This is a genomic window from Pseudomonas sp. Eth.TT006, assembly GCF_054456575.1.
Window position 1 is genome coordinate 618,454 of the sequence record NZ_JBTJEN010000001.1, and the last position, 57,671, is coordinate 676,124.

Annotated in this window: 46 protein-coding genes (2 of these 46 only partly in view); 22 read left to right on the plus strand and 24 right to left on the minus strand. The window is 61.6% G+C overall.

The window, feature by feature from the left end; genetic code table 11:
* From ACXR0M_RS02920 to ACXR0M_RS02930, 3 genes are all read left to right on the plus strand, one after another.
* Positions 1-2,025: the 3' portion of a putative bifunctional diguanylate cyclase/phosphodiesterase gene (locus ACXR0M_RS02920; protein WP_458829733.1), read on the plus strand. Its footprint begins 99 nt before the window's first position; only the last 2,025 of its 2,124 coding nucleotides appear in the window; its start codon lies beyond the left edge, outside the window; the stop codon is at positions 2,023-2,025.
* Positions 2,026-2,068: 43 nt separating this feature from the next.
* A complete protein-coding gene (locus tag ACXR0M_RS02925) occupies positions 2,069-2,560 on the plus strand; it encodes a M48 metallopeptidase family protein (protein ID WP_458829735.1) in 492 nt (163 codons plus the stop codon).
* Between the two features lie 83 nt (positions 2,561-2,643).
* Positions 2,644-2,940 (plus strand): winged helix-turn-helix domain-containing protein, encoded by a 297-nt coding sequence (locus ACXR0M_RS02930; protein ID WP_458829737.1) that lies wholly within the window; start codon positions 2,644-2,646, stop codon positions 2,938-2,940.
* A 123-nt stretch (positions 2,941-3,063) separates the two neighbouring features.
* Here ACXR0M_RS02930 and ACXR0M_RS02935 read toward each other — a convergent pair whose 3' ends face one another.
* Positions 3,064-3,516 (minus strand): GNAT family N-acetyltransferase, encoded by a 453-nt coding sequence (locus ACXR0M_RS02935; protein WP_458829739.1) that lies wholly within the window; start codon positions 3,514-3,516, stop codon positions 3,064-3,066.
* A 257-nt stretch (positions 3,517-3,773) separates the two neighbouring features.
* Here ACXR0M_RS02935 and ACXR0M_RS02940 point away from each other — a divergent pair, with 257 nt between their 5' ends.
* Positions 3,774-4,511, plus strand: a complete 738-nt coding sequence (locus ACXR0M_RS02940) for a substrate-binding periplasmic protein (RefSeq protein ID WP_458829741.1) — start codon at positions 3,774-3,776, stop codon at positions 4,509-4,511.
* A gap of 124 nt (positions 4,512-4,635) precedes the next feature.
* Here ACXR0M_RS02940 and yccS read toward each other — a convergent pair whose 3' ends face one another.
* The 9 genes from yccS to betI form a co-directional block, all read right to left on the minus strand.
* Positions 4,636-6,819: a YccS family putative transporter gene (yccS, locus tag ACXR0M_RS02945; RefSeq protein WP_458829743.1), complete on the minus strand. Its 2,184-nt coding sequence runs from the start codon at positions 6,817-6,819 to the stop codon at positions 4,636-4,638.
* 243 nt (positions 6,820-7,062) lie between these two features.
* Positions 7,063-8,241, minus strand: coding sequence for a BaiN/RdsA family NAD(P)/FAD-dependent oxidoreductase (locus ACXR0M_RS02950; protein ID WP_458829745.1), 1,179 nt, complete (start codon positions 8,239-8,241; stop codon positions 7,063-7,065).
* 136 nt (positions 8,242-8,377) lie between these two features.
* Positions 8,378-9,715 (minus strand): ATP-dependent RNA helicase DbpA, encoded by a 1,338-nt coding sequence (gene dbpA, locus ACXR0M_RS02955; protein ID WP_458829858.1) that lies wholly within the window; start codon positions 9,713-9,715, stop codon positions 8,378-8,380.
* Positions 9,716-9,957: 242 nt separating this feature from the next.
* Complete coding sequence (mdtD, locus tag ACXR0M_RS02960; RefSeq protein ID WP_458829747.1) at positions 9,958-11,385, minus strand: multidrug transporter subunit MdtD; 1,428 nt, start codon at positions 11,383-11,385, stop codon at positions 9,958-9,960.
* A gap of 198 nt (positions 11,386-11,583) precedes the next feature.
* Entirely contained in the window at positions 11,584-12,921 is a 1,338-nt protein-coding gene (locus ACXR0M_RS02965; protein ID WP_458829749.1) for a TldD/PmbA family protein, read from the minus strand.
* A complete protein-coding gene (locus tag ACXR0M_RS02970) occupies positions 12,921-14,363 on the minus strand; it encodes a TldD/PmbA family protein (protein ID WP_458829751.1) in 1,443 nt (480 codons plus the stop codon). The genes ACXR0M_RS02965 and ACXR0M_RS02970 overlap by 1 nt, the downstream gene beginning before the upstream one ends.
* Before the next feature lie 285 nt (positions 14,364-14,648).
* Positions 14,649-16,352, minus strand: coding sequence for a choline dehydrogenase (gene betA, locus ACXR0M_RS02975; RefSeq protein WP_458829753.1), 1,704 nt, complete (start codon positions 16,350-16,352; stop codon positions 14,649-14,651).
* 251 nt (positions 16,353-16,603) lie between these two features.
* On the minus strand, positions 16,604-18,076 hold the full coding sequence (betB, locus tag ACXR0M_RS02980; RefSeq protein WP_458829755.1) for a betaine-aldehyde dehydrogenase: 1,473 nt from the start codon (positions 18,074-18,076) through the stop codon (positions 16,604-16,606).
* Positions 18,077-18,136: 60 nt separating this feature from the next.
* Complete coding sequence (gene betI, locus ACXR0M_RS02985; RefSeq protein WP_458829757.1) at positions 18,137-18,757, minus strand: transcriptional regulator BetI; 621 nt, start codon at positions 18,755-18,757, stop codon at positions 18,137-18,139.
* A gap of 482 nt (positions 18,758-19,239) precedes the next feature.
* On the opposite strand from betI, the gene ACXR0M_RS02990 reads away from it, so the two are divergent.
* Entirely contained in the window at positions 19,240-21,180 is a 1,941-nt protein-coding gene (locus ACXR0M_RS02990; protein WP_458829860.1) for a BCCT family transporter, read from the plus strand.
* 244 nt (positions 21,181-21,424) lie between these two features.
* Here ACXR0M_RS02990 and choV read toward each other — a convergent pair whose 3' ends face one another.
* The 3 genes from choV to ACXR0M_RS03005 form a co-directional block, all read right to left on the minus strand.
* Positions 21,425-22,603, minus strand: a complete 1,179-nt coding sequence (gene choV / locus ACXR0M_RS02995; RefSeq protein WP_007962646.1) for a choline ABC transporter ATP-binding protein — start codon at positions 22,601-22,603, stop codon at positions 21,425-21,427.
* Positions 22,600-23,445, minus strand: coding sequence for a choline ABC transporter permease subunit (choW, locus tag ACXR0M_RS03000; RefSeq protein ID WP_003228993.1), 846 nt, complete (start codon positions 23,443-23,445; stop codon positions 22,600-22,602). Before choW ends, choV begins: the two co-directional genes overlap by 4 nt.
* A gap of 66 nt (positions 23,446-23,511) precedes the next feature.
* Positions 23,512-24,459 carry a choline ABC transporter substrate-binding protein gene (locus tag ACXR0M_RS03005; RefSeq protein WP_458829760.1) on the minus strand — a complete coding sequence of 316 codons (948 nt, stop codon included), beginning with the start codon at positions 24,457-24,459 and terminating at the stop codon, positions 23,512-23,514.
* A 436-nt stretch (positions 24,460-24,895) separates the two neighbouring features.
* On the opposite strand from ACXR0M_RS03005, the gene ACXR0M_RS03010 reads away from it, so the two are divergent.
* Both ACXR0M_RS03010 and gbdR read left to right on the plus strand, forming a co-directional pair.
* Entirely contained in the window at positions 24,896-26,272 is a 1,377-nt protein-coding gene (locus tag ACXR0M_RS03010) for an L-serine ammonia-lyase (protein WP_458829762.1), read from the plus strand.
* 549 nt (positions 26,273-26,821) lie between these two features.
* Positions 26,822-27,925 (plus strand): choline metabolism transcriptional regulator GbdR, encoded by a 1,104-nt coding sequence (gene gbdR, locus ACXR0M_RS03015; RefSeq protein WP_122604372.1) that lies wholly within the window; start codon positions 26,822-26,824, stop codon positions 27,923-27,925.
* A gap of 106 nt (positions 27,926-28,031) precedes the next feature.
* Here gbdR and ACXR0M_RS03020 read toward each other — a convergent pair whose 3' ends face one another.
* From ACXR0M_RS03020 to ACXR0M_RS03045, 6 genes are all read right to left on the minus strand, one after another.
* On the minus strand, positions 28,032-28,295 hold the full coding sequence (locus ACXR0M_RS03020; RefSeq protein WP_095050250.1) for a hypothetical protein: 264 nt from the start codon (positions 28,293-28,295) through the stop codon (positions 28,032-28,034).
* A gap of 382 nt (positions 28,296-28,677) precedes the next feature.
* On the minus strand, positions 28,678-29,841 hold the full coding sequence (locus tag ACXR0M_RS03025) for a gamma-butyrobetaine dioxygenase (RefSeq protein WP_458829764.1): 1,164 nt from the start codon (positions 29,839-29,841) through the stop codon (positions 28,678-28,680).
* A gap of 24 nt (positions 29,842-29,865) precedes the next feature.
* Positions 29,866-30,342 (minus strand): thioesterase family protein, encoded by a 477-nt coding sequence (locus tag ACXR0M_RS03030; RefSeq protein ID WP_458829766.1) that lies wholly within the window; start codon positions 30,340-30,342, stop codon positions 29,866-29,868.
* A gap of 345 nt (positions 30,343-30,687) precedes the next feature.
* Complete coding sequence (locus ACXR0M_RS03035; protein WP_458829768.1) at positions 30,688-31,653, minus strand: L-carnitine dehydrogenase; 966 nt, start codon at positions 31,651-31,653, stop codon at positions 30,688-30,690.
* 158 nt (positions 31,654-31,811) lie between these two features.
* Positions 31,812-32,699, minus strand: a complete 888-nt coding sequence (locus tag ACXR0M_RS03040) for a beta-keto acid cleavage family enzyme (RefSeq protein ID WP_458829770.1) — start codon at positions 32,697-32,699, stop codon at positions 31,812-31,814.
* Between the two features lie 106 nt (positions 32,700-32,805).
* A complete protein-coding gene (locus tag ACXR0M_RS03045; RefSeq protein WP_458829772.1) occupies positions 32,806-33,750 on the minus strand; it encodes a choline ABC transporter substrate-binding protein in 945 nt (314 codons plus the stop codon).
* Between the two features lie 207 nt (positions 33,751-33,957).
* Here ACXR0M_RS03045 and ACXR0M_RS03050 point away from each other — a divergent pair, with 207 nt between their 5' ends.
* Positions 33,958-34,902: a GlxA family transcriptional regulator gene (locus ACXR0M_RS03050; protein WP_458829774.1), complete on the plus strand. Its 945-nt coding sequence runs from the start codon at positions 33,958-33,960 to the stop codon at positions 34,900-34,902.
* Between the two features lie 139 nt (positions 34,903-35,041).
* On the opposite strand, the gene ACXR0M_RS03055 is transcribed toward ACXR0M_RS03050, so the two are convergent.
* Both ACXR0M_RS03055 and ACXR0M_RS03060 read right to left on the minus strand, forming a co-directional pair.
* A complete protein-coding gene (locus ACXR0M_RS03055) occupies positions 35,042-35,458 on the minus strand; it encodes a DUF3010 family protein (RefSeq protein ID WP_458829776.1) in 417 nt (138 codons plus the stop codon).
* A 48-nt stretch (positions 35,459-35,506) separates the two neighbouring features.
* A complete protein-coding gene (locus ACXR0M_RS03060) occupies positions 35,507-35,908 on the minus strand; it encodes a lysozyme inhibitor LprI family protein (RefSeq protein WP_458829778.1) in 402 nt (133 codons plus the stop codon).
* Positions 35,909-36,142: 234 nt separating this feature from the next.
* Here ACXR0M_RS03060 and ACXR0M_RS03065 point away from each other — a divergent pair, with 234 nt between their 5' ends.
* From ACXR0M_RS03065 to etfB, 6 genes are all read left to right on the plus strand, one after another.
* Positions 36,143-37,120 (plus strand): dipeptidase, encoded by a 978-nt coding sequence (locus ACXR0M_RS03065; RefSeq protein ID WP_007962626.1) that lies wholly within the window; start codon positions 36,143-36,145, stop codon positions 37,118-37,120.
* Positions 37,121-37,227: 107 nt separating this feature from the next.
* Positions 37,228-37,758 (plus strand): DUF5943 domain-containing protein, encoded by a 531-nt coding sequence (locus ACXR0M_RS03070; RefSeq protein ID WP_458829780.1) that lies wholly within the window; start codon positions 37,228-37,230, stop codon positions 37,756-37,758.
* A gap of 15 nt (positions 37,759-37,773) precedes the next feature.
* Positions 37,774-39,834 (plus strand): dimethylglycine demethylation protein DgcA, encoded by a 2,061-nt coding sequence (gene dgcA / locus ACXR0M_RS03075; RefSeq protein ID WP_458829782.1) that lies wholly within the window; start codon positions 37,774-37,776, stop codon positions 39,832-39,834.
* Between the two features lie 146 nt (positions 39,835-39,980).
* Entirely contained in the window at positions 39,981-41,930 is a 1,950-nt protein-coding gene (gene dgcB, locus ACXR0M_RS03080; RefSeq protein ID WP_458829784.1) for a dimethylglycine demethylation protein DgcB, read from the plus strand.
* Complete coding sequence (gene etfA / locus ACXR0M_RS03085; protein ID WP_458829786.1) at positions 41,930-43,150, plus strand: electron transfer flavoprotein subunit alpha; 1,221 nt, start codon at positions 41,930-41,932, stop codon at positions 43,148-43,150. The genes dgcB and etfA overlap by 1 nt, the downstream gene beginning before the upstream one ends.
* A 15-nt stretch (positions 43,151-43,165) precedes the next feature.
* Positions 43,166-43,936 carry an electron transfer flavoprotein subunit beta gene (etfB, locus tag ACXR0M_RS03090; protein WP_458829788.1) on the plus strand — a complete coding sequence of 257 codons (771 nt, stop codon included), beginning with the start codon at positions 43,166-43,168 and terminating at the stop codon, positions 43,934-43,936.
* Between the two features lie 842 nt (positions 43,937-44,778).
* Here the strand turns inward: etfB and gbcA are convergent.
* Positions 44,779-46,074 carry a glycine-betaine demethylase subunit GbcA gene (gene gbcA / locus ACXR0M_RS03095; protein ID WP_458829790.1) on the minus strand — a complete coding sequence of 432 codons (1,296 nt, stop codon included), beginning with the start codon at positions 46,072-46,074 and terminating at the stop codon, positions 44,779-44,781.
* Positions 46,075-46,358: 284 nt separating this feature from the next.
* Here gbcA and gbcB point away from each other — a divergent pair, with 284 nt between their 5' ends.
* Positions 46,359-47,459: a glycine-betaine demethylase subunit GbcB gene (gbcB, locus tag ACXR0M_RS03100; RefSeq protein WP_458829792.1), complete on the plus strand. Its 1,101-nt coding sequence runs from the start codon at positions 46,359-46,361 to the stop codon at positions 47,457-47,459.
* Between the two features lie 120 nt (positions 47,460-47,579).
* On the opposite strand, the gene ACXR0M_RS03105 is transcribed toward gbcB, so the two are convergent.
* Positions 47,580-48,404: an SDR family oxidoreductase gene (locus tag ACXR0M_RS03105; protein WP_458829794.1), complete on the minus strand. Its 825-nt coding sequence runs from the start codon at positions 48,402-48,404 to the stop codon at positions 47,580-47,582.
* A 179-nt stretch (positions 48,405-48,583) separates the two neighbouring features.
* A complete protein-coding gene (locus ACXR0M_RS03110) occupies positions 48,584-49,624 on the minus strand; it encodes a threonine aldolase family protein (RefSeq protein WP_458829796.1) in 1,041 nt (346 codons plus the stop codon).
* 127 nt (positions 49,625-49,751) lie between these two features.
* On the opposite strand from ACXR0M_RS03110, the gene ACXR0M_RS03115 reads away from it, so the two are divergent.
* The 7 genes from ACXR0M_RS03115 to purU form a co-directional block, all read left to right on the plus strand.
* Positions 49,752-50,462 (plus strand): TraX family protein, encoded by a 711-nt coding sequence (locus tag ACXR0M_RS03115; protein ID WP_458829798.1) that lies wholly within the window; start codon positions 49,752-49,754, stop codon positions 50,460-50,462.
* A gap of 285 nt (positions 50,463-50,747) precedes the next feature.
* A complete protein-coding gene (gene glyA, locus ACXR0M_RS03120) occupies positions 50,748-52,001 on the plus strand; it encodes a serine hydroxymethyltransferase (RefSeq protein ID WP_108225128.1) in 1,254 nt (417 codons plus the stop codon).
* Positions 52,002-52,021: 20 nt separating this feature from the next.
* Positions 52,022-53,272 carry a sarcosine oxidase subunit beta gene (locus ACXR0M_RS03125; protein WP_003206307.1) on the plus strand — a complete coding sequence of 417 codons (1,251 nt, stop codon included), beginning with the start codon at positions 52,022-52,024 and terminating at the stop codon, positions 53,270-53,272.
* 14 nt (positions 53,273-53,286) lie between these two features.
* The gene (locus tag ACXR0M_RS03130) at positions 53,287-53,616 is read left to right on the plus strand and encodes a sarcosine oxidase subunit delta (protein WP_458829801.1); all 330 of its coding nucleotides are present in this window, start codon (positions 53,287-53,289) and stop codon (positions 53,614-53,616) included.
* The gene (locus ACXR0M_RS03135; RefSeq protein ID WP_458829803.1) at positions 53,613-56,630 is read left to right on the plus strand and encodes a sarcosine oxidase subunit alpha; all 3,018 of its coding nucleotides are present in this window, start codon (positions 53,613-53,615) and stop codon (positions 56,628-56,630) included. The genes ACXR0M_RS03130 and ACXR0M_RS03135 overlap by 4 nt, the downstream gene beginning before the upstream one ends.
* A 123-nt stretch (positions 56,631-56,753) precedes the next feature.
* Positions 56,754-57,386, plus strand: coding sequence for a sarcosine oxidase subunit gamma (locus tag ACXR0M_RS03140; RefSeq protein WP_458829805.1), 633 nt, complete (start codon positions 56,754-56,756; stop codon positions 57,384-57,386).
* A gap of 222 nt (positions 57,387-57,608) precedes the next feature.
* Positions 57,609-57,671: the 5' portion of a formyltetrahydrofolate deformylase gene (gene purU, locus ACXR0M_RS03145; RefSeq protein WP_093097610.1), read on the plus strand. It continues 795 nt past the right edge of the window; the window shows 63 of its 858 coding nt (coding positions 1-63); the start codon lies at positions 57,609-57,611; its stop codon lies beyond the right edge, outside the window.

The following is a 57,671-nucleotide window of genomic DNA, read 5'->3' on the forward strand; positions in this document are numbered from 1 at the left end:
CGTCAGGATTGGCACGTCATGACCGCCGCCTCCGGTTTCGAGGCGCTCAATCTTTTGCTCGAACACGAGGTCGACCTGGTGCTGCTGGATGTGCAGATGCCGGGTATGGATGGCTTTGAAGTCGCGCGGCTGATGCGTGGCAGCCAGCGTACGCGTCTCACCCCGATCATTTTTCTCACCGCCAACGAGCAATCGCAGGACGCCGTGATCAAAGGCTATGCCAGCGGTGCGGTGGATTACCTGTTCAAGCCGTTCAATCCGCAAATCCTCAAGCCCAAGGTGCAGGCGCTGCTCGAGCACCAGCGCAATCGCCGAGCGCTGCAACGCCTGAGCCATGATCTGGAAGTCGCCCGGGCCTTCAATGCGTCGGTGCTGGATAACGCCGCCGAAGGGATTCTGGTGCTGGGCGAGGATGGCTTGATTCGTTACGCCAATCCGGCGATTTCGCGCTTGCTCAACGCTCCGGTGAAAGAGCTTGAGGGCAAGGAGTTTCTCGATTTTCTGCAGAAGCCGCACATCCCGTTGTGGGCCGATTCCGAGCTGTATGCCGGCTACAAACGTGGCGAGACCTTGCGTCTGCACGATGCGTTGTTGCGCACCGCGCCCGGTCAGCAAGTGCCGGTGGCATTGTCTTGTGCGCCGTTGCCGGCGGAACAGAAGGCGATGGTGGTGACGGTGCTGGACATGTCGGTGGTGCGCCACTTGCATCAGCAACTGGAGTTTCAGGCGGTGACCGATCCGCTGACCGGTTTGCTCAATCGTCGCGGCTTCTATCAGACGGTAGAGAATCTGCTATTGCGCGGTGAGCGCAGCGACAGCAGTTGGGTGCTGCTGTACCTCGACCTTGATGGCTTCAAGCGAGTCAACGATTCCCTCGGCCATGATGCCGGCGACCGGGTGTTGCGCTGGGTCTCCGAACAATTGAAAGCCTGCCTGCGGCCGTTCGACATCCTCGCGCGCATGGGCGGCGACGAGTTCACCGCGTTGCTCGATCTGGAGTTTCCCGAGCAGGCGGCGAAGATTGCCGAGAAGCTCATCGAGCGGGTCTCGGTCTGTCAGCAGATCGAGGGCATGGACATCGTCCTCGGCGCCAGTATCGGCATCGCCACTTACCCGGACTGCGGGGCGAACCTCGACGGCTTGCTGCGCGCGTCCGACATCGCGATGTACGAGGCCAAGCGTGCCGGGCGCCAGCAGTATCGCTTTTACGATCACGACATGAACGGCCGGGCGCGCTCGCGTCTGATGCTCGAAGAGAGCGTACGCACCGCCATCGAAAACCGTGATTTCAATCTGGTGTATCAGCCGCAGGTGGCGATCGACAGCGGGCAGATTCGCGGCTTCGAAGCGTTGTTGCGCTGGCAGCATCCAAGTGTCGGCGATGTGCCGCCAGGGCTGTTTTTGCCATTGCTGGAAGAAGCACGGTTGATCAGCCGGCTCGGCAGCTGGATCTATCACCGTGGCGCCGGCCAGCGCAAAGCCTGGGAAACCCTGTTTGCCGAAGACCTGGTGCTCGGCGTCAGTCTGAGCAACACCCAGTTCAGCCTGCCCAATCTGGTCACCGAGTTACGTCAGGTGCTGGAGCGGCATGCCCTGCAACCACGGCAGCTGGAGGTCGAAGTCACCGAAGAAGCACTGATGCACAACCCCGATGAAACCCGTAAGCAGTTAAGGCTGCTGCACAATCTGGGGGTGCGCGTGGCGCTCGACGACTTCGGCTCGGGGCCGTGTTCGCTGGCGCATCTGCGCGATCTTGAACTCGATACACTCAAGCTCGATCGGCACTTGATCGCCCGGTTGCCGGATTCTGCCCGCGACGCCTCGCTGGTCAGCACTGTTATCAGCCTGTGCAAGCAATACGGTTTGCTGGTGATCGCTGAAGGGGTGGAAACCGTCGAGCAGTATCAGTGGCTGCAGGCTCATGGGTGCGAATACGTGCAAGGCTTCCTGGTGGCGCGGCCGATGATCGCCGATGACGCCGCCAGCTTCGCCGAGCCGTTTGACTGGAGCGCGCTGCCCGTTTGAATTCGCTACACTGGCGCTCTTTTCCAAGCGTGTTGCGGTGTCCATGACTGCGTTGAAATACCTCCAGGCCTATCCCGCGCAACTGCAGGATCAGGTGCGCCAGCTGATCGCCGAAGGGCGTCTGGGTGATTACCTGAGCCAACGCTATCCCGGGCGTCACGATGTGCAGAGCGACAAGGCGCTGTACGGCTACGCGCTGGACCTGAAGCAGGAATACCTGCGCAACGCGCCGGCCATCGACAAGGTGCTGTTCGACAACCGCCTCGACCTCACGCACCGCGCGCTGGGCCTGCACACCACGGTGTCGCGGGTGCAGGGTGGCAAGCTCAAGGCCAAAAAAGAGATCCGCATCGCCTCGCTGTTCAAGGACGCGGCGCCGGAGTTTCTGAAGATGATCGTCGTGCATGAACTGGCGCACTTCAAAGAGTCGGATCACAACAAGGCTTTCTACAAACTGTGCGAACACATGCTGCCGGGGTATCACCAAGTCGAGTTCGACTTGCGGGTGTACCTGACGTGGCGTGATCTGCAATGAAATTCCCGATCAAGTGATCGCGGCCCTGTAGGAGCTGCCGAAGGCTGCGATCTTTTGATCTTCAATCGATTCGGAGTGCATGCATGGACGTCAGCAAAACCAAAAGCAGTTTCTACCGCCGCCTGTACGTGGCGTACCTGATCGACAGCGGTCTGGCCGCCAGCGTGCCGGCGCTGACCGAGGCCACCGGCATGCCTCGACGCACGGCGCAGGACACCATCGCCGCGCTGGCGGATCTGGATATCGTCTGCGAATTCGAACAGGAGGAGGGCGCGCGCAATCATGCCGGGCGCTACCGGATTCGCGAGTGGGGGGCGATTGATCGTGGGTGGATCGAGCGCAATCTGCGGCAGATCAAGGCGGTGCTTGAATATCCCTGAGTCCTGCGGTGATTGGGCTGACGCCTTCGCTGGCAAGCCAGCTCCCACAAGGATTTGAGCCGGACACTTATTTTGTGTGCGGCCGTTAAACCTGTGGGAGCTGGCTTGCCAGCGATGAGGGCCTCAAGAACGACGCATCCCGATATGCGGAATGTCATCCTCCAGATATTCCTCACCCTGCGCGACAAACCCGTAACGGCCGTAATACCCCTGCAGATGCGCCTGCGCCGACAGATAGATCGGCACCTGCGGCCACAGCTTGGCGGCCTGTTTCAGCGCCTGTTCCATCATCACGTGCCCCAGCCCTTTACCCCGCCCCGGCGGCGCGATGATCACGCGGCCGATGACCACCTCGCCGCCCAGGGACGCTGGATCGAGCAGACGCAGATAAGCGATCAACTGGTCGTTGTCCCAGCCCATCAAATGATGGGTGTCGCCACTCAGATCCTGACCGTCGAGGTCCGGGTAGGCGCATTGTTGCTCGACCACGAACACGTCCGAGCGCAACTTCAATAGTGCGTACAACTGCTGTTTATCCAGATCGCTGTGATGGGTGCAGATCCACTCGATGGTCATCTTCCGGCTCCTTGAATGCTGGCGTCCGATACTAAGCGCAGCGATGCCGGATGTCTGTATGGCGGATGAGTCTGTGACAAAGATCAAAATGCCATCATTCCTTTCGCGCGGCGGCGGCTGCTTTGTGTAATCTGCTGGAAAGCGCTGTGCACTGGCTGCAATGAGCTAATGTTAGGGCCTGGGTTTCGCCGGTAAGGGGCCTTGGGGTTTTGACTGGAAAACACGCCGGGCCGCCCGCCCGCTAAGGATTTTCAAGCATGCCGCGAACGCATCGAGCCTTTGCTTTGATCGGATTGCTCTTGCTGGCCCAAGCCGCCGCGGCGGACAAGCTGCGACTGGTATTTGATATCTGGCCGCCCTTTACCGACGACACGCTGGTCAACGGCGGCCTCGCCACCGATATCGTCAGCACTGCACTGGCCCGGGCCGGTTATGCCAGTGACTATGAGCAAGTGCCGTGGGCGCGGGCGCTGCTGGGGGTTGGCGAGGGGCGCTACGACGTGCTGGTCAACGCCTGGTACAACGACGAGCGCACCAAGTTCGGCCAGTTCTCTGGCGAGTACCTGCTCAACCGCATCCGCTTTATCAAGCGCAAAGACGCGCCGCTCGAATACAACAATCTGGAACAACTGCACACCTATCCGATTGCGGTGGTGCGCGGCTATGCCTATTCCGCGCAGTTCGACGCCGACACGGCGTTGCAGAAAGTCCCTGTGCATAACTTCGCCATGGCCGTGCGCATGCTGGCGGCGGACCGGGTCAAGTTGACTCTGGAGGATGAGTATGTGGCCAAGTATTACCTGGCGCGCGAATCACCCAAAGTGCGCAATTCGGTGGAGTTTCTGCCCAAGCCGCTGAGCGAGAACAGCCTGCATATTCTGGTCAGCCTGAAGAATCCGCAGCATGAGCAGATTGTGGCGGGGTTCGACAAGGCGATTGCGGCGATGAAGGCGGATGGCAGCTATGACAAGTTGCTGCGTCAGCATGGGATGTGAGCTCTGACCCGGAATTTATTGTTGCTGATGGCCTCATCGCTGGCAAGCCAGCTCCCACAGGTTTCGCGGCGTACGCAAGTCATGTGGGAGCTGGCTTGCCAGCGATGGGGCCTGTCCCGCCACCTCAAACTTCGCGGGTATCCTTGATCAGGTGCGCCGCCAATGTCCGCAACGGCCCCAGCTGTCGGCAGATCAGCGCCAGTTGCGTCTGCACCAGTCGCTGCCCTTCATCGATCTCGTCCGGCATCTGCTCCAGCTCATCGGCCAGTGCTTCTTCTTCGTCACTCTGAATCGCAATCGGCTGCTTGTTTGCCAGCCCCTGGGCGATGTCGTCGATGCTCGCAGCCAGTTTCACTCCGGCGCCATCGATCAAGTGTTGGCGAACGTCCGCCGGGAGTTGGGTTTCGCGGTGCGCGCCCAGCCCTGACAGATAACTGAGCAGGGTGTGCGACAGCACCAGGAAGCGGAAACCGACATCCGCTTCCTTCCGGAAATGCCCCGGCTCCATCAGCATGTTCGCCAGCGTGGTCGACAGCGCCGCGTCGGCGTTGTGCGCGTTGCGCCGGGCCAGGCGATAGGCGAGGTCGTCGCTCTTGCCGGCGGCGTATTGCTGCATGATCTGGCGCAGGTAGATGCTGTTGCAGCTCAGGGTGTTGGCCAGCACCTTGTTCAGGCGTCGGCCCTGCCAGTCCGGGAGGAACAGGAACACCGTCAGGCCGGCGATCAGGCTGCCCAGCAGGGTATCGAACAGGCGCGGCAGGAACAGCCCGTAGCCATCGCCGATCTGGTTGAAGCAGAACAGCACCATGATGGTGATTGCCGCCGTCGCCAGGGTATAGCGCGTGGTGCGGTTGGTAAAGAACACCACCCCGGCGGCGATGGCGAAGCACGACTGCACCAGCGGGCTGGGAAACAGATCGAACAGCGCCCAGGCCACGGTCAGGCCGATGGCGGTGCCGAGAATCCGCTGCCCGAGTTTGCGCCGCGTCGCGCCGTAGTTCGGCTGGCACACGAACAACGTGGTGAGGATGATCCAGTAGCCTTGCGACGGGTGAATCAAATGCACCATGCCGTAGCCGATACTCAACGCCAGCGGCAAGCGCAGGGCATGGCGGAACAGCAACGAGGTCGGTGTCAGCTGCGTGCGCAAGCGTACCCATACGTCCTTGAGGTTGCGCGGCGAACGGTCGAGCAGGCTGCTGTCGGTGGCGTCCGCCAGCGCATCGGGGTTGCTCGCGTCGCTGAGCAAACGGTCGAGGGTGCCGAGGTTGGCCGCCAGAGCGCGCAGCGAGCGCAGCAGGCCGCGCCACGCCGGGTTGCTCTGGATGCGCAGGTGTTCGAGGGAGGCGTCGAGGTCGCTCAGCGCTTCGGCAAAACTGGCGTCGTAGACGAAGGGCTGGCGCATCTGGATCGATTCGGCCAGCGCGCGGCAGGCCTTGCCCTGCTGACGCAGCAGGCGCTGGCAGCGGAACAGCACGTCACTGTGGAAGAACGCATCGGCCAGCGCGTTGTACGGATAGTGCGAGGAACTGGCGCGTTCGTGGATGTCCTGGGCGAGGAAGTACAGCTTCAGATAACGGCTGACTTTCGACCCCGGGCGACCGTTGCCGACCCGGTGCAGAATGATTTCCTTGGCACTGTTCAGCGCTGCCACCACGCGGCCGTTCTGCTGCGCCAGTTCCAGCCGGCGGGCTTCGACGTCCAGCTGGCGAATCGGCTCGAACAGCGAGGCTTTGAGCTTCAGGTAGAAGCCCAGTTCGCGAAACAGTCGGGCCAGGCTCTGTTGCACCGGCTGGTTGGAAAACAACGCCTGCCACAGCACCGAGAGCAGACCGTACCACGCGGCGCCGGCCACCAGCAGCATCGGTTCGTGCCAGAAATCGGTGACCGCGCCGCCGCGCTGATCCACGCCGATCATGGTGTACACCGACAGAATCAACGTCGCCGAGGCAATTGCGCCATAACGCTCGCCGAGCGCGCCGAGCATGGTCAGGCCGAAGCTGGCCAGGGCCAGGGCGATGGCAAACACGATGGGGTAGGGGAACAGCAATTCCACCGACAGCGCGGCGATACTGAAACACACCAGTGTTACCGCCAGTGCGTTGAGACGCCCCTGCCAACTGTCGTCGGTCTCGGCCAGGGCGCTGGCGATAATCCCCAGAAACAACGGGATCAGCAGACCCATTTCATCCTGATACCAACACAGCGCCATGCTGCCGGTCAGGGCGATGAACACCCGCACGCTATAGCTGAATTTATCCAGCGCCCACAGGCGCCGCAAAGACTGACGAAACGAGGTCGAGGACATGAAGTGCGAAGGCCTTCCGAGGCGATGCCGCTAAATTGAGCCAGTAATGACGCCGACGCAATGGCGCCGATCACATCTGACAGCAAAAAGTGTTCCTGACTGCTTTTGTGCCGAGCCTAAGTCCGGAATGAACCCAATCTCTGTAGGAGCTGCCGAAGGCTGCGATCTTTTGATCTTGTTTTTAAAAAGCAACATCAAAAGATCGCAGCCTGCGGCAGCTCCTACAGGGGGATGTTGTTTTGGCTAGACGTACTGCGCGGCGGCGTAGCCGGAGGCCCACGCCCACTGGAAGTTGAAGCCGCCCAGATGCCCGGTGACGTCGAGCACTTCACCGACAAAATACAGGCCCGGGCTTTTCAGCGATTCCATGGTCTTGGACGACACTTCGCGGGTGTCGACGCCACCCAGCGTGACCTCGGCGGTGCGGTAGCCCTCGGTGCCGGCCGGCACCACTTTCCAGCTGCCGAGTTTGTCGGCGATCTGCGCCAGTTCGGCGTGGGTGTACTGCTTCATCGGTTTGGAGACGAACCAGTTGTCCGCCAGCAGATTGGCCATCTTCTTGGTGAAGACCTCGCCGAGCAGGGTTTTCAGTTCGCTGTTCGGCCGTTCGACCACTTGCTGTTGCAGCCAGGCGGCAGCGTCGTGATCCGGCAGCAGGTTGATCTCGACGGTGTCGCCCGGTTCCCAGAACGACGAGATCTGCAGAATCGCCGGGCCGCTGAGGCCACGGTGGGTGAACAGGATGTTTTCGCGAAAGCTTTGATCGTTGCAACTGACCAGACAATCGACCGAGGTTCCGGACAGCTCGCTGCACAGTTCCTTGAGCTGATCGGTGATGGTGAATGGCACCAGTCCGGCGCGGGTCGGCAGCAGTTCATGGCCGAACTGTCTGGCCACCTGATAACCGAAACCGGTGGCGCCCAGCGTCGGGATCGACAGGCCGCCGGTGGCGATCACCAGTGACTGGCATTGAACCTGGCCGAGGGTGGTGTCGAGCAGGTAGCCGTTTTCGACCTTCTCGATGGTCTGGATCGAGGTGTCGAGGTGCAGCTCGACGCCGACCTGATCGCACTCGTTGAGCAGCATTTCGAGAATGTCGCTGGATTTGTTATCGCAGAACAGCTGGCCGAGTTTCTTCTCGTGGTACGGCACGCCATGTTTGCCGACCATGCCGATGAAATCCCACTGGGTGTAGCGCGCCAGGGCCGATTTGCAGAAGTGCGGGTTGTGCGAGAGGAAATTGCCCGGCTCGGTGTACATGTTGGTGAAATTGCAGCGGCCACCGCCGGACATCAGGATTTTCTTGCCGGCCTTGTTCGCATGATCGAGCAGCAACACTTCACGCCCGCGCCCGGCGGCGGTCAGTGCACACATCAACCCTGCGGCGCCAGCGCCAATGATCACGACTTCGGTAGAGCGCAAAACGGTGTCCTCACAAAATGTCACCACAAAACCAACTGTAGGAGCTGCCGCAGGCTGCGATCTTTTGATCTTGCTCTTAAAACAAAGTCAAAAGATCGCAGCCTGCGGCAGCTCCTACAGGAGGTGGGCGTTGTTCTTACAAGACGCGTACGCGTAGCGAACGGCCCTTGATCTTGCCGTCGTTCAAACGCTGCAGCGCCTGCATGACCACGGTGCGTTCAACCGCCACGTACGACTGGAAGTCGAAGATCGCGATCTTGCCGACCTGGGCGCCGGGGATGCCGGCGTCGCCGGTCAGGGCGCCGAGGATATCGCCCGGACGGACCTTGTCCTTGCGCCCGCCGGCGATGCACAGGGTGCTCATCGGTGGCTGCAGCGGCGCGCCGCCCTGGGACTTGAGGTTGTCGATCTGATCCCAGTTCAGCGGGGCTTTCTGCAGTTGTTCGATGGCTTGCGCGCGATGCGCTTCGGACGGCGCGACGAGGCTGACCGCGATGCCTTTCTCGCCAGCGCGACCGGTGCGGCCAACGCGGTGAATGTGGATTTCCGAATCGCGCGCCAGTTCGACGTTGATCACCATGTCCAGCGCATCGATATCCAGACCACGGGCGGCGACGTCGGTGGCGACCAGTACTGAAGTACTGCGGTTGGCGAACATGGCCAGCACCTGATCGCGGTCACGCTGTTCCAGATCGCCGTGCAGGCCGACCGCGGAAATGCCCTTGGAGGTCAGGTGATCGACGGTTTCCTGCACTTGCTGCTTGGTGAAGCAGAACGCCACGCACGAGGCCGGGCGGAAGTGGTTCAGGACTTTGGTCACCGCGCTCATGCGCTCTTCCGGAGAGATCTCGTAGAAACGCTGTTCGATCTGCGTGTCGTCGTGGAACGCTTCGGCCTTCACCGTTTGCGGGTCACGCATGAATTTCGACGCCAGTTGCTTGATGCCCACCGGGTAGGTGGCGGAGAACAGCAGGGTCTGCCGGCGCGACGGGGTCTGCTCGATGATGTCTTCGATGGCGTCGTAGAAGCCCATGTCGAGCATGCGGTCGGCTTCGTCGAGAATCAGCGTGTTCAGGCCGTCAAGCACCAGCGAACCCTTGCGCAGGTGCTGCTGGATACGCCCCGGAGTGCCGACGATGATGTGCGCGCCGTGCTCCAGCGAAGCGATCTGCGGGCCGAACGACACGCCGCCGCACAGGGTCAGGACCTTGATGTTGTCTTCGGCACGGGCCAGGCGCCGGACTTCCTTGGCGACCTGGTCGGCCAGCTCTCGGGTCGGGCAGATCACCAGTGCCTGGCAACCGAAGTAACGCGGGTTGATCGGGTTGAGCAGGCCGATGCCGAACGCGGCGGTCTTGCCGCTGCCGGTCTTGGCCTGGGCAATCAGGTCCATCCCCTTGAGGATCACCGGCAAGCTCTGCGCCTGGATCGGCGTCATCTGGGCATAACCGAGGGATTCGAGGTTAGCCAGCATGGCGGCGGACAGCGGCAGAGTATTAAAAGCGGTGGCGATGGTGGTCACGGGACTGGCCTGCAAAACAAAATGTCGCGCAGTGTAGCAGCCTCATGCCGGTTTCCTCGAAAGTTCTGGACGAACAGCGGTTAAAACCCGGCGGGAGGGGGAGTCATGTGGTGAAGGGTTTTATCTGTGGTGAGGGGATTTATCCCCTCACCACAAAAGCCCCCTGACCATAGAGCCATCTGCAAAAATTGCAGTCAGTGTTCGATGTGTTCTTCCGGCCGCTTCGCCCGCCGGCCATCCTCTTTCGACAATTGCGAGAAGATCGTCGCGGCCAGCATCGCCATGATTCCGACGGTGAGGAAGGTCAGCTGGAACGCGCCGAGCACGGTTTCCACGCCGTCGTTACCGATCTCTGCAGTAAACCCGCCCAGCAACGCACCGGCGCAGGCCACGCCCAGGCTCAACGACAATTGCGCCACCACCGACAGCAAACTGTTGCCGCTACTGGCGCTGGCGTCGTCGAGGTCGATCAGGGTCACGGTGTTCATCGCGGTGAATTGCAGCGAGTTGATCGCGCCGAGAATCGCCAGTTGGCCCAGCAGCAGCCAATATGGCGTCTGCTCGCTGACCAGACCCATGCTGGCCAGCATGATCCCCAAGGCGAGAGTGTTGCCGGTGAGCACGATGCGGTAGCCGAGGCGTTCGATCAGCGGACGCGCCATCCACTTGGCGAACATCGCCGCAGCGGCCAGTGGCAGCATGCTCATCCCGGCCTGGGACGGCGAATAACCCAGCGCCACTTGCAGCAGCAACGGCACCAGAAACGGCAGCGCGCCACTGCCCAGCCGCGCGAACAGGTTGCCGAGAATGCCGACGGCAAAGGTCCGGGTCTTGAACAGTGACGGGGCGAACAGCGGATTCTCGATATGCCCGGCGCGCAGCCAGTACGCCGCCAGACAGGCCAGACCGGCGAACAGCAGCAACATCACCCGCAGGTGCGGCAGGTGCAGTTCGCCAAGGCCTTCCATGGCGATGGTGATGAGGATCATCGCCGCGCCAAACAGCAGAAAGCCGAGGCTGTCGAAACGCGTGCGTTCCGTGCCGCGCAGGTCGGGGATGAATTTCCACACCGCGTAGCAGCCGACAACGCCCACTGGCAGATTGATCAGGAAGATCCAGTGCCAGGTCAGGTATTGAACCATCCAGCCACCCATGGTCGGGCCGATCAGCGGACCGAGCAGCCCGGGAATGGTGATGAAACCCATGATCCGCACCAGTTCCGAACGCGGGTAGGCACGCAGCACCACCAAGCGTCCGACCGGCAGCATCAGGGCGCCGCCCAGGCCTTGAATCACCCGCGCGCCGATCAGCATGCTCAGGCTGCTGGACAGCGCGCAGAGCAGCGAACCGAAACTGAACAGCAGAATCGCGCCGAAGAAGATCTTCTTGGTACCGAAGCGATCAGCGATCCAGCCCGAGGCCGGAATCAGCAACGCCACGGTGAGCATGTAGGCAATGACCACGCCTTGCATGCGCAGCGGATCTTCGGCCAGATCCCGGGCCATGGCGGGGAGGGCGGTGTTGAGGATCGTCCCGTCGAGGGACTGCATGAAGAACGCAATGGCGACGACCCACGGCAACCAGCGGGCGGTGATGGCGTCGAGCGGCGGGCGGTTGGGCATGGAACCTCTAGCGAGTAATTAATCCAGATACTTGTTCAAACATGAAACTCTGTGGTGAGGGGATTTATCCCCGATGGGGCGCGAAGCGGCCCCGCTTTTAAAATCAAATACAGGGGACTGCTGCGCAGTCCATCGGGGATAAATCCCCTCGCCACAGGACCCACTCCAGCTCGATCCCCGGGTGTGCTGGAGTTTCATTTACAAGGTCAAGGTCAATCGGCTCACCAGCGCCCCCGGCAGCAACGCCGACGAGGTATTGCGCTGGCTGTAGGTGCTCGCCGACAACAGCAACTCGCGCTCGGCGGTCAGTGCTTCCAGCTGCGAACCGAGCAGGCTGTAGGCGCTGTCGTCGAAGCGCATGGTGCTGACCGGCGCCTGGATCTCGCCATTCTCGACCCAGAACGTGGCAAACCGGGTCATGCCGGTCATGCGCGCGGCCGGTTGATCGGAGTAGTTCAGGTACCACAGGTTGCTGATATACAGCCCGGTGCCCAGTTGCTTGAGAATCTGTTCCTGCGCCAGATCGCCCGCCGCCATGTTCAAGGCGCTGGGCATCTCACCGCCGCCGGCGCCGTTGGCGGCCAGCCCGTATTCGGCCGCACTGCGCGAGCCGACCAGTTGATCACCCGCCTTGCCTTCGACGATCAGGCGCAAGTCACTGCGCGGATAACCTTCGCCGGAAAACGCCGGGCTCAACGATTCGCTGACCTTCTCATCCAGTGACACCAACGGACTGAATGCCTGATCGCCGACATACAGTTTCTGCAACGGGCTGCTCTTGCTGGCAATCGACTGGGCCGAGAAACCGCCCCAGCTCAGCATGCTCATGATTTCTTCCAGCGCCGCCGGTGCCAGGTAGGCGCGGTACTGCCCCGGCGCCAGAGTGCGCAGCGGGCGTCCGAGAAATTCCAGTTGCTCGCGTGCCTGGGCAAAGCGCCGGGCGAAACCTTCGCTGCTCCAGTCATGCCCGGCGTAGCTGGCTTTTACCGCTTCGCCGTTGGTGTGGAACAGGCTGAAATCGAAGTTGAAACTGTTGGCCTGATGCCAGCCAAATGCCCCCGAAGAACTGGCGAAACCACGGCTGATCGGCCCGGCGGCATAGAAGCCCACCAGATCCAGGCCGTCAGCGGCAGCGCAGATTTCATCCACCACCTGCTCCGTGTCCGGCAGCGGATGCTCCTGCACGTTTTCGCTCTGCCATCCGGTGTGGTTGAGTAGCAGATACGGATCCTGCGGCAGCAACGGCAGGGTCTCGCGCAATTGCTGCAGGCCTTCGGCGAGCCGTTGCAAGTCGGCTTCCTGATCACCGGACAAAGTGACCTGCAGGTCGGCGTGGCGACCGTCGTTGATCAGTTTCAGGACGATGTTGGCTTGCTGCACCTGCCCGGCCTGACGCACCTTGGCGTGATTGAAACGCACGAACGCCGAGGACTCTGCGGCGTAGCTGAGGGTGAATTGTTCCGGGTCGCGCACACTGTCGCGCAGCCACTCGACCATGACCTTGAAGGCGTCGGACTGACTCTTCGAAATGCTCATCAGGCGTCTCCCCCAAACACATCAACGTTGCTGAATACGCAGGCCGGCGAAGCGTGGCCGACGCGAATCACCTGGTTCGGCTCACCCTTGCCGCAGTTCGGCGTGCCCAGCACCTTGACGGTGTTGGCGTCGCCGACGGCGCGCAGGCTTTTCCAGAAGTGCGCGGAAATCGCCCGGTAGTTGGGATTTTTCACCACGCCCTTCAGTTCACCGTTTTCGATCAACTGGCCCCATTCACAGCCGAACTGGAATTTGTTGCGTGCATCGTCGATCGACCAGGAGCGGTTGGTGCTCATCAAAATGCCGTGCTCGATACCTTTGATCAACTGTTCAAGCGGCTGGTCGCCCGGCTCGATGTTGAGGTTGGCCATGCGATCGATCGGCGGGCGGTTCCAGCCGCAGGCGCGGCTGTTGGCGACGCCGTCGAGACCGGCGCGGAACTGCGACAGCGCGCCGCCCAATGGTCGCAGCAACAGGCCGTCGCGGATCAGGAATTGTTTGCTGGCCTTGCTGCCGTCGTCGTCATGGCCGTAGCTGGCCAGCTCTTCCGGGATGCCCGGATCGAAGGTCACGTTGAGCAGTTTCGAGCCGTATTGCAGAGTGCCGAAGTCGCTGGTTTTGACGAAACTGGTGCCGGCGTAGTTGCGTTCGTCGCCGAGGATCCGGTCAAGCTCCAGCGGGTGACCGATGGATTCGTGGATCTGCAGCATCATCTGGTCCGGCATCAACAGCAGGTCGCGCGGGCCTTGCGGGGTGTTCGGCGCGAGCAGCAATTGCAGCGCCTGATCGGCCACCTGCGGGCCGGCACCAATCAGACCGCAACGGCTGATCACGTCCGCGCCGCCCTGCTGGCCGAAGTTTTCGCGGCCGAGGGAGCGGGTCTGGCTGTCGTTGCCGTCGTAAGCGGTGACGTCGAGGCCCGGATAGACGAAGCGCTGCGCCTGGCGCAATTCGGCCCCGGCGCTGCTCAGGTAGATCTGCTCGACGTGGGTAATGCCGATGCTCACCTGCCAATTCACCAGGCGCTCATCCTTGGGCACCGAGGCGGATTCCGCACCGAGCAGCTCGAAGCATTCGCTCAGGGACGGGAAAGGTTGTTCGAGATTGGGCGAAAAGTAATCAGCGCGATCACTCGACAGCGGTTGATCGCGCAGGTCGAGCAGGGCGTGCGGCTTGAGTCGCCGCGCTTGTTGTTCTGCGCGTTCGAGGGCTGCTTGCAGGCCTTGCTGCGACAGGTCGTTGGTGGCAGCGTAGGCCTCGACACCGTTGACCCGCACCGTGAGCATCGCGCCTTCGTCGCGGCTCAGGCTCGGCGGCTCGGCGACGTTCTTGCGCACCGACAGGTACTGGCCGGACTCGCGCACATACCGCAGGGAAAAGAACTCGGCGCCCGTGCGCAAGGCAGCGAAACGCTGCTTGAGCTGGGGGTGGAAATCGAACATTCGGGAACCTCCTTGTTATGGAGTTGCGGGGTAGAGCGATTCGGCGGGGAGGGGTGAAACGATTGCGCGAGGTCTAGAGTAGGCCTGCGTGGGGGTAGGATCAAGTGAAGAGGGACTGTAGGAGGATTTACTGTGCAGCGAGGGAATTTGTGTTGAATCTGAGGGCCCCTTCGCGAGCAAGCCCGCTCCCACAATTGGATCCCGGGTGTTCACAAATTTTGTGTTCACTGGAGATCTACTGTGGGAGCGGGCTTGCTCGCGAAGGCCGCGCCTCGGTATTACCTCTTACTGAGCAACAGGCGTGACATCACGCATCGGCTTGCCCTTCACCGGCGCACCGCCAGCCACGTAGTAAGCAGCGTTGCTGCGCGGCAGTGGCTTGCGGCCACGGATCTTGTCGGCAATTTTCTCGGCGATCATGATCGTCGGCGCGTTCAGGTTGCCGGTGGTGATGATCGGCATGATCGAGGCATCGACCACCCGCAGGCTCTGCATGCCGTGCACGCGACCTTCGCCATCCACCACCGCCATCTCGTCGGTGCCCATCTTGCACGAGCAGGACGGATGGAACGCGGTTTCGGCGTGCTCGCGGATGAACTTGTCGAGCTGTTCATCGGTTTGCACTTCGATGCCCGGGCTGATTTCGCGGCCACGGAAAGCGTCGAGGGCTGGCTGCTGCATGATTTCGCGGGTCAGGCGGATGCCGTCGCGGAATTCCTGCCAGTCCTGCTCGGTGGCCATGTAGTTGAACAGGATGCTCGGGTGCTGACGCGGATCCTTGGACTTCAACTGGATGCGACCACGGCTCGGCGAACGCATGGAACCCATGTGCGCCTGGAAGCCGTGCTCTTTAACACCGTTGCTGCCGTTGTAGTTAATCGCCACCGGCAAGAAGTGGTACTGGATGTTCGGCCATTCGAACTCTTCGCGAGTACGGATGAAACCGCCGGCTTCGAACTGGTTGCTGGCGCCGATACCGGTACCGTTGAACAGCCACTCGGCACCGATGGCCGGCTGGTTGTACCAGAGCAGCGACGGGTACAGCGACACCGGTTGGGTGCAGGCGTACTGCAGGTACAGCTCAAGGTGATCCTGCAGGTTTTCACCGACGCCCGGCAGGTCGTGAACCACCGGGATGTCGAGGCTTTCCAGCAGTTTCGCCGGGCCGACGCCGGAGCGCTGCAGAATCTGCGGCGAAGCGATGGCGCCGGAGCACAGCAGCACTTCCTTGCGCGCCTTGGCTTCGACGCGTTCTTCGGCCGAGCCGACCAGGTAACGCACGCCGACCGCACGCTTGCCTTCGAACAGAATCTTGTCGGTCAGGGCGTGGGTGACGATGGTCAGGGTCGAACGCTTTTTGGCGATGTCCAGGTAACCACGGGCGGTGGAAGCACGACGGCCGTTAGGCGTCACGGTGCGGTCCATCGGGCCGAAGCCTTCCTGCTGGTAGCCGTTCAAGTCTTCAGTGCGCGGATAACCGGCCTGCACGCCGGCTTCAACCATGGCGTGGAACAGCGGGTTGTTGCCGGCTTTCGGCGTAGTCACGCTGACCGGGCCGTCGCCACCGTGGTAGTCGTTCGGGCCGATGTCGCGGGTTTCCGCTTTGCGGAAATACGGCAGGCAGTCGAGGTACGACCAGTCTTCCAGACCTGGCAGTTTCGCCCAGCCGTCATAGTCCATCGCGTTGCCACGGATGTAGCACATGCCGTTGATCAGCGAGGAGCCGCCGAGGCCCTTGCCGCGACCGCATTCCATCCGGCGACCGTCCATGTGCGGCTCCGGATCGGTTTCGTAGGCCCAGTTGTAGCGACGACCCTGCAGCGGGAAGGCCAGGGCGGCCGGCATTTGTGTGCGGAAGTCGAAGCGGTAATCCGGGCCGCCGGCTTCAAGCAGCAGAACGGTGACGCCTTCGTCTTCAGTCAGACGGGTCGCCAGGGTGTTACCGGCCGAGCCGGCACCGATGATGATGTAATCGAATTCTTGGGACATTGGATGCACCCTCTTTAGAGTTGGTGAGGTCGCGGTCGCCGGAACGCTGCACAACCTAAGCAGAGGAGGAAACTCTCTGTAGAGAAGATCCTCTGTGGTGAGGGGATTTATCCCCGACCGGCTGCGCAGCAGTCGTAAAGCAGCGAATGAGTTCTGTCTGAATATTTGCATTGTCTGGGTGGGGGCTGCTTCGCAGCCCATCGGGGATAAATCCCCTCGCCACGAGAGCCCCATCCAGACTCTGTGTCAGATCAGAACACCGAGACGTAATCGCCCAGCTCGACCTGTACCGATTTGATGCGGGTGAAGTTGTTCAGCGAGCTGATGCCGTTTTCACGGCCCACGCCCGACTGCTTGTAACCGCCCACCGGCATTTTTGCGTCGGACTCGCCCCAGGCGTTGATCCAGCAGATACCGGCTTCCAGTTGATGGATCACGCGATGTGCGCGGTTCAGGTCTTTGGTGACGATACCGGCGGCCAGGCCGAAGTCGGTGTCGTTGGCGCGGCGGATCACTTCTTCTTCGGTCTCGTAGGAGAGGATCGCCATTACCGGGCCAAAGATTTCTTCACGGACGATGGTCATGTCGTCGGTGCAATCGGTGAACACGGTCGGCGCGACGAAGGCGCCTTTGGCGAATTCACCGTCGGTCAGACGCTCGCCGCCGCAGAGGACGCGGGCACCTTCTTCCTTACCCTTGGCGATGTAACCCAGCACGCTTTCCATGTGGGCGAAGCTGACCAGCGGGCCGAAGTTGGTGTTTTCGTCTTCCGGGTTGCCGATGCGGATGCGCGCTACGCGCTCGACGATCTTGGCCTCGAATGCGGCTTTCAGATGAGCCGGTACGAACACACGAGTGCCGTTGGTGCAGACCTGACCGGAGCTGTAGAAGTTGGCCATCATCGCGGTATCGGCAGCGCGATCGAGGTCGGCGTCGTCGCAGATGATCAGCGGCGATTTGCCGCCCAGTTCCATGGTCACGTCTTTCAGCGACGAAGCCGAGGCGCTGGCCATGACTTTCTTGCCGGTGTCGGTGCCGCCGGTGAAGGAGATCTTTTCGATGCGCGGGTGCTCGGTCAGCCAGGTACCGACTTCACGGCCGCTGCCGGTCAGCACGTTGAACACGCCGTTTGGCAGGCCGGCTTCGGTGTAGATCTCGGCCAGTTTCAGGGTGGTCAGCGAGGTCACTTCGCTTGGCTTGAAGATCATCGCGTTACCGGCGGCCAGGGCCGGTGCGGATTTCCACAGGGCGATCTGGATCGGATAGTTCCATGCGCCGATACCGGCGACAACGCCCAGTGGCTCGCGACGGGTGTAAACGAAGGCAGTGTCACGCAGCGGGATCTGCTCGCCTTCGATCGCCGGCACCAGGCCTGCGTAGTATTCCAGCACGTCGGCGCCGGTGACGATGTCGACGTATTTGGTTTCGGAGAAGGCTTTACCGGTGTCCAGGGTTTCCAGCGCGGCCAGTTCATCGTTGCGCTCGCGCAGGATGTCGACGGCGCGACGCAGGATGCGCGAACGCTCCATGGCGGTCATCGCGGCCCAGATTTTCTGGCCCTTTTCGGCGCTGACCACGGCGCGCTCGACGTCTTCCTTGGTCGCACGTTGCACGTTGGCGAGGACTTCACCGGTCGCCGGGTTGATGGCTTCGAAGGTGGCATCGCTGCCAGCGTCGGTGTACGCGCCATCGATGTAGAGTTTTTGCAGTTCGAAACGGGCCATAGTGTCCTCGCAAGTGCATGAGTGGTTGGCGTTGCCACCGCGATGCCGCTGCGGTGGCGTTCAGGCGCCGAGCGTTTTCTGTGTGCTCTGGCTCGCCTGCTTGGCCAATTGGAAATCCATGTATTCGTAAGCGATCTGTTGCGCCTGCGCCGTGTCGAAAGCGTCTCCCGACAGCGCGCCGCGCAACCACAAACCGTCAATCAACGCTGCCAGTCCACGCGCTGCGCTGCGTGCATCTTCAAGCGGCAGCACCCGGCGGAACTCGCAGCACAGGTTGGAATACAGACGGTGATCGTTGATCCGCTGCAACCTGTGCAAAGACGGCTGGTGCATGCTGGTGGCCCAGAAGGCCAGCCAGGTTTTCATTGCCGGGCCATTGACCTGGCTGGCGTCGAAGTTGCCTTCGATGATCACCTGCAGATGCGCCCGCGGGCTGCTGTCTGCCAGCGCCTGACGGCGCGCGGTGACGTTCTCGCTGAGGACATTCATCAGATACCGCATCGTGGCGGCAATCAGGCCGTTCTTGTCCTGAAAATAGTGACTGATGATGCCATTCGAGACACCGGCCAGACGGGCGATCAGCGCAATGCTGGCGTCCCCCATCCCGACCTGATCGACCGCTTGTAACGTGGCTTCGATCAGTTGTTGGCGGCGGATGGGTTGCATACCGACCTTGGGCATCTTGCACATCTCCTTAGGCCTTCCGGCAGACGAAAAACGCCTGCTGGATTGAGGGCCAGTCTATTTTGTTTTGATTGAACGTTCAATCAACAAAGAATAAGATCTGCGACAAATCGTCGCGATTTACATATTTTTCCTACGTGTAAATGGCGATAAACCGACATCCGAAAATGCTTGAAACCTGCGTGGGGCATGGCGCGGTTCGCTGTTCGATGGACGTGTTGAATGGGCAAGACGCTCAAGGCCAGGTTTCGGATGAACGTCGGGACTTTGGCCACGACAGCTATCACAGCGCCATTTCGGCAGGTTCGGGCTTTTTTTTCGGATGTCTTTATATCACCCGCCGGTCGGCTGCCAACTAACCGATTGGTCGGGTTCCGTGTTGCCTTGTGTTCTTCTCTCGCACTGCCTGGAGCATTTGTGCCATGAGTTCTGCCTCGCTAATAAAGACCCCGCCCGAGAAGGTGACGGTCAACGGTTGGGTGTTCTACACCTCTACCGCGCTGATTCTGTTGTTGACCGCCATTCTGATTATCGCCCCGCAAGAGGCCGGCAGAATGTTGGGTATGGCTCAGGCCTGGTTGTCACGCAGCTTCGGCTGGTACTACATGGTGGTGATCGCCGCTTACCTGGTGTTTGTGGTGGGCCTGGCGTTTTCTTCGTACGGCAAACTCAAACTGGGCAGCAAGGACGACACCCCGGATTTCAGTTACGGCGCCTGGGCGGGGATGCTGTTCTCGTCAGGTATCGGTATTTCGCTGCTGTATTTCGGCGCCTCCGAGCCACTGGATCACTACTTCAATCCGCCGGAAGGCGCAGCGGCCACCAACCTGGCTGCGCGTCAGGCGGTGCAACTGACTTTCCTGCACTGGGGCCTGCACGGCTGGGCGATCTATGCGCTGGTCGGTCTGGCCGTGGCGTACTTCGCCTACCGGCATAACCAGCCACTGGCCCTGCGTTCGGCACTGTATCCACTGGTCGGCGAGCGTTGGGTCAAGGGCGCGGCCGGTCACGCGGTGGACGGCTTCGGCATGTTCGTGACCCTGCTGGGGCTGGTGACCAACCTGGGGATCGGCTCGCTGCAAGTGTCCTCCGGTCTGGAAAACCTGTTCGGCATGGAGCACAGCAACACCAACCTGCTGATCGTGATCATCGTGATGAGCACCGTGGCGACCATCGCTGCCGTGTCGGGTGTGGAAAACGGCATCCGTCGTCTGTCCAACCTGAACATCGTGCTGTTCAGCGGCCTGCTGATTTTCGTCCTGCTGTTCGGCCCGACCCTGCACCTGCTCAACGGTTTTGTGCAGAACATCGGCGACTACCTCAACGGTGTGGTACTGAAGACCTTCGATCTGTATGTCTATGAAGGCGACAACGCCAAGTCCGACCGCTGGCTGGGCCTGTGGACCCTGTTCTACTGGGCATGGTGGATTTCCTGGGCGCCATTTGTGGGCATGTTCATTGCGCGGATTTCCCGTGGTCGGACGGTGCGCGAACTGGTGGCCGGCGTGCTGCTGATTCCGCTGGGCTTCACCTTGGCGTGGCTGTCGATCTTCGGTAACTCGGCGCTGGAACTGGTGATCAACCAAGGGGCGGTGGAACTCGGCAAGACGGCACTGGAGCAGCCTTCAATGGCGATCTACCAGCTGCTGGAACACTACCCGGCGTCGAAAGTCGTGATCGGGGTGTCGATCTTTGTCGGTTTCGTGCTGTTCCTGACCCCGGCCGACTCCGGCGCGGTGATGATGGCCAATCTGTCCTGCAAGGGCGGTAACGTCGATGAAGATGCACCGCACTGGCTGCGGATCTTCTGGTCGGTGGTGATCACGCTGGTGACCATTGGCCTGCTGTTTGCCGGTAACTTCGAGGCCATGCAAACCATGGTGGTGCTGGCCGGTCTGCCGTTCTCGGTGGTGCTGGTGTTCTTCATGTTCGGCCTGCACAAGGCGATGCGCCAGGACGTGCAGATCGAACAGGAGCAGGCGCAACTGGCCGAGCGTGGTCGTCGTGGTTTCAGCGAGCGTCTGACCCAACTGGATCTGCAACCGAGCCAATCGGTGGTGCAACGCTTCATGGACAAACAGGTTAGCCCGGCGCTGGAAGACGCTGCCGCACAGATGCGTGCACAGGGGCTGGAAGTGCAGACGCTGTTGGGTAAGTCCAAGCGCTGCATGGGCGTGCGCGTCGAGATGGAAGAGGGCAATCCTTTCGTCTACGAAGTGAGCCTGGACGGCTATCTGGCAACCCCGACCGAGTCGATGCAGTCCGATGAGCCGCGCCAGCGTTTCTATCGCGCCGAAGTGTACTTGCACAACGGCAGCCAGGATTACGACCTGATGGGCTTCACCCAGGATCAGATCACCCGCGATGTGCTCGATCAGTTTGAAAGCCATCGGCAGTTGCTGGGGCGGGTGTACAGCTAACGCCCGAGTTCGGCGGTGTAGTGAATACACCGCCGAACTATTGTGGTGAGGGGATTTATCCCCGATGGGCTGCGCAGCAGTCCTGAAACCGTCAAACGTAGTTTTCCCGGATGACCGCGATTGACAATTTGGGGCCGCTTCGCAGCCCATCGGGGATAAATCCCCTCGCCACAGGTTCCGTGCTGAATAATCTGTACGAACAAAAACGTCGCGATCTCTCGCGACGTTTTTGTGTGTGCGGGTTTTAGCCCAGGTTCTTGCCCAGCAACGCGTGATACAACTCACTGTCGCCCAGAATCCCCACCACATGGTTGTTATCGTGCAGCACCAGCTTGTTGCCGGTCTGGTAACGAATCTGCAGCGCGTCACGCATGCCGATGTTCGAGTCCACCAACGTCGGTTTGCGCTCCAGCGCTTCCACCGCTTGCCCCGGTGCCCAGTTCTGCAGGTTCAGCACCGACCCGTTCTGCCGTGCACCCTTGATGGTGTTGCCTTCGGCCAGGTCCAGCCAGGAATCGCCACCCGGATCGAGGCACACCGAACCGTTGATGCGTTTGCAGTTGTCCAGTGTGCGCATCAGGCTGCGGCCACACAGGACGTTGAGCGGGTTGGTGTGAGCAACGAAAGTGCGCACGTAGTCGTCCGCAGGATTGAGCACAATCTCTTCCGGCACGCTGTACTGGATGATCCGGCCGTCTTTCATGATCGCGATGCGGCTGCCCAGTTTGAGCGCCTCGTCGAGGTCGTGACTGACAAACACGATGGTCTTGCTCAGCTTGCGTTGCAGTTCCAGCAGTTCGTCCTGCAAGCCCTGACGGATCAACGGGTCGAGTGCCGAGAACGGTTCGTCCATCAATAGAATGTCGGCGTCCATCGCCAGCGCCCGGGCCAGGCCCACACGCTGCTGCATACCGCCGGAAAGCTCATCGGGTTTCTTGTTGCGCCATTGCGTCAGGCCCACCAGTTCGAGCTTGTCGTCGACCAGTTTGCGCCGTTCCTTTTCCGGTCGGCCCTGCATTTCCAGACCGAAACTGATGTTCTCGCGCACTGTCAGCCACGGCATCAGGGCGAACTTCTGGAACACCATGGCGATGCGTTTGGTGCGCATCATCTTCAGTTCGGCCGGGGTGCAGGAAGCGATATCGATCTGCTTGCCTTCGTGCTCGACGAACAGCTTGCCGCGACTCACGGTGTTGAGGCCGTTGATGCAGCGCAGCAGGCTCGACTTGCCGGAGCCGGACAGGCCCATCAGCACGCAGATCTCGCCCTTGTTGATATCCAGGCTGGCCTTTTCCACACCAACGATTTGCCCGGTCTTTTTCAGGATCTCACTGCGGGTCAAACCTTGATCGAGCAGTTTCAGTGCTTCGCGCGGATCCTTGGTGAAGATCACGTCTACGTTATCGAAGCGAATTATGCTCATGCGTCACCCCCTGCTTTGGCGTCGGGTTGTTTGCAGATACGGTCGAGCATGATCGCCAGCAGTACGATCGCCAGGCCGGCTTCGAAGCCCAGGGCGATATCAGCAGTGTTCAGTGCGTTGACCACCGGTTTGCCGAGTCCGTCGGCGCCGACCAGTGCCGCGATCACCACCATCGACAGCGACAGCATGATGCACTGGGTGATGCCGGCCGCGATGCTCGGCATGGCGTGCGGCAATTCGATCCGTGAAAGCAGTTGGCGACGCGAGCAGCCGAAGGCCTTGCCGGCGTCCATCAGTTCTTGCGGGACATCGCGGATGCCCAGGTAGGTCAGGCGGATCGGCGCAGCGATGGCGAACACCACCGTGGAGATCAGGCCCGGCACCACACCCAGCCCGAAGAGGGTCAGGGTAGGAATGAGGTAAACGAAGGTCGGTACGGTCTGCATCAGATCGAGTACCGGACGCATCAGCGTGTAGAACATCGGCTTGTGCGCGGCGACGATGCCCAGCGGCACGCCGATGACCACGCAGACCAGGGTTGCGAACATCACCTGGGCGAGGGTTTCCATGGTTTCCTGCCAGTACCCCAGGTTGAGGATCAGCAGGAACGAGGCAATCACAAAAACAGTCAGCCCCCATTTGCGCTGGATGAAATGCGCGAGCAGGGCGATGAGGCCGATCAAGACGAAGGGATTGAACCAGGTCAGCGCAAACGTCACGCCGTGGATCATCGTTTCCAGTGTCACGGCGATTGCGTCGAAGGTGCTGGCGCCGTGTTGCGTCAACCATTCAACGAAGCCCGCGATGTACTGGCCTAAAGGGATTTTCTGATCAATCAGCATGGTAGTGAACGTCCGCATGCAAGGAATAAACAGCCCGGGCGAGCGAACTCGCCCGGCGTAAGGCAATTACTGTGCGAGCTTGGCTTTCACGGCCTCCAGGCCAGGTTTACCGTCAATGGTGGTCACGCCAGCGAGCCAGGTATCGAGCACCTGTGGGTTCTTTTGCAGCCAGGCTTTGGCGGCTGCGTCAGGCTTCATCTTGTCGTCGAGGATGTTGCCCATCAGGGTGCTTTCCATGTCGACGGTGAACTCCAGGTTCTTCAGCAGCTGACCGACGTTGCTGCATTCGGTGGTGTAACCCTTGCGGGTGTTGGTCGCCACGGTTGCGGCACCGAAATCGGGGCCGAAGAAATCGTCGCCGCCGGTCAGGTATTGAATCTTGAAGCGTTTGTTCATCGGGTGCGGCGCCCAGCCGAGGAAGACCACCGCGGTGTCGCGTTTCTGCGCGCGGTCGACTTGCGAGAGCATGCCTGCCTCGGACGACTCGACGACCTTGAAGCCGGCGTCCTTGAGGCCGAAGGCGTTCTTGTCGATCATGCTCTGGATCAGACGGTTGCCGTCGTTGCCAGGCTCGATGCCATAGATCTTGCCGTCGAGTTCTTTCTTGAATTTGGCGATGTCGGCGAAGTCATGCAGGCCCTTGTCGTACAGCGCTTGCGGTACGGCGAGGGTGTATTTGGCGCCCTTGAGGTTGGTGCGCACCACTTCGACGGTGCCGGCATCGCGGTAGGCCTTGATGTCGTTTTCCATGGTCGGCATCCAGTTGCCGAGGAACACGTCCATGTTCTTGCCGTCGGCCAGCGACTTGTAGGTCACCGGCACCGAGATCATGGTGGTCTTGGTCTTGTAGCCGAGGGCGTCGAGCACCACCGAGGTGGTGGCGGTGGTCGCGGTAATGTCGGTCCAGCCGACATCGGAGAAATTCACGGTACTGCACTGCGCCGGTTCTGCAGCATGAGCCAGTAACGGCAGACTCAGCATGGCGGCCAACAACAACGACGGGGAACCTTTCATGGATGGACTCCTTGGTGTTTTTTTTGGCAGTGTTCCGACTGTGGACCACCGCACTTATAGGTTGCGGTTGGATGGCGTTCTGGAGACAGCTCTACCACGGCGCCTTGCAATCGAGTCATAACGATCATGTACCAGTGAAAATCTGACGCCTACAGGGTGCGTCGTATCCAGTACAGGGATGGTCGTATCTAGTGTCAGTGACGTCGTTTACAGCTTTTTTCAGCCCCGATCAGCCCGCTGAACTGCATAAAAACGGCGCAAATGCGGGACGAAAACGGCGCGGCGCTGGTGGGCATGAGTGCGTCGGTGTCAGACGCCGGACGACCTGACAAAAGCCTGATGATGCGGGCATTCCGGCGGATCGCAGCTTGAGCGTAGCAGCTCCGCCAGCGGGCGCTTAACGCCCGGGAACGGCATCTTCAGGAGCTCTGCAGCAATGGCTATCAGCGTTTTCGACCTGTTCAAAATCGGCATCGGCCCGTCCAGTTCCCACACCGTCGGCCCGATGCGCGCCGCCGCCCTGTTCGTCGAATCACTGCGCGAGCGGCACCTGCTCGAACAGGTGCGGCGGATAGAAGTGCAACTGTTCGGCTCGCTGTCGGCCACCGGCATCGGTCACGGCAGCGACAACGCGGTGATCATGGGCCTGATGGGCGAGTGGCCGGACGCGATCGACCCGTCGCAGATCGGCCCGCGCATCCAGGCCCTGCGTGAAACCCACACCCTGCTGCTGGATGGTCGTCTGTCGGTGCCGTTTGTCTGGGCCCGCGACATGCGTCTGATCGACGAGAACCTGCCGTTCCATCCGAACGCCATGACCCTGATTGCCGAAGGCGATCACGGCGAGATTCATCGTGACACCTACTATTCGGTTGGCGGCGGTTTTGTGGTGGATCAGGCCCAGGCGTCCAGCGGCGTGGTCGATCTGGATCGCACCGAATTGCCCTACGACTTTTCCAGCGCGGTAGAGCTGCTGGAGCTGTGCAAGCGCCATAACCTGCGCGTCGCCGAATTGATGATGGCCAATGAAAAGGTCTGGCGCAGCGAAGAAGAAATCCGCGCCGGGCTGATGAAGCTGTGGCGGGCGATGCAGGACTGCGTCGAGCATGGTCTCAAGCACGAAGGCATCCTGCCCGGCGGTCTGAACGTGCGGCGGCGTGCGGCGAAGTTGCATCGCAGCCTGCAGGAATTGAACAAGCCCAACGTGATCGGCTCGACCCTCAGCGCCATGGAGTGGGTCAACCTGTTCGCCCTCGCGGTCAACGAAGAGAACGCAGCGGGCGGGCGCATGGTCACGGCACCGACCAATGGCGCGGCGGGCATCATCCCGGCGGTGTTGCACTACTTTATGAAGTTCAGCGAAGCGGTCACCGACGCCAACGTCGTCGACTACTTTCTGGGCGCGGCGGCGGTGGGCATTCTGTGCAAGAAAAACGCCTCGATCTCCGGCGCCGAAGTCGGTTGCCAGGGCGAGGTCGGTTCGGCCTGCGCGATGGCGGCGGCGGGGTTGGCAGAGATTCTCGGGGCGACACCGGAGCAACTGTGCAACGCGGCGGAAATCGGCTTGGAACATAACCTCGGCCTGACGTGCGACCCGGTCGGCGGTCTGGTGCAGGTGCCGTGCATCGAGCGTAATGCGATTGCTGCAGTGAAGGCGATCAACGCGGCGCAGATGGCCTTGCGCGGCGATGGTCAGCATTTCATCTCGCTGGACCGGGTGATCCGCACCATGCGCGATACCGGCGCGGATATGCATGACAAATATAAAGAGACGTCGCGCGGTGGGTTGGCGGTCAGTGCGGTTGAGTGCTGAATCAGCAATACCGAGTGGAATTCTTCGCGAGCAAGCCCGCTCCCACAGTGGATCTACAGTGAACACAGAATTTGTGAACACCCGGTTCCAATGTGGGAGCGGGCTTGCTCGCGAAGGCGCCAGACCAGTCAAAACTGCTCACCAAGTGAACACAGACGATAAATCACGCCACCTTTTAGCGCGTCGCAATCAGATAAGAGCCTTTCCCACTCACCCGCACGTTCAACACCCTCTACCGTCCGTCACCCGTGCTTGTGGTGACACTGCGAAACAACCGCGCGCAGGCCCGTTCCCACAAGTGCTACCGATCTGCTCACAGGCAGCGGGGCAGGGCTCTCGACGCCGCTGATGGCACTTCGAAACTCATCTGCCCGGGGGTCTTGAATAGACGCGTCGCGACGTCGTTTTCAGGAGTTATTGAACGGCCATTCAATTTTCGGCATGGCAATTGCTCTGTCATAACAAAGCCCGTCTCCCACGCGAGAACGCCGGCAATAACAAGAGCCTCCGCCTGAGGCCATCACCCGCTTTGTGTGAGGAGATACCGCGATGACGACGTTCAACTCCGGGGCCCAACCCCAGAACCGTGCGCCTCAATCCATCGGCTTTCTGCTGCTGGACAATTTCACGCTGATTTCTCTGGCCTCCGCAGTCGAACCGCTGCGCATGGCCAATCAATTGTCCGGACGTGAGCTGTATCGCTGGAGCACCCTCACCGTCGATGGCGGTCAGGTGTGGGCCAGTGACGGTCTGCAAATCACCCCCGATGCCTCCATGCACAAAGCGCCGCCCCTGGACACCGTGATCGTCTGCGGCGGGATCGGCATTCAACGCACCGTGACTCGCGAGCACGTGTCGTGGCTGCAAAGCCAGGCGCGGCAGTCCAAGCGTCTCGGCGCGGTGTGCACCGGCAGTTGGGCCCTGGCCTGCGCCGGGCTGCTCGACGGTTTCGATTGCAGCGTGCACTGGGAATGTCTGGCAGCGATGCAGGAAGCTTTCCCGCGCGTGGCAATGAGCACCCGTCTGTTCACCCTCGACCGTAACCGCTTCACCAGCTCCGGCGGCACTGCGCCACTGGACATGATGCTGCACCTGATCAGCCGCGATCACGGCCGTGAACTGTCCGCCGCGATCTCGGAAATGTTCGTCTACGAACGCATCCGCAACGAGCAGGATCACCAGCGCGTGCCGCTCAAGCACATGCTCGGCACCAACCAGCCGAAGCTGCAGGAAATCGTCGCGCTGATGGAAGCCAACCTCGAAGAGCCGATCGACCTCGACGAACTGGCGGTGTACGTCGCCGTGTCACGTCGCCAGCTGGAGCGGCTGTTCCAGAAATACCTGCACTGCTCGCCGTCGCGCTACTACCTGAAGCTGCGCCTGATCCGCGCGCGGCAGTTGCTCAAGCAGACGCCGATGTCGATCATCGAAGTGGCCTCGGTGTGTGGTTTCGTCTCGACGCCGCACTTCTCCAAGTGCTACCGCGAATACTTCGGCATTCCGCCACGTGACGAGCGCGTAGGCTCCAACACCACCCAGCAAGTGGCGATGCTGCCACTGCCACAGGCGATCGTGATGTCGCCGCTGTCGGGGCCGATGTCGGCGTTGAGTCAGGCGCGTAACGAGTCGACGTTTGCCAGCGTAAGACTGTAGATCGCGTCACCGTTCTTCGCGAGCAAGCCCGCTCCCACATTCGACCGCGTTCTCATGGGCGGACGCGGTCGAATGTGGGAGCGGGCTTGCTCGCGAATGCGGCCTGTCAGGCGCTATGGCTCTGCTGATAATCCGCCAACGCCGGCAACAACTGCTTGTCGATCGCCTGACGTACCGCCGGTTGAATACTCGCGCCGCTGGTGTACATGTCCTTGACCATCTTGCGCAATTCAAACGCGCGAACATTATCCAGACCGCGCACGGCGCACTCGCAGGCCTTATCGGCGGTGGTGCCACTGGGCACTTGAATCCCCAGAGCCTTGAGCTGGCCCAACAAATCTTCCTGATCGATCAAATCGGCATACATCATGACGCGCATCCTTCTTCGGCAACGGAGGTCGTGGTTCGATTCTGTTAGGCATGGGGAGTGACGGCAAGGGCGATTTGTCGCAGTGGCCGCAACGGCTATGAACAGGTCGTTTTCGGCTAACTCGGTCGAACGGCGAGTGGGCACACTGGCCCCAGCTTGCTACAGACGGTTTGGTCACCCTCGACTGGCAGCTCCTCAACAGTACCCTCTGCCCCGATCCTGTCACGGCTTGTATCGGGGCTTTTTTTGCCTGCGATTCCGGGAGAGGTGTGTTGCTTGATCTGACGCTTTCGCGAGCAAGCCCGCTCCCACAGGTGACCGCGTTCATTCATGGGAACGCGGTGAAATGTGGGAGCTTGCTCGCGAATAAAGCTGACGCGGTCTAGCGTTGCAACACCAATATCCGCGACAACAACTCATCCCGATCAACGTAGCAACCCTGAAAATGCCGCGCCCCGGTGGCCGGATCAAACGCATGGCGCGCGTGCAGCGTGCGGCGGTTGTCGAAGCACCACAGCTCACCCGCATTGAGCCGCTGCATCAGCCGGAACCGTGGCTCGCGGGTCATTGCGATCAGGCGTCGATAGGCGCGATACAACACCGGCATTCGTTCCACCGAGGTATCGAACGCGCCGCGCAGAAAGTTCGCCATGCGTATCTCCGCAACCCGCCCCAGCGCATCCAGCGCGATGATCGGCGCCAGGCAGCGATAGTCGCTGTGGCGATCCTTGTTGCGGAATTCCACCGGGATCTCGCACAGCGCCTTGTACGACGCCGGATCTTCCTGACGCAACGCCTGGGCAATCGCAAAACCGTCGACAAAAATGCTCTCGCCACCCTCGGCATCGTTCACCAGACAATGCAGAAATTGCAGCCCCGGTTGCAGCTCACGCGTCGGCAAGTCGGTGTGCAGCGGCAGGTTGAAAGCGGTGTAGGCATTGCTGTCGGCATCCGCCTTCGATTGCACGTTGAACAGTACGCCGAAGTTGCTCTCGCGGATGAACGAAATACGCTGCGCGATCAGCTTCAGCGAACCCGGCTCGGTGGGCACGCCGCGTACCTGAGTCAGGCCGATGTCGCGCACCGCGATCAACCATTGCAACAGGGCAGCGTTGTCATGCATCAGCGCGGCATAGTCGAACACCGGCAACTGCAAATCGCTGCGCCACAGACAGGGTTGGGGTTTGGCCGCCAGGCGCTCGATCCGGGACGCATCGTCGTAGGCATGGGCGCGCAACCAGCCGGGGTCGAAGCGGCTGCGGTGGCCGTCCTGCCAGTCGACGCGCAGGCAGCCGTCGCTGTCGATGTGGACACTGCCGGGGGCGAGATCCGGCGCTGCATCGACAACCTCGAACACCTGTTCGCGGGTGACGCTGTAGACGCACTGTTCGCACGGGCAGTTATCGCGCAGCCAGACGTGGTGAAACGGGCTGCTACGACCGTCAGCCCATTCAATGGCAACGTGATCCGCCAGGGTCTGCACGCTACCGAGCGCGCTGATCAACGGATAAGTACGGAAATCGGCAACAGCGGCAGCGGTATGCATGGTGGCTCCTTGTAACAGGCGAATTTACCGGGCGGGTGGCAGGGCGATGACGCGGCCGATGTATGCCGGGGCGGGCAGGTCTTTTTGCTCGGCGACGATGGCTTGCAGGCGGCTCAGGGTGTCCGGGGTGAACGGTGCCGAGCGCGGGCCGGCGAGGTCGACATGCAGCAGCATCTGCTCGTTGCCGGCCAGTTCCTTGTCGTCGCCGGTCAGGTGCAGGCTGTGATAGAGGTGCAGGCGTTTGCTGTCGTGGCCGATGATCTGCGTGCGCACTTCGACCTCGGCGTCGAGCTTCACTTCGTGCAGGTAGTTGAGGTGCAGTTCCAGGGTGAACAGCGAATGGCCGCTGGCTTCGCGGTTGTTGCTGTCCATGCCGAGTCGGTCCATCAGCGCGTCGGTGGCGTAGCTGAAGATCAGCAGGTAGAAGGCATCGCGCAGGTGGCCGTTGTAGTCGACCCAGTCGGGGATGATTCTGGTTTGGTAGGTGGTGAGGGTGGGCATGATTGGGTTCCGGCAGTTGGCGGTTCGTTGAGATCAAGAGCTACCCCCTCACCCCAGCCCTCTCCCCAGCCCTCTCCCCAAGGGGAGAGGGGGAAAGGGAGCAGATCGGGGGCCTTTCAAAACTTGTGTTCGACTCGGTGGTGCAAGTCGGCGTAACTCGAAAAACACCTCGGTCAGTCCTCTCTCCTCCAGCAGGGAGAGGGGAAAGGGAGTAGATCGGGAGCCTTTCAAACTTGAGTTCGGCTCGATAGATCAGGTCGGTGCAGCTCGCATAAACACCGCGAACGGTCCCCTCTACCTCTGGGAGAGGGCTAGGGTGAGGGCCGCGATGTCATGCCGGATACATCACTCGCTGAAGCTCATCCCATGCTTTTCCTTGGTGGTTTTCACCGCCTCAAGCACCGCCAGCAAGCAATCATCACGATAGCGTTCCAGCGCCGAAATGCTGTGGCGGCCGAGCTGGTCGCTGGTGCCGTCAACCACATCATCAATCAGCTTGTCGGTCAGTTCCGGCGCTGGCAGGTAGGTCCACGGCAACTGCAACGCCGGGCCGAATTGCGACATGAAATGCCGCATCCCCGCATCGCCACCGGCCAGGGTGTAGGTCAGGAACGTGCCCATGAACGACCAGCGCAGACCGGCGCCGAAACGGATCGCATCGTCGATCTCGCCAGTGGTCGCCACGCCGTCGTTGACCAGATGCAGGGCCTCGCGCCACAGCGCTTCGAGCAAACGATCGGCGATAAAACCGGGCACTTCCTTGCGCACATGCAGCGGGCGCATGCCGAGGGATTCGTAGACTTTCATCGCCGCCTGCACGGCCTCGGGCGCGGTGTTCTTGCCGCCGACCACTTCCACCAGCGGCAACAGGTAAACCGGGTTGAACGGATGGCCGACCACGCAACGCTCAGGGTGGGTCGAGCTCTCGTAAAACTCGCTGGGTAGCAGGCCGGAAGTGCTGGAGCCGATCAGTGCATCGGGCTTGGCCGCCGCGCTGATTTTGCTATGCAGTTCGAGTTTCAGCTCCAGGCGTTCCGGGGCGCTTTCCTGGATGAAGTCGGCATCGCGCACGCATTCCTCGATGGTCGCGACAAAGCGCAGCCGATCCTGCGAAGCGCCGGGCGCCAGACCGTTTTTCCCCAGTGCGCCCCAGGCATTCGCCACGCGTTTGCGCAGCGCGGCTTCAGCGCCAGGCGCCGGGTCCCAGGCCACCACGTCGAGGCCGTGGGCGAGTGCCCGCGCGACCCAGCCGCTGCCGATGACACCGCTGCCGAGGGCGGCGAAGGTTTTGATTTCGGTGATAAAGCTCATGGTCACGTCCTAAAGAGTTCGCAGAACCCTGTAGGAGCTGCCGAAGGCTGCGATCTTTTGATCTTGCTTTAAAAAAATCAAAGTCAAAAGATCGCAGCCTTCGGCAGCTCCTACAGGTGAAATTGAGGGGCAGTCAGAGCCCATTTTTTGGTGATCGTTTAGCCGCGCTGGGTCAGGCCCATCTTTTTCCGGCCTTCAGCCGGGGTCAGCACGCGGGCGCCGAGGCGGCTGAGGATCTCGCTGGCGCGTTCGACCAGTTGGCCGTTGGTCGCCAGCACACCCTTGTCCAGCCACAGGTTGTCTTCCAGCCCGACCCGCACGTTGCCACCGAGCAGCACCGCTTGCGCGGCCATCGGCATCTGCATGCGGCCGATGCCGAAGCCGGCCCACACCGCGTCGGCGGGCAGGTTGTCGACCATGGCTTTCATGGTGGTGGTGTCGGCCGGCGCGCCCCACGGGATGCCCAGGCACAGCTGGAACAGCGGGTTGTCGAGCAGGCCTTCCTTGATCAACTGCTTGGCAAACCACAGGTGACCGGTGTCGAAAATTTCCAGCTCGGCCTTCACACCCAACTCGGTAATGCGCTTGGCGCCGGCGCGCAGTTGCGCCGGGGTCGAGACGTAAATGGTGTCGCCGTCGCCGAAGTTCAGGGTGCCGCAATCGAGGGTGCAGATTTCCGGCAGCAGCTCTTCAACGTGGGCCAGACGGGTCAGCGGTCCGACCAGATCGGTGTTCGGGCCAAATTCCATCGGGCTCTCGCCTGCACCGATTTCCAGATCACCGCCCATGCCGGCGGTGAGGTTGACGATGATGTCGACATCGGCCTCGCGGATGCGCTCCATCACTTCGCGGTACAGCGCCACGTCACGGCTGAACTTGCCGGTCTGCGGATCGCGCACATGGCAGTGGACGACGGTGGCGCCGGCCTTGGCCGCTTCAACGGCGGCGGCTGCGATCTGTTTCGGCGTGACCGGCACGTGCGGGCTCTTGGCGGTCGTGTCGCCAGCACCGGTGAGTGCGCAGGTGATGATGACGTCGTGGTTCATGGTGCGGTTTCCTTCAGGCGTGATGGGTCTGTTCGCAGCCCTTTTTCGAGCTGCGAGGCGTGATTCAATCCCCTCTCCCTCGGGGAGAGGGCATTTCAGTCGAGGGTTATTTACTGGTCAGTTGCAGGTTTTCTGCGGCCGGTTTGCCGTCAAATGTGGTCACACCGTCGAGCCAGCGCTGCTTGTCTTCGGGGTGATCCTTGAGCCATTGCTTGGCCGACTCGAAGGCGTCCTTGTGATCGAGCAGCGGTTGCATCATTCGGCTCTCGTCTTCGGCGGTGAACGTCAGGTTGCTCAGCAGGCGCCCGACGTTCGGGCACTGGTCGGCGTATTTCGGCGCGGTGACGGTCCACACCGTGGCCATGCCTTCGTTCGGGCCGAGGGCGTCGTCACTGCCGGTGAGGTAAGTCATTTGCACGTTGACGTTCATCGGGTGCGGCGCCCAGCCGAAGAACACCACGGCCTCCTTGCGGCGTACGGCGCGGTCGACCGCAGCGAGCATCCCGGCTTCGCTGGATTCCACCAGCTGGAATTTGCCGAGGCCGAACTGGTTCTTGGCGATCATTGCTTTGATCTGCGTGTTGGCCCCTGAACCCGGTTCGATGCCGTAGATCTTGCCGCCCAGTTCCTTCTCGAATTTGGCGATGTCGGCGAATGTCTTCAGGCCCTTGTCGGCCAGATAGGTCGGCACGGCGAGGGTGGCGCGGGCGTCCTTCAGGTTCGGCGCTGACAGAACCTTGACCTGATTGGCTTCGACGAACGGGGTGATGGTCTGGGTCATCAGCGGGTTCCAGTAGCCGAGGAACAGGTCCAGCCGCTGGTCGCGGATCCCGGCGAAGATGATTTGCTGGGACGCGCTGGTTTGTTTGGTGTTGTAGCCGAGGCCGTCGAGCAGGACCTGGGTCATGGCACTGGTGGCGATCACGTCGGTCCAGTTCACTACGCCCATGCGCACGTTCTGGCACGAGGCGGGTTCGGCCGCCATGACACTGGCGCTCAAGAAAGCGGTACCGCTGAGTGCAAGAACACAGCTGCTGATCAGTCGTTTCATGTCGGGTTCCTCGGCAGGATGTTTGTTGTGAGTTCCGGCATCTGTCGTGCCGGTGATGCCAAGTTACGCAGCTATGGCCCCATGAAAGCGCACTGCGGCGACTGGCTCTTGCACTGTAGCGACCTGTGCTCTTGAACGCTGGCGACAATCGGCGTATCAACGATCCACGCTCCCCTCCCTCTCGTTACCCGCGAATCGAGTGCGCACATGTCCCAGGATTTCTATTTCCTGCTGATGCCGGGGTTCTCCGCCATCGGCTTTATCTCTGCGATCGAACCGCTGCGGGTGGCCAACCGCTTTCGCGGCGAGTTGTACCGCTGGCATGTGCTCAGTGCCGATGGCGGGGCGGTGCTGGCGAGCAATGGCATGTCGGTCAACGCCGACGCGGCGCTGGAGCCGCTGAAGAAAGGCGCGACGCTGCTGGTGGTGGCGGGGTTCGAGCCGCTGAAATTCGCCACGCCAACCCTGGAACACTGGTTGCGACGCCTGGACAAAGAAGGCGTAACCCTTGGCGCCATCGACACCGGCAGCTTCGTGCTCGCCGAAGCCGGCCTGCTCGACGGCCATCGTCTGACCCTGCACTGGGAAGCCATCGATGCGTTCAAGGAATCTTATCCACAGCTCAGCGTGACCCAGGAGCTGTTCGAGATCGACCGTCGCCGCATCACTTCGGCCGGCGGCACCGCGTCTATCGACCTGATGCTCGATCTGATCGCCCAGGCCCACGGTCCGCAACTGGCAATCCAGGTCAGCGAGCAGTTCGTATTGGGGCGCATTCGTCCGCGCAAGGACCACCAGCGCATGGAGGTCGCCAAGCGTTACGGGATCAGCAACAAAAAACTGGTGCAGGTGATCGGCGAGATGGAGCAACACAGCGAACCGCCGCTGACCACGCTGCAACTGGCGGAATCGATCAAGGTGACGAGGCGGCAACTGGAGCGTTTGTTCCGGCTGCACCTGAACGATACGCCGAGCAATTTCTATCTGCGGTTAAGGCTGGAGAAGGCGCGGCAGTTGCTGCGCCAGACCGATATGAGCGTGCTGGAAGTCAGCATCGCCTGCGGCTTCGAATCACCGTCGTATTTCACCCGCAGCTACCGCGCGAAGTTCGCCCGCTGCCCGCGCGAAGACCGGCGTACCGCCCAGGCCTGATGGGGTTACGTAAAACCCAATGTGGGAGCGGGCTTGCTCGCGAATGCGGGGTGGCAGTCGAAACATGAGTTGACTGATCCACCGCATTCGCGAGCAAGCCCGCTCCCACCATTTGATCTTCTGGGTCTGGACGATCGGCTTACTTCTTCACCAGCGCCGAGCACGCCGCTTTATAAGCCTCATGCTGATACTTGTTCAGCGTTCCCGGCAGCTCGAAATTGTGCTTCTTGGCCTGCGCATTGATCGTCTGCGGCGACAACAGCATCACCTCACAACCCTCGAGCAACTGAAACATCCCCTCGATCTTGAACGTCGTCGGCCCACCGGCAAACTCGCCTTTCTTGCTGCGCTTCTTGATCGCAATCCGGTCAATCGAATGCTCGCGCACAAACGACGCCACCTGCGCCGCGAAGCGTTTGACGTTGGCTGCCTCGTCATCATCGTCGAGGGCGATTTTCTTGGTGTTGAGCGCCACATGGCTCAACGTCGCCCCGTCAAGGGAGGCCACGGCGATGATCGCTTCGCTGCCTTTGATTTCGATGCCGCAGATGTTCATGAGTGTCCCTTGATTGGCTATATGCGGTGCAGCTTACAGCGCTGACCCTCACTCCTGCCCAATCGACTCCAAAAACTCCGACCGTTCGTCACTCATCCGCGCCACGCAATCATTTTGCGCAATCTTGAATGCCTTGCTGCCTTCAGTGGCCGGGAACGCCTCTACGGCGCAGTCGGCATCCCGGGTCTTCAGCCATTGCTGCTGGGCGGTTTTGATTTTGGCGGTGATGTCGGCCAGTTGTGCCGCGTTTTTGCCGTAGGTGGCCTGCATGCGCTCGTTGAGGCTGGCGTAGTTGTCCTTGAGCAGGTCTTCGGCGGTGGTGCGGCTGTAGGTCGAGCATTCCAGGGTCTGGACGTCGTTTTCCACCGCGTCGCACGGGTTGTTGTCAGTCTCTTCGGCGGCGTGTACGCCGGTCGCAATCAGTGCCAGGGCGAGGACGATCGATTTCATGGTGGTCGCTGCTCTAATCCAGTGGTGTATCCAAGATGCGCCAGATTCTGGCTCAAGCCGGCGGGCTTGAACAGGTAGCTGATCGGCGCGCCTGGCGACCCTTTGTCGCGGATTGACGCTTTCGGCAATTCCCCTGTCGTTTTTGCACCCGGTCGCCCCGGCACCGAGGCATATGCTGGCCCCAAAGCGCCGGCAGACGATTCGGCGCATGAATCGCCAATAAGGGGACGCCTGATGAGCCCAGCCGAATTACACGCCGACAGCATCGTTATCGACGGTCTGATCATTGCCAAATGGAACCGCGAGCTGTTCGAAGACATGCGCAAGGGCGGTCTGACGGCGGCCAACTGCACCGTGTCGGTGTGGGAAGGCTTTCAGGCGACTGTGAACAATATTGCCGCCAGCCAGAAGCTGATCCGCGAAAACAGCGATCTGGTGATGCCGGTGCGCACCACCGCCGACATCCGTCGCGCCAAGGAGCAGGGCAAGACCGGCATCCTCTTCGGCTTCCAGAACGCCCATGCGTTCGAAGACCAGATCGGCTATGTCGAGGTGTTCAAGCAGCTCGGCGTCGGCATCGTGCAGATGTGCTACAACACGCAGAACCTGGTCGGCACCGGTTGCTACGAGCGTGACGGCGGCCTCTCGGGTTTCGGTCGCGAGATCGTTGCCGAGATGAACCGCGTCGGCGTCATGTGCGACCTGTCCCACGTCGGTTCCAAGACCTCGGAAGAAGTCATTCTCGAATCGAAAAAACCGGTCTGCTATTCCCACTGCCTGCCGTCGGGTCTGAAAGAACACCCGCGCAACAAGTCCGATGCGGAACTTAAGTTCATCGCCGACCACGGCGGTTTTGTCGGCGTGACCATGTTCGCGCCGTTCCTCGCCAAAGGCATCGACTCGACCATCGACGACTACGCCGAAGCCATCGAATACACCATGAACATCGTCGGCGAAGACGCCATCGGCATCGGCACCGACTTCACCCAGGGCCACGGCCAGGACTTCTTCGAATACCTGACTCACGACAAGGGCTACGCCCGGCGTCTGACCAGCTTCGGCAAGATCATCAACCCGCTGGGCATCCGCACCGTCGGCGAGTTCCCGAACCTGACCGAAACCCTGCTCAAACGCGGCCATTCCGAGCGCGTGGTGCGCAAGATCATGGGCGAGAACTGGGTCAACGTCCTCAAGGACGTCTGGGGCGAGTAACGCTGACTCAAGATCGCCGCCGATCTGCCCCCTCTCCTGTGGGAGAGGGCTGGGGTGAGGGCAGCGGTCACCACCGAATCCACTATTTTTTCTGGAGTTAAGTTTCCATGGCCAAGATCGCCCCGCAATTGCCAATCGAAGTCGACAGCGAAACCGGTGTCTGGACCTCCGACGCCCTGCCGATGCTGTATGTGCCGCGTCACTTCTTCGTCAACAACCACATGGGCATCGAGGAAGTGCTGGGCGCTGAAGCCTACGCCGAAATCCTCTACAAGGCCGGCTACAAGTCCGCCTGGCACTGGTGTGAAAAAGAAGCCGAATGCCACGGTCTGGAAGGTGTTGCGGTGTTCGAGCACTACATGAAGCGTCTGTCGCAACGCGGCTGGGGCCTGTTCAAGATCCAGGACATTGACCTCGACCAAGGCACCGCCAGCGTCAAGCTCGAGCACTCGGCATTCGTCTACGTCTACGGCAAGGTCGGGCGCAAGGTCGACTACATGTTCACTGGCTGGTTTGCCGGCGCGATGGACCAGATCCTCGCCGCTCGCGGCAGCCAGATCCGCACCGTGGCCGAGCAGGTCTACGGTGGTTCCGAAGAAGGCCACGACGACGGCCTGTTCATCGTCAAGCCGTTGTAAGTCGAGGAACCCGCCATGGCTTTCGAAGCAATGTTTCAGCCAATTCAAATTGGCAAACTGACCATCCGCAACCGCGTGCTCAGCACCGCGCACGCCGAGGTCTACGCGACTGACGGCGGCATGACCACCGAGCGCTACGTCAAATACTACGAAGAGAAAGCCAAGGGCGGTATCGGCCTGGCGATCTGCGGCGGTTCGTCCGTGGTGGCGATCGACAGCCCGCAGCAGTGGTGGAGCTCGGTCAACCTGTCCACCGACCGGATCATTCCGCACTTCCAGAATCTGGCCGACGCCATGCACAAGCACGGCGCCAAGATCATGATTCAGATTACCCACATGGGCCGGCGCTCGCGCTGGGATGGTTTCCACTGGCCGACCCTGATGTCGCCGTCGGGCATCCGTGAACCGGTGCACCGCGCTACCTGCAAAACCATCGAGCCGGAAGAAATCTGGCGGGTGATCGGCAATTACGCCCAGGCTGCGCGCCGCGCCAAGGCTGGTGGTCTCGACGGCGTTGAGCTGTCGGCAGTGCACCAGCACATGATCGACCAGTTCTGGAGTCCGCGCGTCAACAAGCGTACCGACGAATGGGGCGGCAGCTTTGAAGGCCGGATGAAGTTCGGTCTGGAAGTGTTGAAAGCGGTGCGCGCCGAGGTCGGTGACGATTTCTGCGTGGGCATGCGTATCTGCGGTGACGAGTTCCACCCGGACGGCCTGTCTCACGAAGACATGAAGCAGATCGCCAAGTATTACGACGACACCGGCATGCTCGACTTCATCGGCGTCGTGGGTTCGGGGTGCGACACCCACAACACCCTGGCCAACGTTATCCCCAACATGAGTTATCCACCGGAGCCGTTCCTGCACCTGGCCGCCGGGATCAAGGAAGTGGTCAAGGTGCCGGTGCTGCACGCGCAGAACATCAAGGACCCGAACCAGGCCACACGCATCCTCGAGGGCGGTTACGTCGACATGGTCGGCATGACCCGCGCGCACATCGCCGACCCGCACCTGATCGCCAAGATCAAGATGGGCCAGGTCGACCAGATCAAACAGTGCGTCGGCGCCAACTACTGCATCGACCGGCAGTACCAAGGCCTGGATGTGCTGTGCATCCAGAACGCCGCGACCTCCCGTGAATACATGGGCGTGCCACACATCATCGAGAAGTCCACCGGACCGAAGCGCAAAGTCGTGGTGGTCGGTGCCGGCCCGGCCGGGATGGAAGCGGCGCGCGTGGCCGCCGAACGAGGCCACGACGTGACCCTGTTCGAGAAAAAAGAATTCATCGGCGGGCAGATCACCACCGCCTCGAAAGCACCGCAACGTGACCAGATCGCCGGGATCACCCGCTGGTTCCAGCTGGAGCTGGCGCGCCTGAAAGTCGATCTGCGCCTCGGCACCGCGGCCGATGCCGAGACCATCCTCGACTTGCGTCCGGACGTGGTGGTGCTGGCGGTCGGTGGGCATCCGTACCTGGAGCAGAATGAACACTGGGGCGCCGCCGAAGGGCTGGTGGTCAGCAGTTGGGACGTGCTCGACGGCAAAGTGGCGCCGGGCAAGAACGTGCTGGTCTACGACACCATTTGCGAATTCACCGGGATGTCGGTGGCCGACTTCCTTGCCGACAAGGGCAGCCAGGTCGAGATCGTCACCGATGACATCAAACCGGGCGTGGCCATCGGTGGTACGTCGTTCCCGACCTACTACCGCAGCATGTACCCGAAAGAAGTGATCATGACCGGCGACATGATGCTGGAGAAGGTCTACCGCGAAGGCGACAAGCTGGTGGCGGTGCTGGAGAACGAATACACCGGCGCCAAAGAGGAGCGGGTGGTCGATCAGGTGGTGGTGGAAAACGGCGTGCGTCCGGATGAGGCGATCTACTACGCGCTCAAGGAAGGTTCGCGCAACAAGGGCCAGATCGACGTCGAAGCGTTGTTCGCGATCCAGCCGCAACCGTCGTTGAGCGAGGCGGGCGATGGCTACCTGCTGTTCCGCATCGGCGACTGCGTGGCGCAGCGTAATACCCACGCCGCGATCTATGACGCCCTGCGCCTCTGCAAGGATTTCTGACGGTTTTGCACACAACCCTGTAGGAGCTGCCGCAGGCTGCGATCTTTTGACTTTTGTTGTTAAAAGCAAGATCAAAAGATCGCAGCCTGCGGCAGCTCTTACACAGAGTCCGTGTTTCTCCAGGCTGTACTGGTGGGAGCTTCAGCATGTTGAACACCCTTCTTCCAATCCTGTTGTTCGCCGCCCTGGCCCTTGCGGTGCTGGGCGCGTTGCGGCGGGTGGCCATGTGGCGTCGCGGTCGGGCCGCGAAGGTCGATCTGCTCGGCGGCCTGTTCGCCATGCCCAAGCGTTACATGGTCGACCTGCACCACGTGGTGGCGCGGGACAAATACATCGCCAACACCCACGTCGCCACGGCGGGCGGAGCGGTGGCGTCGATTGTGCTGGCGATTCTGGTACACGGTTTCGGCCTGCATAACCGCATCCTCGGCTATGCGCTGTTGCTGATGACGGCGGTGATGTTCGTCGGTGCGATCTTCGTTTACCGGCGCCGCCTCAACCCGCCGGCCCGCCTGTCGAAAGGCCCGTGGATGCGCCTGCCGAAAAGCCTGCTGGCGTTCTCGGCCTCGTTCTTCCTGGTGACTCTTCCGGTAGCCGGGATCCTCCCGGAGAACTTCGGCGGCTGGCTGCTCGCGGCAATTCTCGCGGTCGGTGTGCTGTGGGGCGTGTCGGAACTGTTCTTCGGCATGACCTGGGGCGGGCCGATGAAACATGCCTTCGCCGGAGCCCTGCACCTGGCGTGGCACCGTCGCGCCGAGCGCTTTGGCGGCGGCCGTTCCACCGGTCTGAAGCCGCTTGATCTCAACGACCCAAGCGCGCCGCTGGGCGTGGAAAAACCCAAGGATTTCACCTGGAACCAGCTGCTCGGTTTTGACGCCTGCGTGCAGTGCGGCAAATGCGAAGCCGCTTGCCCGGCGTTCGCCGCCGGCCAGCCGCTGAACCCGAAGAAACTGATTCAGGACATGGTCGTCGGCCTCGCCGGCGGCACTGATGCCAAGTTTGCCGGCAGCCCGTATCCCGGCAAGCCTGTGGGCGAACACGGCGGTAATCCACACCAACCGATCGTCAACGGTCTGGTCGATGCCGAGACCCTGTGGTCGTGCACCACCTGCCGCGCCTGCGTCGAGGAATGCCCGATGATGATCGAGCACGTCGACGCCATCGTCGACATGCGCCGCCATCTCACGCTGGAAAAAGGCGCAACCCCGAACAAGGGCGCCGAAGTCCTCGAGAACCTGATCGCCACCGATAACCCTGGCGGTTTTGCACCAGGCGGGCGGATGAACTGGGCGGCGGATCTGAACCTCAGTCTGCTCAGCGAGAAGAAGTCCACCGACGTGCTGTTCTGGGTCGGCGATGGTGCCTTCGACATGCGCAACCAGCGCACCTTGCGCGCATTCGTCAAAGTGCTGAAAGCAGCGAAAATCGACTTCGCGGTGCTCGGCCTCGAAGAGCGCGACAGCGGTGACGTGGCCCGTCGTCTGGGCGACGAAGCGACCTTCCAGTTGTTGGCCAAACGCAACATCCAGACCCTGGCCAAATACACCTTCAACCGCATCGTCACCTGCGATCCGCACAGCTTCCACGTGCTGAAAAACGAGTACGGCGCCTTCGACGGCAACTACCTGGTGCAGCACCACAGCACCTACATGGCGGAAATCATTCAAGCCGGTGCGCTCAACCTCGGCCAGCACAAAGGCAACAGCGTGACCTATCACGACCCGTGCTACCTCGGCCGTTACAACGGCGAGTACGAGGCACCGCGTGAAGTGCTGCGTGCGCTCGGCATCGAGGTCAAGGAGATGCAACGTTCCGGCTTCCGCTCGCGCTGCTGTGGCGGCGGTGGCGGCGCACCGATCACCGACATTCCGGGCAAGCAGAGGATTCCCGACATGCGCATGGACGATATCCGCGAGACCGGCGCCGAGCTGGTGGCCGTGGGTTGTCCACAGTGCACGGCGATGCTCGAAGGCGTGGTCGAGCCGCGTCCGCTGATCAAGGACATTGCCGAACTGGTGGCCGATGCGCTGCTCGAAGACGCCGCGCCGAACAAACCTGCGGCCCCGGCCAAACGTGAACCTGCGGAGGCCCACTGATGAGCGACATTATCCGCCGCGACCCACGCGCCGAATGGATTGCCCGTAACCGCTTGCACCCGTTGCACGCGGCAATGCAACCGGCGCAGCACAGCTGGATGGGGCCTAACGGGATCATCCGCAAGAACCTGCACGGCATCGGATTCATCGGCCCCAACGGCATCAAACGCATTGACCGCAGCGGCGCGCAACAGGGCGGGGCGGTCAAGCGTTCGGCCACGGTTGAAGTGCAATTGCCGCTGCACCAGGTAGTGGCTCCGGCGTTCTACATCAGCGTGGTGCCAGACATGGTTGGCGGCCGCTTGAGTAGCCACGACCGCGACCTGCTGGGCCTGGCTCATCAACTGGCCGGCAACGAGGGTGCGGTGCTGGCGGTGGTTTTCGGCGAACACAAAGAAAACGCCTTCGCGACGGCCGGCGTTGATCGCTTGCTGGTCCTGGAAGGTGATGAGTTCAGCGGTTATGCACCGGAGCAACGGGTGCAAGGCCTGCGGGCTGTGGATAACCAGTTCAATCCGCGCCATTGGCTGCTGCCGGACAGCCGCAGCGGTGGTGGTGAACTCGGTCGGCGCTTTGCCGCTGCACTGGGTGAACGCCCGGCGACGCGGGTCTGGCAGGTCAAGGATCAGGAGTGCATCGGTCGCGCCGGTGCCGGGCTGCAAGACCTCGCGCGTCCGCTGGCGCGGCTGATTTTGGCTGCGGCCGAATGCGCTGAGCCGGTCAGCGAAACCCGTCACGAAGCGCTCCCGGTGGAGTTATCCACAACGGTGGCGCGCAGCCTGTCGCGGATCGAAGATCTCGGCGCGGTGGCGGTGGACCCGGCGGCGATTCCAATGGCCGAAGCCGAGTTCATTTTCTCCGGCGGCAACGGGGTCAAGGACTGGGCGCTGTTCCACGAGACGGCGGCGGCGCTCGGGGCCACCGAAGGCGCCTCGCGGGTGGCGGTGGACGACGGCTTCATGGCCCGCGATCGGCAGGTCGGGGCGTCCGGCACCTGGGTCACTGCGCGGGTTTATGTAGCGGTGGGGATCTCCGGGGCGATCCAGCACCTGCAGGGCATCGGTGCCTGCGACAAGGTGGTGGCGATCAACCTCGACCCCGGTTGCGACATGATCAAACGCGCCGACCTGTCGGTGATCGGCGAGAGCGCGGAGATTCTTCAAGCCTTGATCGCGGCGGTAGCGGCTTACCGCAACGACGCCAAGCGCGATGCGGCTTAAGGGAAGGACACAGTTATGAACACCAATGTCATCAGTCTGGTCTCCATCGGCGCCCACCCGACCTCGGGCCGGCCACGCCGCGCCGAGCAAGATGCGCGCGCCGTGGAGCTAGGCCTGCAACTGGCTGGGGATAACCTGCAAGTGCTGCATGCTGGCGATATCGCGGAACCGGCGTTGCGCGCCTATCTGGGCATGGGCCTGGAACAGTTGCAGGTGCTGGAGCAACCGGCTGGCGCCGACGCCTTGCCGGCATTGACCGCGTACCTGCGCGACGCCGGTGCGCAAGTGGTGCTCACCGGCAGCCAGGCGGAAACCGGCGAAGGTTCAGGCATGCTGCCGTTTCTGCTCGCTGAAGGGCTGGGCTGGCCGCTGGTGGTGGGGCTGGCGCAGGTCGAGTCGATCAGCGACGGTTCGGCGCTGGTGCTGCAAGCCTTGCCTCGCGGGCAGCGGCGCCGGTTGAAGGTGAAACTGCCGTTTCTGGCAACTGTGGATAACGCCGCGCCGAAACCTCGGCAGAGCGCCTACGGTCCAGCGCGGCGCGGCGTATTGAACGCCGAAGACGTGGAAGTACTGGACGACGAACTGCTGGCGGTCGCTACGCTGCAACCGGCCAAACCCCGGCCCAAGCGTCTGAAAGTGATCAAGGCCAAGAGCGGCGCCGACCGGATGAAGGCTGCAACGGCCAAGGCCAGCGGCGGCGGTGGGCAAGTGCTCAAAGGGGTGACCCCACAGGCCGGCGCCGAAGCCATTCTCAAGCTCCTTATCGAAGAAGGCGTCGTCCGCTGACAAATCCCTGTAGGAGCTGCGGCACGCTGCGATCTTTTGATCTTCAAAATCAAAAGATCGCAGCGTGCCGCAGCTCCTACAGGAACGTGTCGCTTCAAAGAGTTCCGTTTACCCACAATCCCTGTTGGCGGATCTGTGGATAACGTGTTTGCCCCTGCCTGTAGCCCACGCCAATCAACCCCTGCAGCGCCCTGATCAAAAAACAACCTGACTAAGTCGTGGTTTTTTATGGGTTTTTCTCCGGGATAACGCCGTAAGTTGCCCCCAATCTCTGTTGGCGCCTCTGTGGATAAGATGTTCGCTCTACGCTGCGAGACTTATAAAACGTGGCTTGTAGCGTTTTGATCAAGAAATGATCAAATGACCGTCATAGGCTTGCCAACCTCCCTCGGACGTCCCGATTTTCAACGGCTGCGGAGCTTTTCCACAGCACCGTCCAACTTGTCCCCGTTCTCTGTTGGCGTTTCTGTGGATAAGGTGTTTGCGGTCCTCTACAGATCAGGTAAGACGTGGCTTACAAAGCTTTGATCAAAAAACAATCAATTGTTTCTGGAAACCGGGATTCTCGAAATGTCACGATTTTTCATTACAAATCAGCAAGATATTTTCCAGTCATCCACACTTGTCCCCAATTGTTGTGCGTGGGTCTGTGGGTAACTTGTTTGTGGAAGTCTGTGAGGCGCGATGGGTATGGTGTGCAGAGAGGTTGATCAGAAATTATCCAGTCAGGAGCACAGAACCGGTGAGTTTCAGGACGTCTTCGCGAGCAAGCCCGCTCCCACAGGAGGAACGCATTCCAAATGTGGGAGCGGGCTTGCTCGCGAAGCTCTTTGCTTTGGCTTTTAGCCCTGGACAGGAACACCTTTGAGGTAAGGCGCAGGCTCGGCCCCGAGGTTGCTCAGCATCCGCTCGCTGTACCAGTCCACGAAGTTGACCACACCGAACTCATAAGTCTTGGAGTACGGCCCCGGCTGGTACGCGGTGGAGTTGATCCCGCGCTGGTTCTCTTCGGCCAGACGGCGGTCCTGGTCGTTGGTCGCGTCCCACACCTGGCGCATGCGCTCGACGTCGTAATCCACGCCTTCGACCGCGTCCTTGTGCACCAGCCATTTGGTGGTGACCATGGTTTCCTGGGCGCTGATCGGCCACACGGTGAAAACGATGATGTGGTCGCCCATGCAGTGGTTCCACGAGTGCGGCAGGTGCAGGATGCGCATCGAACCGAGGTCGGGGTTCTTGATCCGGCCCATCAGTTTGGCGCAGCCCTGTTTGCCGTCCATGGTCATCGACACGGTGCCCTTGAGCAGCGGCATGCGCACGATACGGTTGCGCAGGCCGAAACTGGCGTGGGCGTAAGGGATCTTCTCGGCTTCCCAGGCAGCGGCGGAGGCGGCGACGTGGTCCTTGAACGCCTGATCGGCGCGCGGATCGGTAACGTCGTCCCATTCCAGCAGGGTTTTCAACAGTTCCGGGTGCGAGCCGCCGCAGTGGTAGCACTCGCGGTTGTTTTCCAGCACCAGTTTCCAGTTGGCCTTCTCCATCAAGGTGGTTTGCACCGCCACCTTGGTGTTCTCCATGTCGTACGGTTCCATGTAGTGGTTCAGGGTAGACAGGAAGTCATCGATGGCCGGCGGATTCTCCGCCAGGCTGATGAAGATGTAGCCGCCAGCGGTTTTCACGTTCACCGGTTTCAGGCCGTACTGCTTCATGTCGAAGTCGGCGCCCATTTCGGTGCCGGCGAACAGCAGACGCCCGTCCAGCTCGTAGGTCCACTGGTGGTAGTGGCAGACCAGTTTGGCGACCTTGCCCTTGTCGCTGGTGCACAGGCGCGAACCGCGGTGGCGGCAGACGTTATGGAAGGCGTGCACCACACCGTCGGCGCCACGGATGACGATGATCGGGTTCTTGCCGATCTGCAGGGTGATGTAGTTGCCCTTGGCCGGGATCTCGCAGGTCATGCCGGCGATCAACCACTCTTTCTGGAAGATCTCCTGCATGTCGATATCGAACAGGCGCTCGTCGCTGTAGAACGGTTGCGGCAGCGAGAAGGTGCGCTCGCGCTCCTGCAGCATCTGTGCGGTGGCCTTGCGTGCGGGTTCCAGCGGATCGCCCAGGCTGATTTTTGCGGTGACGTCCATCGATGTGATCCTCGAGGCCATTCTGTGTGGCCGATGAAAAGTGGCTGATCAGGGGTGCTACGCAAGGTGTAAAGCAATCGTCTTGGTGTGAGGCGAGTGTGGGGCCGGCGCGGCCCGCAACCTTATCCATGGGCGACATGGTGCAATCTGTTCCCGACGCGCAACCCCCGGCGGTTGGGGGCTGGTCGCGATAAGTATGCCGATGTCGCGAATAGGTAAACGGGCGCTCTGCGCTATACGCAGAATCGCCACATGAAGGCCGACAGTCGGCCGTGGAGAACAGCATGTCCAACAGCTTCCTGAATCCGGTCACCACCCAGACCTGGGCCAATGGCCGACACATCGTCCGTTGCGTCAAAGTCATCCAGGAAACCTGGGATGTGCGCACCTTCTGCTTCATGGCCGACCAGCCGATCCTGTTCTTCTTCAAGCCGGGGCAGTTCGTGACCCTGGAGCTGGAAATCGAAGGCCAGCCGATCATGCGTTCGTACACCATTTCCAGTTCGCCATCGGTCCCGTACAGCTTCTCGGTGACCATCAAGCGCGTACCGGGCGGCAAGGTTTCTAACTGGTTGCACGACACCTTGCATGAAGGCCAGGAACTGGCGGTGCACGGGCCGGTCGGGCTGTTCAACGCCATCGATTTCCCGAGCCCGAAAGTGCTGTATCTCAGTGGCGGCGTGGGGATCACTCCGTGCATGTCGATGGCGCGCTGGTTCTACGACACCAACGCCAACGTCGACATGACCTTTGTCCACAGCGCGCGGTCGCCGAAAGACATCATTTATCACCGCGAGCTGGAGCACATGGCGTCGCGGATCGACAACTTCAGCCTGCACCTGATCTGCGAGAAGCACGGTCTGGGTGAGCCGTGGGCCGGCTATCGCGGTTACCTCAATCACAAGATGCTCGAACTGATGGTGCCGGACTTCCTCGAGCGCGAAGTGTTCTGCTGCGGTCCGACGCCGTACATGACTGCGGTCAAGCGCCTGCTCGAAGCGGCCGGCTACGACATGTCGCGCTACCACGAGGAGTCTTTCGGCGCCACGCCGCCGGAAGCCCGTGCCGATGCCGTGGAGCAAGCCGAACAGGCCGCCGAGGCGCCGGAAGTCGATGTGGCGGATCTGCATCAGGTCGAGTTCACCGCGTCCGGCAAAAGCATTCGCGTGGCCCCGGGTGAAACCGTGCATGCGGCAGCAGCCAAGCTCGGGCTGATGATCCCGAAAGCCTGCGGCATGGGCATTTGCGGAACCTGCAAGGTGATGAAACTCGGTGGCGAAGTGGAGATGGAGCACAACGGCGGGATTACCGAGGACGATGAGGCCGAGGGGTACATCCTGTCGTGCTGCAGTGTGCCGAAGGGCGACGTGCGCATCGAGTTCTAATGGCCGACGCCATTCCAATGTGGGAGCGGGCTTGCTCGCGAAAGCGCTGGGTCATTCAACGTTGGTGTTGGCTGATTCGACGCCTTCGCGAGCAAGCCCGCTCCCACAGGGGATGTGCGTTCAATCGATGAACAGGTCGGGCATCAGGGTTGCGGTGCTGTCCGGTTCAAACCGGTAGTGATTGAACTCAGTCACACCGCTCTCGCGCAAAATCTCCTCATCAATCAACAACCGTCCCGTGATCTGCCGCCCACTGCTGCTCAAAATCACATGCGCCGCATCTGCCATGATCGCCGGGGTCCTGGCGTGCTTGAACGACTCACGACTCCCCAACTGAAATTCGATCGCCGCGGTGGCAATCATCGTCTGCGGCCATAGCGAATTGACGCTGATGCCGTAACTGGCGAATTCCTCGCTCATGCCCACTGTCAGCATGCTCATGCCGTATTTGGTCACGGTGTAGGGGCTGAACTGGGCGAACCATTTGCTCGCCAGGTTCAGCGGCGGTGAGAGGTTGAGGATGTGTCCGGCGGATTTTTTCAGGTAGGGCAGGGCGGCCTGGCTGCACAGCAGCACCGCGCGGGTGTTGATCTGATGCATCAGATCGAAGCGCTTGAGTTCGATGTGTTGCACACCAGTCAGCTTGATCGCCCCGGCGTTGTTCACCAGCGCATCAATCCCGCCGAAATGTTCGTTGGCCTGGGCTAGCGCGCGGCGGACCGCCTCTTCATCGCGCACATCCACTTGCAGCGCCAACGCTTTGCCGCCGGCCGCTTCGACTTCTGCGGCGACGCTGTGGATGGTGCCGGGCAATTTGGCATGGGTTTCGGCGCTCTTGGCCGCAATCACGATATTGGCCCCGTCCCTGGCGGCCCGCAGCGCAATCTCACGCCCGATGCCACGACTGGCGCCGGTGATGAACAGGGTTTTGCCTTGTAACGACATGCCGATGCTCCTGCTTGTTGTCATGTGAGCGGAGGCTCGACAGACAATGTAGACCAAGAGTCATCGCCATCCCTGTAGGAGCTGCCGCAGGCTGCGATCTTTTGATCTTGTCTTAAAAGAGCAACGTCAAAAGATCGCAGCCTGCGGCGGCTCCTACAGGGGGGGAGCGTGCAGTCAGGTCAGGCAGACATGACTTCGCGGATGTCGCGGGCCAGTTCGCGTACGCGTTCTTCTTCGGTGTCCCACGAGCACATGAAGCGGGCGCCGCCCTTGCCGATGAAGGTGTAGAAGCGCCAGTTCTTCGCGGTCAGCGCGGCGATGGCCGGTTCCGAGAGTTGCAGGAATACGCCGTTGGCCTGCACCGGGAACATCAGTTCCACGCCCGGAATGTCGCTGACCAGCTCCGCCAGCAGTTGCGCGCAGTGGTTGGCGTGGCGGGCGTATTTGAGCCAGGCGTCGTTTTCGAGGATGCCGACCCACGGTGCTGAGAGGAAGCGCATTTTCGACGCCAGTTGCCCGGCCTGCTTGCAGCGGTAGTCGAAGTCTTCGGCCAGTTTGTGGTTGAAGAACAGGATCGCCTCACCCACCGCCATGCCGTTCTTGGTGCCGCCGAAGCACAGCACGTCGACGCCGGCTTTCCAGGTCAGGTCGGCCGGCGAGCAGCCGAGGAACGCGCAGGCGTTGGAGAAACGCGCGCCGTCCATGTGCAGGTGCAGGCCCAGTTCCTTGCAGGTGGCGCTGATGGCGCGGACTTCTTCCGGGGTGTAGACGCTGCCGACTTCGGTGGCCTGGGTCAGGGTCACCACGCGCGGTTTCGGGTAGTGGATGTCCTGGCGCTTGAGCGCGACTTCGCGGATCGACTGCGGGGTGATCTTGCCGTTTTCGGTACCGGCGATCAGCAGTTTCGAGCCGTTGGAAAAGAATTCCGGGGCGCCGCATTCGTCGGTTTCGACGTGGGCGGTTTCCGAGCAGATCACGCTGTGGTAACTCTGGCACAGCGACGACAGCGCCAGCGAGTTGGCGGCGGTGCCGTTGAAGGCGAAGAACACTTCGCAGTCGGTCTCGAACAGACGGCGGAAATGATCGGCCGCGCGTGCGGTCCACTCATCGTCGCCATAAGCGCGCTGGTGGCCGTGGTTGGCCTGTTCCATGGCAGCCCAGGCTTCAGGGCAGATACCGGAGTAGTTGTCGCTGGCGAATTGTTGGCTCTTGTCGGTCATGGCCGGCTTCCGTGATCGCGGCGCTTGTGGCGCTGCGGTGGTCAATGATGGTGCGCACTTTACCGAAGATCATCCGGGGAGCACACGGGATGTCGCTGTCAGAACATTACAGGGATGCAGGCCGATTATGCACGTGAGCACACGCGACGGCGCGCTGGATCTGCTCAAGTGGCTGGCGCTGCTGAGCATGCTGCTCGATCACCTGCGATATGTCGGGATCAGCGCCGATTGGCTGTATGTGCCGGGGCGCCTGGCGTTCCCGTGGTTCTGTCTGGCAATGGCGGCGAACCTCGCCCGCGTCGGTGCGCAAAAGACCGAATGGCGCTATCTGGGCTGGCTGCTGCTGTTCAGCGCCGTCAGTGAAATTCCCTATCGCGCGTACATTCCTGATCCCGACACCTTGAACGTGATGCCCACTCTGGCGCTGGGGCTGCTGGTGGCGCGGGGCTGGCAGGATCGCGCGCTGCTATCGCGACTGCTGGGCGCCGTGGCCTTGTTGCTGGCGGTGCTGGTTTCACCGTGGCTGATGTTCGGCGCGTTTGGGGTGCTGTTGCCGCTGGCGCTGCTGCTGGTGATTCGCCGCCCCTGGTATTTCAGCCTGCTGCCGGGGCTGGTGTGTCTGGCGGGCAATCAGTGGCAGGTGCTGTATGAGGCGGCGCAGTTTGGTAACTACGTGGCGGTGTTCGGCATCGCGGCCTGTCTGCTGGCGCCACTGTGTGGGCTGTTCTTGTTGCAACACGCCGGTTCCGTTCATCCACTGCCGATGCGCCGCTGGGCCTACGCCCTCTATCCCGCGCATTTCCTCCTGCTACTCGCCCTCCGCGCGGCCTGCACATAACCCCTGTGGGAGCGGGCTTGCTCGCGAAAGCGTTGGTTCAGTCAACGGCGATGGTGAATGACACTCGGTCTTCGCGAGCAAGCCCGCTCCCACAGGGGATCTGCGCCGATTCAATGAGTGTGTCCGGCAAGCCATTTCCCGCCATGTCGTAAACGCACCTTTGCGTGGCGTCCGTAGGCATTTGAGCTGTCTGCGCCGGTCATACCATCGCATCAAAGGGCACTGTCGCAAGCGGCGGGCCTGACCAAGACAAAATGGCGCACAGAAGCCGCTGGGAGAGACGCGATGTTCAGCAAGCAAGACCAGATCCAGGGTTACGACGATGCACTGCTGGCGGCGATGAATGCCGAGGAGCAACGTCAGGAAGATCACATCGAGCTGATCGCGTCGGAGAACTACACCAGCAAGCGTGTGATGCAAGCGCAAGGCAGTGGCCTGACCAACAAGTACGCCGAAGGTTATCCGGGCAAGCGCTACTACGGCGGCTGCGAGCATGTGGATAAAGTCGAAGCGCTGGCCATCGAGCGCGCCAAGCAACTGTTCGGCGCCGATTACGCCAACGTCCAGCCGCACTCCGGTTCCTCGGCCAATAGTGCCGTGTACCTGGCGCTGATCCAGCCGGGCGACACCATTCTCGGCATGAGCCTGGCCCACGGCGGTCACCTGACCCACGGCGCCAAGGTTTCGTCCTCGGGCAAGCTGTACAACGCCGTGCAGTACGGGATCAACACCGACACCGGGCTGATCGATTACGACGAAGTCGAGCGCCTGGCCGTCGAGTGCAAGCCGAAGATGATCGTCGCCGGTTTCTCCGCCTACTCCAAGACTCTGGATTTCCCGCGCTTCCGGCAGATCGCCGACAAGGTCGGTGCGCTGCTGTTCGTCGACATGGCCCACGTCGCCGGTCTGGTCGCCGCCGGTCTGTACCCGAACCCGCTGCCGTACGCTGACGTGGTCACCACCACCACCCACAAGACCCTGCGCGGTCCGCGCGGCGGGTTGATCCTGGCCAAGTCCAACGAAGAGATCGAGAAAAAGCTCAACGCTGCCGTGTTCCCCGGCGCTCAGGGCGGCCCGCTGATGCACGTCATCGCCGGTAAAGCCGTGTGCTTCAAGGAAGCGCTGGAGCCGGGCTTCAAGGCTTATCAGCAGCAAGTGATCGACAACGCGCAGGCGATGGCCAGCGTGTTTATCAAACGTGGCTACGATGTAGTGTCCGGCGGTACCGACAACCACCTGTTCCTGGTCAGCCTGATCCGTCAGGGCCTGACCGGCAAAGATGCCGACGCCGCCCTGGGCCGTGCGCACATCACCGTCAACAAGAACGCGGTGCCGAACGACCCGCAATCGCCGTTCGTGACCTCGGGCCTGCGCATCGGCACCCCGGCCGTCACTACTCGCGGTTTCAAGGTGACCCAGTGCGAAGTGTTGGCTGGCTGGATTTGCGACATCCTCGACAACCTCGGCGATGCCGATGTCGAGGCCAACGTCGCCCAGCAGGTTTCGGCCCTGTGCGCAGACTTCCCGGTTTATCGCTGAGTGTTCTGGAGTAACTGACTATGCAACGCTATTCGGGCTTCGGCCTCTTCAAACACTCCCTCAGCCACCACGAAAACTGGCAGCGCATGTGGCGCACGCCAACGCCGAAGAAGGTCTACGACGTGGTCATCGTCGGCGGTGGCGGGCACGGTCTGGCGACCGCCTACTATCTGGCCAAAGAACACGGCATCACCAACGTGGCGGTGGTCGAGAAGGGCTGGCTGGGCGGCGGTAACACCGCGCGCAACACCACCATCGTCCGTTCCAACTACCTGTGGGACGAGTCGGCGCACCTTTACGAGCACGCGATGAAACTGTGGGAAGGCCTGTCGCAGGACCTGAACTACAACGTGATGTTCTCCCAGCGTGGCGTCTACAACCTGTGCCACACCCTGCAGGACATCCGTGATTCCGAGCGTCGGGTCAGCGCCAACCGCCTCAACGGCGTCGACGGCGAACTGCTCAACGCCAAGCAAGTGGCCGACGAGATTCCGTACCTCGACTGCTCGAAAAACACCCGCTACCCGGTGATGGGCGCCACCGTCCAGCGTCGCGGCGGCGTGGCCCGTCACGATGCCGTGGCCTGGGGCTTTGCCCGTGCCGCTGATGCCTTGGGCGTGGACTTGATCCAGCAGACCGAAGTGATCGGTTTCCGCAAGGAAAACGGCGTGTGCATCGGCGTCGAAACCAACAAGGGTTTTATCGGCGCCAAGCGCGTCGGTGTGGTCACTGCCGGTAACTCCGGGCACATGGCCAAGCTCGCCGGTTTCCGCCTGCCGATCGAATCGCATCCGCTGCAAGCGCTGGTATCCGAGCCGATCAAGCCGATTATCGACAGCGTGATCATGTCCAACGCCGTGCACGGTTACATCAGCCAGTCCGACAAGGGCGACCTGGTGATCGGTGCCGGTATCGACGGCTACAACGGCTACGGCCAGCGCGGTTCGTACCCGGTAATCGAGCACACCATCCAGGCCATCGTCGAGATGTTCCCGGTGCTCTCGCGGGTACGCATGAACCGTCAGTGGGGCGGCATCGTCGACACCACGCCGGACGCCTGCCCGATCATTTCGAAAACCCCGGTGCCGAACATGTTCTTCAACTGCGGCTGGGGCACCGGCGGCTTCAAGGCCACACCGGGCTCGGGCAACGTGTTTGCCGCGAGTCTGGCCAAGGGTGAAATGCACCCGTTGGCCGCACCGTTTTCCATCGACCGTTTCCACAACGGCGCCCTTATCGACGAACACGGCGCTGCTGCCGTCGCCCACTAACAGGAGAAATCCCCATGTTGCATATCTTCTGTCCTCACTGCGGCGAACTGCGCTCCGAAGAGGAATTCCATGCATCCGGTCAGGCGCACATTCCGCGTCCGCTGGATCCGGCCGCCTGCACCGATGAAGAGTGGGGCGACTACATGTTCTTCCGCGACAACCCGCGTGGTCTGCACCACGAGTTGTGGGATCACGTTGCCGGTTGCCGCCAGTACTTCAACGTCACTCGCGACACCGTGACTTACGAGATTCTCGAAACCTACAAGATCGGCAGCAAGCCGCAATTCACCGACAAGGCTGATTCGGCGAAAACAGCCACGACGGCGCTGGGAGAGAAGGTATGAGCCAGACCAATCGCCTGTCCAACGGTGGACGGATCGACCGCAACAAAGTGCTGAGCTTCACCTTCAACGGTCAGAGCTACAAAGGCTTCGAGGGCGACTCGCTGGCCTCGGCACTGATCGCCAACGGCGTCGACATCATCGGCCGCAGCTTCAAGTATTCGCGTCCTCGCGGGATCTTCGCCGCCGGTGCCGAAGAGCCGAACGCGGTGCTGCAGATCGGCGCCACCGAAGCCACGCAGATTCCCAACGTGCGCGCCACGCAACAGGCGCTGTACCAAGGCCTGGTCGCCACCAGCACCAACGGCTGGCCGAGCGTCAATAACGACATGATGGGGATTCTCGGCAAGGTCGGCGGCAAGCTGATGCCGCCGGGTTTCTACTACAAAACCTTCATGTACCCGCAATCGTTCTGGATGACCTACGAGAAGTACATTCGCAAGGCTGCCGGCCTGGGCCGCTCGCCGACCGAAGTCGATCCGGACACCTACGACTACATGAACCAGCACTGCGACGTGCTGGTCGTCGGCGCTGGCCCTGCCGGTCTCGCTGCTGCTCTGGCCGCTGCGCGCAGCGGTGCCCGGGTGATTCTGGCCGATGAGCAGGAAGAGTTCGGCGGCAGCCTGCTCGACTCCCGCGAAAGCCTCGACGGCAAGCCGGCGATGGAATGGGTCGCCAGCGTCATTGCCGAATTGAAGGACACCCCGGACGTGCTGCTGTTGCCGCGCGCCACGGTCAACGGTTACCACGACCACAACTTCCTGACCATTCACGAACGCCTTACCGATCACCTCGGTGACCGTGCGCCGATTGGCCAGGTACGCCAGCGCATCCACCGGGTTCGCGCCAAGCGTGTGGTACTGGCGACCGGTGCGCATGAGCGTCCGCTGGTCTACGGCAACAACGACGTGCCGGGCAACATGCTCGCCGGTGCCGTCTCGACGTACGTGCGCCGGTACGGCGTGGCACCGGGCAAAAAACTGGTGCTCTCGACCAACAACGATCACGCCTATCGCGTTGCTCTGGACTGGCTCGACGCCAGCCTGCAAGTGGTGGCCATCGCCGATGCCCGCAGCAATCCGCGGGGTGCGCTGGTAGAAGAGGCGCGCGCCAAAGGCATCCGCATCCTCACCGGCAGCGCCGTGATCGAAGCCCGTGGCAGCAAGCGCGTGACCGCTGCCCGCGTCGCCGCGATCGATGTCAAGGCGCACGCCGTGACCAGTCCGGGCGAATGGCTCGACTGCGACGTGATCGCCAGTTCCGGCGGCTACAGCCCGGTGGTGCACCTGGCCTCGCACCTCGGCGGCAAGCCGATCTGGCGCGAAGACATCCTCGGTTTCGTCCCGGGCGAAGCCCCGCAGAAGCGTGTGTGCGTGGGTGGCATCAACGGCGTTTACGGTCTCGGTGATTCGCTGGCCGATGGTTTCGAAGGCGGCGTGCGCGCGGCCAGTGAAGCCGGTTTCGGTGTGGTCGAAGGCACGTTGCCCAAGGCTCTGAGCCGTCTCGAAGAAGCGACTCTGGCGCTGTTCCAGGTGCCGCATGAGAAAGGCACTGCGCGGGCACCGAAGCAATTCGTCGACCTGCAGAACGACGTCACCGCCGCCGCCATCGAACTGGCGACCCGCGAAGGTTTCGAGTCGGTCGAGCACGTCAAACGCTACACCGCGCTGGGCTTCGGCACCGATCAGGGCAAGCTCGGCAACGTCAACGGCCTGGCGATTGCCGCCCGCTCGCTGAACGTGACCATCCCGCAGATGGGCACCACGATGTTCCGTCCCAACTACACGCCGGTCACCTTCGGCGCGGTCGCGGGCCGTCACTGTGGGCACATCTTCGAACCGGTGCGCTACACCGCGCTGCATGCCTGGCATGTGAAGAACGGCGCCGAGTTTGAAGACGTCGGTCAGTGGAAACGTCCGTGGTACTTCCCGAAAAACGGCGAGGACATGCACGCCGCGGTGAAGCGCGAATGCAAAGCCGTGCGCGACAGCGTCGGCCTGCTCGACGCCTCGACCCTGGGCAAGATCGACATTCAAGGCCCGGATGCCCGCGAGTTCCTCAACCGCGTGTACACCAACGCCTGGACCAAACTCGACGTGGGCAAGGCTCGTTACGGCCTGATGTGCAAAGAAGACGGCATGGTCTTCGACGACGGGGTGACGGCGTGTCTGGCCGACAACCATTTCGTCATGACCACCACCACCGGCGGCGCGGCGCGTGTACTGCAATGGCTGGAGCTGTACCACCAGACCGAATGGCCGGACATGAAGGTGTACTTCACCTCCGTCACCGACCACTGGGCGACCATGACTCTGTCCGGGCCGAACAGCCGCAAGCTGCTCAGCGCCGTGACTGACATCGATCTGAGCAACGAAGCGTTCCCGTTCATGACCTGGAAAGAAGGTCTGGTCGGCGGCGTGCCGGCGCGGGTGTTCCGCATCTCGTTCACCGGTGAGCTGTCGTACGAAGTCAACGTCCAGGCCGACTACGCGATGGGCGTGCTGGAGAAAATCGTCGAGGCTGGCAAGCAGTACCACCTGACCCCGTACGGCACGGAAACCATGCACGTACTGCGCGCCGAGAAGGGCTTCATCATCGTCGGTCAGGACACTGACGGCTCGATGACCCCGGACGACCTGAACATGGGCTGGTGTGTCGGTCGCACCAAGCCGTTCTCGTGGATCGGCCAGCGCGGCATGAGCCGTGAAGACTGCGTGAAAGATCAGCGCAAGCAACTGGTGGGCCTCAAGCCTATCGACCCGAACGTCTGGCTGCCGGAAGGCGCGCAACTGGTGTTCAACACCAAGCAGGCGATCCCGATGACCATGGTCGGCCACGTGACCTCCAGTTACGCGCACAACTCCCTTGGCTATTCGTTTGCCATGGGCGTGGTCAAGGGCGGCCTGAAGCGCATGGGTGAGCGGGTGTTCGCACCGCTGGCCGATGGCAGCGTGATCGAGGCGGAGATTGTTTCTTCGGTGTTCTTCGATCCGAAGGGTGATCGGCAGAACATCTGACAGACCGAGTCGCGGCCTTCGCGAGCAAGCCCGCTCCCACAGGGGAATGCATTCCAGATGTGGGAGCGGGCTTGCTCGCGAAGGCGTCAGTAGATTCATCACAGAATTCAGCAAAGGTGCTTTATGACCACAGCCAACGTGTACCAACAACGCCCAACCACCGGGGCAAAGGCCGAGTCGTCGCTGCACCATGCCGACCTCGCCAGCCTGGTCGGCAAGGGTCGCAAGAACGCCGGCGTGATCGTGCGTGAGAAAAAACTCCTCGGCCACCTGACGATTCGTGGCGATGGCCACGACGCGGCGTTTGCCGCTGGCGTGCACAAGGCCCTGGGCATCGAATTGCCCGGCGCGCTGAGCGTGATCGTCAAAGGCGAAACCAGCCTGCAATGGATGGGCCCGGATGAGTGGCTGCTGATCGTGCCCAGCGGTGAAGAGTTCGCCGCCGAGCAGAAACTGCGCGAAGCGCTGGGCGATCTGCACATCGCGATCGTCAACGTCAGCGGTGGCCAGCAAGTGCTCGAACTGAGCGGGTCGAACGTGCGTCAGGTGCTGATGAAGTCCACCAGCTACGACGTGCACCCGAACAATTTCCCGGTGGGCAAAGCGGTCGGCACGGTGTTCGCCAAGTCGCAACTGATGATTCGCCACACCGCCGAAGACACCTGGGAACTGCTGATCCGCCGCAGCTTCTCGGATTACTGGTGGTTGTGGCTGCAGGATGCGTCGGCTGAGTACGGGCTTAGCGTTCAGGCCTGAAAGAGCAAAAGCCACCCCCTCACCCCAGCCCTCTCCCCCAGGGGGGAGAGGGGGAAAGGGAGCCGATTTCGGGTGTTTTTGTGATCTGCATTCACATTCGCAATTTCAGGTCGGCGTAGTTCGAAACAACACCTCGGTCAGTCCCCTCTCCCTCCGGGAGAGGGCTAGGGTGAGGGGAAAAATCCCCTGACACCCCGCACAAAGAACAGGAGTCACCGCCCCATGAGCCGCGCCCCAGACACATGGATTCTGACCGCCGACTGCCCCAGCGTACTTGGCACTGTG

Bases quoted from the DNA above. Each gene is read 5' to 3' on its own strand.
- ACXR0M_RS02925 (WP_458829735.1), top strand. From the start codon at position 2,069: ATGACTGCGTTGAAATACCTCCAGGCCTATCCCGCGCAACTGCAGGAT.
- ACXR0M_RS02930 (WP_458829737.1), top strand. From the start codon at position 2,644: ATGGACGTCAGCAAAACCAAAAGCAGTTTCTACCGCCGCCTGTACGTG.
- ACXR0M_RS02935 (WP_458829739.1), bottom strand. From the start codon at position 3,516: ATGACCATCGAGTGGATCTGCACCCATCACAGCGATCTGGATAAACAG.
- ACXR0M_RS02940 (WP_458829741.1), top strand. From the start codon at position 3,774: ATGCCGCGAACGCATCGAGCCTTTGCTTTGATCGGATTGCTCTTGCTG.
- yccS (WP_458829743.1), bottom strand. From the start codon at position 6,819: ATGTCCTCGACCTCGTTTCGTCAGTCTTTGCGGCGCCTGTGGGCGCTG.
- dbpA (WP_458829858.1), bottom strand. From the start codon at position 9,715: ATGCTGGCTAACCTCGAATCCCTCGGTTATGCCCAGATGACGCCGATC.
- mdtD (WP_458829747.1), bottom strand. From the start codon at position 11,385: ATGCCCAACCGCCCGCCGCTCGACGCCATCACCGCCCGCTGGTTGCCG.
- ACXR0M_RS02965 (WP_458829749.1), bottom strand. From the start codon at position 12,921: ATGAGCATTTCGAAGAGTCAGTCCGACGCCTTCAAGGTCATGGTCGAG.
- ACXR0M_RS02970 (WP_458829751.1), bottom strand. From the start codon at position 14,363: ATGTTCGATTTCCACCCCCAGCTCAAGCAGCGTTTCGCTGCCTTGCGC.
- betA (WP_458829753.1), bottom strand. From the start codon at position 16,352: ATGTCCCAAGAATTCGATTACATCATCATCGGTGCCGGCTCGGCCGGT.
- betB (WP_458829755.1), bottom strand. From the start codon at position 18,076: ATGGCCCGTTTCGAACTGCAAAAACTCTACATCGATGGCGCGTACACC.
- betI (WP_458829757.1), bottom strand. From the start codon at position 18,757: ATGCCCAAGGTCGGTATGCAACCCATCCGCCGCCAACAACTGATCGAA.
- choV (WP_007962646.1), bottom strand. From the start codon at position 22,603: ATGAGCATAATTCGCTTCGATAACGTAGACGTGATCTTCACCAAGGAT.
- choW (WP_003228993.1), bottom strand. From the start codon at position 23,445: ATGCTGATTGATCAGAAAATCCCTTTAGGCCAGTACATCGCGGGCTTC.
- ACXR0M_RS03005 (WP_458829760.1), bottom strand. From the start codon at position 24,459: ATGAAAGGTTCCCCGTCGTTGTTGTTGGCCGCCATGCTGAGTCTGCCG.
- ACXR0M_RS03010 (WP_458829762.1), top strand. From the start codon at position 24,896: ATGGCTATCAGCGTTTTCGACCTGTTCAAAATCGGCATCGGCCCGTCC.
- gbdR (WP_122604372.1), top strand. From the start codon at position 26,822: ATGACGACGTTCAACTCCGGGGCCCAACCCCAGAACCGTGCGCCTCAA.
- ACXR0M_RS03020 (WP_095050250.1), bottom strand. From the start codon at position 28,295: ATGATGTATGCCGATTTGATCGATCAGGAAGATTTGTTGGGCCAGCTC.
- ACXR0M_RS03025 (WP_458829764.1), bottom strand. From the start codon at position 29,841: ATGCATACCGCTGCCGCTGTTGCCGATTTCCGTACTTATCCGTTGATC.
- ACXR0M_RS03030 (WP_458829766.1), bottom strand. From the start codon at position 30,342: ATGCCCACCCTCACCACCTACCAAACCAGAATCATCCCCGACTGGGTC.
- ACXR0M_RS03035 (WP_458829768.1), bottom strand. From the start codon at position 31,653: ATGAGCTTTATCACCGAAATCAAAACCTTCGCCGCCCTCGGCAGCGGT.
- ACXR0M_RS03040 (WP_458829770.1), bottom strand. From the start codon at position 32,699: ATGAACCACGACGTCATCATCACCTGCGCACTCACCGGTGCTGGCGAC.
- ACXR0M_RS03045 (WP_458829772.1), bottom strand. From the start codon at position 33,750: ATGAAACGACTGATCAGCAGCTGTGTTCTTGCACTCAGCGGTACCGCT.
- ACXR0M_RS03050 (WP_458829774.1), top strand. From the start codon at position 33,958: ATGTCCCAGGATTTCTATTTCCTGCTGATGCCGGGGTTCTCCGCCATC.
- ACXR0M_RS03055 (WP_458829776.1), bottom strand. From the start codon at position 35,458: ATGAACATCTGCGGCATCGAAATCAAAGGCAGCGAAGCGATCATCGCC.
- ACXR0M_RS03060 (WP_458829778.1), bottom strand. From the start codon at position 35,908: ATGAAATCGATCGTCCTCGCCCTGGCACTGATTGCGACCGGCGTACAC.
- ACXR0M_RS03065 (WP_007962626.1), top strand. From the start codon at position 36,143: ATGAGCCCAGCCGAATTACACGCCGACAGCATCGTTATCGACGGTCTG.
- ACXR0M_RS03070 (WP_458829780.1), top strand. From the start codon at position 37,228: ATGGCCAAGATCGCCCCGCAATTGCCAATCGAAGTCGACAGCGAAACC.
- dgcA (WP_458829782.1), top strand. From the start codon at position 37,774: ATGGCTTTCGAAGCAATGTTTCAGCCAATTCAAATTGGCAAACTGACC.
- dgcB (WP_458829784.1), top strand. From the start codon at position 39,981: ATGTTGAACACCCTTCTTCCAATCCTGTTGTTCGCCGCCCTGGCCCTT.
- etfA (WP_458829786.1), top strand. From the start codon at position 41,930: ATGAGCGACATTATCCGCCGCGACCCACGCGCCGAATGGATTGCCCGT.
- etfB (WP_458829788.1), top strand. From the start codon at position 43,166: ATGAACACCAATGTCATCAGTCTGGTCTCCATCGGCGCCCACCCGACC.
- gbcA (WP_458829790.1), bottom strand. From the start codon at position 46,074: ATGGACGTCACCGCAAAAATCAGCCTGGGCGATCCGCTGGAACCCGCA.
- gbcB (WP_458829792.1), top strand. From the start codon at position 46,359: ATGTCCAACAGCTTCCTGAATCCGGTCACCACCCAGACCTGGGCCAAT.
- ACXR0M_RS03105 (WP_458829794.1), bottom strand. From the start codon at position 48,404: ATGTCGTTACAAGGCAAAACCCTGTTCATCACCGGCGCCAGTCGTGGC.
- ACXR0M_RS03110 (WP_458829796.1), bottom strand. From the start codon at position 49,624: ATGACCGACAAGAGCCAACAATTCGCCAGCGACAACTACTCCGGTATC.
- ACXR0M_RS03115 (WP_458829798.1), top strand. From the start codon at position 49,752: ATGCACGTGAGCACACGCGACGGCGCGCTGGATCTGCTCAAGTGGCTG.
- glyA (WP_108225128.1), top strand. From the start codon at position 50,748: ATGTTCAGCAAGCAAGACCAGATCCAGGGTTACGACGATGCACTGCTG.
- ACXR0M_RS03125 (WP_003206307.1), top strand. From the start codon at position 52,022: ATGCAACGCTATTCGGGCTTCGGCCTCTTCAAACACTCCCTCAGCCAC.
- ACXR0M_RS03130 (WP_458829801.1), top strand. From the start codon at position 53,287: ATGTTGCATATCTTCTGTCCTCACTGCGGCGAACTGCGCTCCGAAGAG.
- ACXR0M_RS03135 (WP_458829803.1), top strand. From the start codon at position 53,613: ATGAGCCAGACCAATCGCCTGTCCAACGGTGGACGGATCGACCGCAAC.
- ACXR0M_RS03140 (WP_458829805.1), top strand. From the start codon at position 56,754: ATGACCACAGCCAACGTGTACCAACAACGCCCAACCACCGGGGCAAAG.